Below are 48,907 nucleotides of genomic sequence, written 5' to 3'. Positions count from 1 at the left end.
AATTGTCTTGACAACGCTGCCATGGAAAGCTTCTTCGCTGTGCTCAAGACAGAGTTCTTCTATCTGAACAAGTTCAGCAGCATCGAGGAACTACAGCGCGGCATCAAAAAGTACATCCACTACTATAATCACGATCGTATCAAGCTTAAGCTAAAAGGGCTGAGTCCCGTGCAATACAGAACTCAGCCCTGGGCAACCTAGCAAACTAAACCGTCCAACTATCTGGGGTCAGTTCACTGCAGCCGGTTTTTTATACGCCGTTAATAACGGCTTGATTCTGATTCACGCAAGCGTAAATTAGAACTTGTAGCGCAGGCCGATCGACAGCAGGTCGGCTTTCAGTTTCATGCCATCCTGGCTCAGCGTTTTGCCGAAGTTTTCATATTCAGCAACGGCCGACAGGTTTTTATTGATGTTGTAAGCAGCGCCGATGCCGAACAGGGCAGCGGTTTTGTTTTTCGACTCGCTGGCGTTGAAACCGATCAGGTTCAATTTAACTTTGGTGTGGTTTTGCGTTACGCCAGCTTTTGCAAACAGCGAGAATTGTTCGTTCAGTGGCAGCGTGCCGGTGGCAGCGACGTAGAAAGCGCTGGTTTCCATGCTCAGCGATTCCTTGCCTTCGCTTTCTTTCAGTTTGCCGAAATTGACGTAGCCAGCTTCTGCGCCGAAGTTAGGTGTGAAGTCGTAGCCAGCGTAAGCTTTAAAGCCGGTTTTGTTTTCTTTGCCCGACACGTCGTCGCCCGACAATTTCAATTCCGAACGGCCGACATTCGCGCCAACATAAATGTTTTCAGCTTGTGCGAACAAAGGGAATGCCAGCGCGGCGCCAACGACTACTGCAAACAATTGCTTTTTCATATTCATCCTAGATAATTAATGCGGGGAGACTGTCTCGCCGCTTAATGGGAGCCGAATTGTATAGGGCAGAATATGTTTATGTAAGGCAATTATCTAAAAAGTATTAGAAATAAATTATGCGTTGTTTTTAAGCAACAAAAAGTATTGAATAAATATCGGCGCCGGTCTTTATACCGCTCCACTGAACTTCACGCTGACCTTCAGCCCATGCCCATTCGCCGCCGTCGCCAGTTCCAGCCGGGCACCGTGCAGGGCGGCGATGTCGCGCACGATGGCCAGGCCCAGGCCGGCGCCGCCGGGGTTGCTCTCGAGCGCCGCGCCGACCCGGTAGAACGGTGTCAACACGCGCTCACGCTCGGCCGGCGCGATGCCCTTGCCGCTGTCTTCCACTTCCAGCACGGCGCCGTATTCTTGTCCGCTCGCCGCCTGCGCGGCGCGCACGCGCAGGATTACGCTGCCGCCGTGCGGCGTGTAGCGCAGGGCATTGTCGACCAGGTTGGCGACCAGTTCATGCAGCAGCAGGGCCTGGCCATGCACGGGTGCGTCATCGGGCGCTTCCAGCGACAGGTCGATATGCCTGCCGACGGACACCATGGCCATTTCCAGCCCCACCTGCTGTGCCACCTCACGCAAGGGCACCGTTTCCATAGCCAGGTTCTCGCCGCCATGCTCGATGCGCGCCAGCGTCAGCAGGCGGTTGGCCAGCAGCACGGTCGAATCGGTGGTGGCGGCGATCGAGCGCACGATGTCGCGCAGCGCGGCCACGTCCTGCGCCGCAGCGCCTTGCCGGTCGCACGCGCGCAAGGCCAGTTCGGCCTGGGTTTTCAGCACCGTCAGCGGCGTGCGCAGCTGGTGCGAGGCGTCGGCGATGAAGCGGCGCTGGCTGGCGATCAGCTGCTGCAGGCGCGACATGGAGCCGTTCATGGCGCTCACCAGCGGACGCATTTCCTTGTGCACCAGCGTGGGATCGACGTCGGACAGGTCGGACAGGGCGCGCGTCTCGACTTCCGTTTTCAAGCGCATCAGCGGTTGCAGCACCAGGCGCACGGCAAACCAGACGAGTGCCGCCATCACCAGTATCATCGCCGCCTGCCAGCTCAGGGTATCGAACAGGATCTGGTTCGACAGGCCGCGCCGCGCGTCCAGCGTTTCGCCTACCTGGATCAGGGCGATGCCGCGCATCGAATCGTCGTACACGGGCTGCAGCAGGGCGGCGATGCGGATCGGCTTGCCGTGGTAATCGGCGTGGTAGAAGCGCACCAGGGCCGGATAATTCTGCGAGCGGGGCACGTTTTTCGGCACCGCCGGCAAGTCGCCATAGCCCGACACCAGCTCGCCGTTGATGCCCGTGACCTTGTAGTAGATGCGCCCCAGCGTATCGGTCTCGAAGCTGTCGAGCGCCACGTACGGCACCTCGGCCACCACCTTGCCGCCGACGATGGAGACGCGCTCGGCCAGCGCGCGCGTCGACGCCAGCAGCGAGCGGTCATACGCCATGTCGGCCGCGTCGAGCGCATTGCGGTAGACGAAAAAGGCGTCGAGCAGCACCAGCATCACCAGCGGGATGAGCAGCCAGCGCAGCAGCTGGCTGCGCAGGCTGCCCAGTGGCCTGCCATGCGCGTAGCGGCGCAGGCGCTCGGCCAGCGGCTGACGGGGCACGTTCATTTTGGCGCGGCTGGCGCCATGGCCCTGCGCGGCTGCAGCAGGTAGCCGATGCCGCGCAGGGTGGTGATGACGGCGCCGTCGGGCGAACCGCTTTCCACGCCGTTCTCGAGTTTCTTGCGCACGCGGTGGATGTACAGTTCGATGGCATCCAGGTTGGCGTCGTCGGCCAGCGCGAAGACTTCGTCGAAGAGTTTTTCCTTCGACACGGCGCGTCCGGAACGCGTGATCAGCGCTTCGAGCACGGCATGTTCGCGCGGCGTCAGGGCCAGCGCCGCGCCGCTATAGCTGAACATGCGCGTGACGGTGTCGAAACTGAGCGCGCCGCAGGTATGCACCAGCGCTTCGTTACCCTGGCTGCGGCGCAGCAGGGCTTTGACGCGTGCTTCCAGTTCGGCCAGCTCGAACGGCTTGGCCATGTAGTCGTCGGCGCCCAGGTTCAGGCCCTGCACTTTTTCATCCAGGCCGCCGCGCGCCGTGAGTATCATGACGGGGGTCTTGCCGCGCGTGCCGCCGCGCGCGCGCAGGCGGCGCAGCACGTCGAGGCCATCCATTTTCGGCAAGGTCAGGTCGAGCAGCACCAGCGAATATTCCTGCGTGTGCAGCAGGGCGTCGGCATCGGCACCGTTGTGGGCCGTCTCCACCGTCAGGTGCGCGTCGCGCAGGGCCTTTGCCAGCCAGTGCGACAGCTCCAGATGGTCTTCCACTAATAATATGCGCATGGTCTCCGCCATTCGTTTGAATTGGTGCAGTGTAAGCCTGCCGGGGCGTTGCCGACAGGGGCGTGCATGAATATGTTTGTACCGCTTGTGGCTGGCCGGCGACACCTGTCAGTCTGAAAGCGAATTGAAAGGATCGCGCTCATATAGTGTGATCCTGATTCACGAAGTTGATCAGGCATATCACCAATAACTATATCTGAGGGAGACACTCTACATGAAGAAAACAGCATTCTCGCTGGCCGCCATGGCGGTAGTCGCCGCCGGCAGCGCCCAGGCCCAATCGAGCGTCACCCTGTATGGCCGTCTTGACGCCGGCATCAGCAATACCAGCAATGCCGGTCCGAACAAAAGCTCGATGACGCAAGTGAGCTCGGGCGGCATGAACACTTCGCGCTGGGGCATCCTGGGCAGCGAAGACCTGGGCGGCGGCCTGAAAGCCGTGTTCAATCTGGAAGGCGGCATCCTGGTCGACACGGGCGCGGCTGACGGCGCGCTGTTCAAGCGCCAGGCCAACGTAGGCCTGGAAGGCGCGTTTGGCCGCGTCGTGCTGGGCCGCTCGTTTACCACCGTGTACGACTTCGTGCTGCCCTTCGACCCGATGGCGTACGCGCCTTTCTATTCGTGGGCCACTTCGGCCAACGCCACGGGGCCCAGCAAGTACGGCATGACGACCGCCTTCGACAACATGGTCAAGTATTCGGGCAAGACCGGTGGCTTCAGCTACGGCGCATCGTACGGCTTCGGCGAGCAGACGACGGGCAGCTCGGACAGCGCCAAGCTGTCCACGGCCGTCACCTATAAAACGGGTCCTGTCAGCCTGCTGGCCACGTACGAGCAGGTCAACGGCAATACCGTTCCCGGTGGCGCGCGCGACAAGACCACGGTCTACCACCTGGGCGCCATGTACGACGAGGGCCCGTGGAAGGTGCAGGCGGCGGCGCGCGACTACAAGCTCGACCCGGCAGCGGCCGGCAAGGCCGATGTGCGCGGCACCCTGTACTGGGGCGGCGTCAGCTACAAGACCACGCCGGTCGTCACACTGACGGGCGTGATCTACTACCAGGACGTGAAAAACGTGGCGTCCAACCTGGATGCCGATCCGATCATGTACGTGGCGCGCGTGCGCTATGCCCTGTCCAAGCGCACCGACCTGTATGTGGCCGGCGCCTATGCCAAGGCCAAGCACAATCAGCTGGTCAGCCTGTCGCGTGACGACGCCGGTTTCGGCGACACGCAGCGCGGCCTGATCGCCGGCATCCAGCACCGCTTCTAAGCCATGGCCATGCTGCGCTCCCTGTTCCTGTCCCTGTGCTGCCTGCTGCCCGCCATCGCGGCGGCACAGGCCCCCGCGCCCGCGCCGGCCGAATGCGTGGTGCCGTCCAAGCCGGGCGGCGCCATGGACCTGACCTGCAAGCTGGCGAAAAAAAGCCTGGCGCAGGAGGGCGTGGCGGGTGCCGCGGCGCCGATGCGCATCAGCTATCTGCCCGGCGGCATCGGCGCCGTGGCCTGGCATTCGATGGCGTCGCAGCGCCGCCGCGCCGAGGCGAACACCCTGGTGGCCTTTTCGGGCGGTTCGCTGCTCAATCTGGCGCAGGGCAAGTTCGGCAACGCCAAGGCCGGCGATGTGCGCTGGGTGGCGGCTGTGGGCGCCGACTACGGCATGATCGCCGTGCGCAGCGATTCGCCCTACAAAAGCCTGGCCGACCTGATCGCAGCCTTGCGCCAGCATCCGGACAAGGTGCTGATCGGCGTCTCCGGCACCATCGGCAGCCAGGACTGGCTGAAGATGGCGCTGGTGGCGCGCCACGCCGGCATCGACCCGAAAGTGCTGCGTTTCGTGGCACTCGAAGGCGGCGGCGAAGTGTTCACGGCGATGCAGGCAGACTACGTGCAGGTGGTCTCGGGCGACACCTCCGAAGCCACCTTGAACGCCAGCGCCAACCACGCGCGCGTGCTGGCGGTGCTGTCGGAAAAACGCCTGCCCGGCGTGCTGGCCGGCGTGCCGACGGCGCGCGAGCAGGGCGTCGACGTGGTCTGGCCCATCATCCGCGGCGTGTGGATGGGGCCACAGGTGCCCGAGGCGGACTACCAGCGCTGGGTCGCCACTTTCGAGCGCGCCATGGCCACGCCGCAATTCGCCGAATGGCGCGCGCAGGCCGGCCTGTATCCATTCGCCCTGACGGGGCCGAAGCTGACGGCGTATGTGCGCAAGGCCGTCGACGAGTATGCCAGGCAGGCGACTGAACTTGGCCTGATGCGTTGAACGACAACTTATTAAAAACATTGACAGACGGAGACAACCCCATGCAAACCAAGACCCTGCTTCAAGCCGCCATTGCCACCGCGTTCGCCAGCCTGGCCGGCGCCGCCTTCGCGCAAGTGCCGCCCGGCTATCCGGCCGACTACCAGAAGATCATCGACGCGGCCAAAAAGGAAGGCAAGGTGGTGATTTACAGCGCCACCGACAGCAAGGCCGCCGCGCCTTTGATCAAGGATTTCAGCGCCCTGTATCCGGGCATTTCGGTCGAATACAACGACATGAATTCCACCGAAGTGTATAACCGCTTCATTTCCGAAGTGGCCGCCGGCGGCAACACGGCCGACGTGATGTGGTCGTCGGCCATGGACTTGCAGATGCGCCTGGCCTCGGACGGTTATGCATTGAAATACAAATCCGTGGAAGCGGCGAAGATCCCCGGCTGGGCCATGTGGGATGACCAGGCCTACGGCACCACGTTCGAGCCGGCCGCCATCGTCTACAACAAGCGCCTGCTCGACCCCAAGGAAGTGCCGAAGAACCACGCTGATTTCGCCAAGCTGATCACGACGCCGAAATTCAAGGACAAGGTCACCACCTATGACATCGAGAAATCGGGTGTCGGCTTCATGTTCATGTCGCAGGATGCCAAGGAGTACCCGCAGTTCCTGGCCCTGCAAAACGCCTTTGGCACGGCCAAGGTGCGCGTGCAGTCGTCGACAGGCACCATGATGGAGCGCATTTCGTCGGGTGAAAACCTGATTGGCTACAATGTGCTGGGATCCTATGCCCTCGTGCGCGCCAAGACCGATCCGTCGATCGGCGTGGTGCTGCCCAAGGATTACACCCTGATCCTGTCGCGCGTGCAGTTCATCAACAAGAACGCGAAAAACGTCAACGCCAGCAAGCTGTGGCTCGACTACATCCTGTCGCACCGGGGCCAGACCATCATCTCGAACGGCGCCAAGCTGTTTGCCATCCGCGCCGACGTCACGGGCGAAACGACGTCGGCCGACCTGATCAAGGAAATCGGCGCGGCCAATGTCAAGCCGATTCCCGTGCATCCGATCATCCTGCAATTCCTGGGACCGGCCAAGCGCATGGCGTTCCTGAAGCAATGGAAAGAGACAGCCGGCAAAAAGTAACGCCGTCCTGGCCGTCCGCAGGCGCGTGCCTGCGGACGGATGCCGCACCCTACATTCATTGGATTCATCATGCAAACTGCCATCTTGCCGCTGCCTGCACGGTCGCGCTCTCCCCTGTCGCGCCTGAACTGGCCGCGCGGCGTGGTCGTGGCGATCACCCTGGTCGCCATTTTCCTGCCGCTGTTCCTGATTTTTTACCAGAGCTTCCTGAACGCGCCGTTCTTCATGCCGGTGCGCGAATTCGGCTTTGATTCCTACCGTTTCATCTTCGATGATCCCGATTTCTCGATGGCCTTCAAGAACGGCCTGATGCTCGCCTGCGGTCTGACCGTGATCGCCGTGCCGCTGGGCGGCATGCTGGCCTTTTTGATGGTGCGCACCGATTTGCCCGGCCGCAGCTGGGTGGCGCCCATGCTGCTGGTGCCGATCTTCGTCTCGCCGATGGTGATGGGCTTTGGCTACGTCGTCTCGATGGGGCCCGTGGGCTTTTACTCGACCTGGGCCAAGGAATTGCTGGGCTTCGTGCCCTGGAATATCTATTCTTTCACCAGCATCGTCATCATCGCCGGCCTGACGCACGTGCCGCACGTCTACCTGTATGCATCGTCGGCGCTGAAAAGCCTGGGCTCGGATGTGGAAGAAGCGGCCCGCGTGGCAGGTGCCTCGCCGATCCAGGTGATGATGAATGTGTCGCTGCCGATGATCATGCCGGCGCTGGCGTATGCGGGCGTGCTGGTGTTCTTCCTCGGCTTCGAGGTGTTCGGCCTGGTGCTGGTACTGGGCGATCCGGAAGGCCACCTGGTGCTGCCGACCTATCTGTACAAGCTGACGAATAAACTGGGTACGCCGTCCTACCACCTGATGGCCGCCGTCGCCGTCTGCCTGGTGATGGTGACCATGCCGCTGGTGATGATACAGCGCTGGCTGCTCAAGTCCGCCAACAAGTATGTGTCGATCAAGGGCAAGGGCGCGCGCAGCAAGGCCATGCCGCTGGGGCGCTGGAAGTGGCTGGCGTTCGCGCTGCTGGCCGGCTGGCTGATCTTCACCATCATCCTGCCGCTGACGGGTATCGTGCTGCGCTCCTTCGTGCAGTACTGGGGCGAGGGCGTGCACCTGGCCGACGTCCTGACCCTGCAGCATTTCCGCGACATCTTCGACCAGCCGTCGCTGGTGCGCGGCATCGTCAACACCATCCTGATCGGCGTCGTCGGCGGCGCGCTGGCCGTGGGCTGCTACAGCTTCATCGCGCTGGCCATGCACCGCAAGCAGGACGGCATCACGCGCCTGCTCGACTACAGCGTGCTGGTGCCGCGCGCCGTGCCGGGACTGCTGGCCGGCCTGTCGTTCCTGTGGGTGTTCCTCTTCGTGCCGGCCTGGCTTGACGGCATATTGAAAGGCATGGACAACGGCGTGGCCCTGTGGCTGAGCGGCCATGCGATCCCCGTGCTGCGCGAACTGCGCTCGACCATCTTCGCCCTGTGGCTCGCGTATTCGGTGGTGTGGATGGCTTACGGCATGCGTCTGATTTCCACCGCGCTGCTGCAGGTGGGGCCGGAGCTGGAAGAGGCGGCGCGCGCCGTCGGCGCCAGCCGCGGCCAGGTGACGCGCGACGTCACCCTGCCGCTGATCAAATACGGCTTGCTGGGTGCGTGGCTGATGGTCTTCCTGATTTTCGAGCGCGAATACTCGACGGGCGTGTACCTGCTGTCGCCGGGCACGGAAGTGATTGGCGCCATGCTGGTATCGCTGTGGGCCGGCGGCTCGACCGACCTGGTGGCGGCGCTGTCCTTCATCAATATCACCCTGGTGGCCATCGGCCTGGGCATCGCGCTGCGCTTTGGCGTCAAGCTGCATAACTAAATACAAAGACTGAGACCACATCATGAATGAATTGACCGTCAATGAACTGTACCTGGACTACGGCACCGGCGCTTCCGCCAACCAGATCCTGAAGGGTGTCTCCATGCACCTGAAAAAAGGCGAAGTGGTGGCCCTGCTGGGGCCTTCGGGCAGCGGCAAGACCACCTTGCTGCGCGCCGTCGCCGGACTGGAAAGCCCGAAGGCGGGCACCATCGAGATTGGCGAGCGCAATGTCTACGATGGCGCGAAACACTTCGAGATGCCGGCCGAGCAGCGCAACCTGGGCCTGGTGTTCCAGTCGTATGCGCTGTGGCCGCACAAGACCGTGTTCGACAACGTCGCCTACGGCCTCAAACTGCGCAAGATGGGCACGAGCGATATCGCCGGGCGCGTGAAGGAGGTGCTGACGCAACTGGGCCTGGGGCATTTGGGCGAGCGCTATCCGCATCAACTGTCCGGCGGCCAGCAGCAGCGCGTGGCGATTGCGCGCGCGCTGGTGTACAACCCGCCCGTGATCCTGCTCGACGAACCGCTGTCGAACCTGGACGCCAAACTGCGGGAAGAGGCGCGCGCCTTTTTGCGCGAACTGATCGTACGCCTGGGCCTGTCGGCCCTGATGGTGACGCACGACCAGGGCGAGGCGATGGCGATCTCGGACCGCATTTTGCTGCTCAATAACGGCAAGATCGAGCAGCAGGGCACGCCGCAAAGCATGTATGAAACGCCGGACACCCTGTTCACGGCGGAATTCATGGGCAGCAATAACCGCCTGCCCGGCAAGGTGGTACAGCGCGAGGGCAGCGCCGTGCGCTTGCAGATCGATGGCGCCAGCATGCAGGGCGTGGCGCGCGGCGCCAATGCGGGAACGGAAGTGACGACCATGATCCGCGTCGAGGAAGTGAAGATCAGCGCCACGCAGGTGGACAACGCCATCGAATTGCCGCTGCTGACCTGCATGTACCTGGGCGACCGCTGGGAATGCCTGTTCGAGCGCGGCGGCGCCGATAACATCAGCCTGCGCGCCTACTCGCGCCACAAGCTCGAGGCGGGCAAGTACTGGCTGCATATGCCAGTCGACAAGCTCTGGGTGTTTTAACGGTGCTGTGGTGGCCGCGCTGGCGCGCTTTCGGGGCGGCACTGGCCACCGGCCTGGCGGGCGCCGCCATCTGTCTGTGGCTGCATACGCCGCTGCCGTGGATGATCGGCCCTCTGTTCGCCACGGCCGCGTTGCGTCTGGCCGGGCGGGAACTGGCCTGCCCCGTGCGCGTGCGCGAAGCGGGCCAGTGGGCCATCGGCACGGCGCTGGGCCTGTATTTCACGGCGCCCGTGCTGGCCGTGCTGCTGGACTTCACGCCGTGGATCGCCGGCGCCGTGCTGTTCGCGCTGGCGCTGGGGGCGTGCGGCGCCATGCTGCTGCGGCGCCTGTCCGGCGTCGACAGCGCCACCGCCTTCTTCGCCATGGCCGTTGGCGGCGCGTCGGAAATGGCCGTGCAGAGCGAGCGTCATGGCGCCGACGTGGGCAAGGTGGCCGCCGCGCACAGCCTGCGCATGATGCTGGTGGTGGCGACCATTCCCTTCGGCGTGCGCTACTGGGGCAGCCATGGCCTGGCCGAAGGACACGAAACCTTCGTGCCTGGCGCCGCCCTCGTCGATCCTGCCGGCCTGGCCGCGCTGGTCTGCATCACCGTGCTGGCCGCCCTCGCGTTCAAGCGGGGCAGGCTGCCGAACGCGTGGGTCATCGGCCCGCTGCTGGCGGCCCTGCTGCTGACGGCCTGCGGCATCCACTTGTCGCGCCTGCCTGAATGGATGATACGCGCCGGCCAGCTCTTCGTCGGCATCGCGCTGGGCACGCGCTTCAGCCCCGCTTTTTTGCATGCCGCTCCCCGCTACCTGGCCAGCGTCGCCTTGTGCAGTGTCTTGATGCTGCTGCTGGCGGCCGCCTTCGGGCTGGGGCTGTCGTACTGGCTGGGCATCCATGCTGGCACCGCCATCCTGGCCACTTCGCCGGGCGGGATTGCCGAAATGTCGCTGACAGCCAAGACCCTGCATCTGGGCGTGCCGGTGGTGACCGCGTTTCATGTGGCGCGCATGGTGGTGCTGGTGCTGGCGATCGGCCCGCTGTTCCGCGTGCTGCAGCGGGCTTGATAGAGCTTAGTTGCGCACCACGATTTCCTGTATCTGCGGTTCGCGCTGGCGCAGGAAGCGGGTGATGGAGTCGACGCTGACGACGTCGATCTGGCGCGTCATGCGGCGCTCGAAAGGGTGGTCGTCAAAAGCGATATTCGCGCGGAACATGCGCGCGCCCAGGCGCGTGGCGGCGGGTATGCTCAGCGTTTGCGGCGCGTAGCTGGCGCTGCGCAGCCAGCCTTGCGCTTCGGCCCGCGTCTCGATCTTGCCAGGCGCGTTGCTGGCAGCGGCCAGCAGTTCCAGCACCCACTGGTTCGAGTTCTGGTACTTGGTGGAAAACGGGTAGGCCAGCATATTGTAGTGTGCCTCATGCAGGCGCTTCGGCGTGCTCGACGCCAGCAGGCGCGCCAGTTGCTGCTGCGTATCCTGGCCGGGAATCAGGATCAGGGATTCATACATGAACACATCATCCATGAAGAAATTGCCCAAGCCTTCGTTGAACAGTGACGATTGCGCCGTGCCGCATTCATTGAGTTCATGCACCACCAGCCAGCGCCCTTGCGGGTGGTCGCGCCAGGCCAGCGCCACGTGCGAATAGCGCAAATTGTACTTGGACAAGTCCTGGCCGACGCGCGCCACCAGCGCCACTTGCGCGCCCGAACCATCGAGCGCCTGCAAGGTCTTTTGCGCCAGCTCCATGGACTTGGCGAGAGTGGTGGCATCGGTGGGTTTTTCCTCGCACGAGCGCCCCGCATGGGCGGCGCCGGCCAGGGCCAGGCTGATGATCATGGCAGTCAGGTATTTCATGGGGTTCACGCTTTCGAGTGATGAAGGATGGCATTGCCGGCCGCATTCGGCACATAGGCGATGGCCTTGCCGGACAGCACCAGCATGTGGCCTGTCGAGACGGCGACCACCTGGATCACCGTGCCGGCCGCCAGCGACAGGCCCTGCGTGGCTTGCTTGCCCAGCTTGACCGACGCCGTGGCGGCCTTCGATGCACCTTTGGCTGTGCTCTTCAGCACGACAATGCTGCCGTCGGCCACGTTTTCCACCGTGTCGATGACGACCTCACCGGCGCTGGCCAGCACGACTATGGAGCCGACCAGCACGATGGCCGACGCCATGCTCGCGTTGTCGGAGGCGCGGGAGCTGTCGGCGTTGGCGGCCTGCGATGTCAGGGTAGCTGCGCACAGCAAGGTCATGGCGAGTATGTGTTTCATGGATGTCCTGTTCTTCTTGATGGGGCTTAGACTTGGGAGTGGTGCAGCAGCGCCTTGCCCAGTTCGTTCGGGATGAAGGCGATGGCCTTGCCGGACAGCACCAGCATGTGGCCGGTGGACAGCGCCACCACGCTGACCACGGTGCCTGCGGCCAGAGACAGGCCCTTGGCCGCTTGCGTGCTCATCTGTATTGACGCGCCACCCGCTTCGGACGCGCCTTTCAGCACGACGACAATGCCTTCACCCACCGTTTCCACGCTGGCAACGACGATCTGCCCGGAGGCGACCAGCATCGACATGGAGCCGGCCACCACGATGGCGGAACCCTGGCTCAGGTTTTGCGATCCTTTCGACAGGTTTTCCGAAGCGGCCGCCTGGGCCGAACCCGCCACGGAGCCGGCCAGCAGCAGCGACAAGGACAAGCAGATGGGTAGCAAGCGTTTCATGGGTGTCTCCTTCTTGATATGCCTGATTGGCAGAGGCATGATTGTCGACTCCAGCATTCCGGTCAATCGGAACGCTACTCGTAGTGGGCAGCCATACCCCAAGTATTACTTTTTGATACTATCTTGGCTTGTAGCAATTAAAGGATAGCCATGCCCCAGACCCATGCCTTGATCGAAGCCTTGAAGCGGCTGTTAAAAGCGCGCTCCCTCACCTATGCCGAACTGGCGCAGCGCATCGGCGTGTCCGAAGCCAGCGTCAAGCGCATGTTTTCGCAGAAACAATTTACCTTGCAGCGGCTGGACCAGATCCTGGTGGCCATCGGCAGTGATTTCCAGCAGCTGGCGCAGGCCGTGCAGACGGCACAGGCCACGCCGACCCTGATCACGGGATTGACGTATGCGCAAGAGAAGGAAATCATCGACGATCCCAGGCTGTTCGTGGTGGCCGTCTCCGCGCTGAACCTGCTGCCGCTGGAACAGATCATCGCCATTTACGACATCAGCGAGGCGCAAGCCGTGAAATACCTGCTGCGCCTCGATAAAATCGGTTTTCTGGAACTGCTGCCGAATAACCGGGTCAAACTGCTGGTGGCGCGCACTTTTGCCTGGATACCGAATGGCCCCATCCACACCTATTTCAAGGAGGTCGCCTATGGTGACTACCTGAATTCCCAGTTCGACGGCGAAACGGAATTGCTGCGCCTGGTGAACGTGATGCTGTCGAAAAAATCCACGGCCGCTTTGCTGGAACGCTTGAAGCAGGTGGCTGTGGAGTTCTCGCAGCAGCACCAGGAAGACGCGCGCCTGCCTGGCAATGAACGTTTGGCCATCAGCTTCATGCTGGCGGCACGGCCCTGGATGCCGCAGACCTTCAAGGCGTTGCTGCGGCAGTGAGCCAGCATTGCTAAGTCAGCGGCAGCCAGCAGCAGTGGGCCAGCAGCAGTAAGCCAGCGGCAGTAAGTCAGCATTAGTAAGCCAGCGGCAGTAAGTCAGCGGCAGTAAATCAGCATTAGTAAGCCAGCAGCAGCAAGGCAGCGGCAGTGAATCTGCTGCGGTAAGTCGGCGGCGGTGAAGCAGCGGACGGCGCGGGCGCGATATCGTTCTATGTCGCTGCCGAGCGCTTAATGCCCCTGCTTGTCGGTGCTGCCTTGTTCCTGCCCTGGTTCTGGTCCAGGCGCCTGCCCACGTTCTTGCCCACGTTCTTGTCCTCTTTCCCGCCCTCGTTCTTGCCCTTCTTCCTGCTTCATCTGCGACAGCAAGCGCCAGGCAAAAAAGCCCAGCACGGCCACGCCCAGCAGCAGCGCGGCCCAGAGGGCCGCCAGGCGCCAGCCCGCACCGTCAGGTGTTTTCGCGACGGGGGCATCGCTGGTCAGCGCCACCACGGTGGCCGCCGTGGCAACAGGCAGCGACAGCAATTCTTCCTGTGTGAAGCCGGGCGCCACCTGCGACAGCGGCAGCGCCGCAGGGCTTGCGCCATTCTTGCCGAAGACCAGTTGATACGGCCCCTTGCCGCTGGCCAGGAACACCAGGTTGGCCGGTGTCCAGCCCAGGCGCAGGACGGAATCGCTGTGCGGATTGCTGCCGCTGTGATATTGCGGCCGCAGCACCCACTGCGTCGTGTGCACGATGGGCATGGCCAGGTCGCCCGAAACCCGTTCCTTGCCATCCATGCTGATGCGGTAGAACGTCGTGTTGAGCAGTGGCTCAAAGCCGGCCGCCTGCGTGGCACGCGCTTGCGGACGCAGGTGCAGGCGCTGGCGCTGGCGCGGCGCTTCGCTTGCCGGGCGATACACGCCCAGGGTGACAGGCATGGACGTGTTGCCCTCGGCCAGCTGCAAGCCGATGCTGTCGGCGGGAATGGCGATCGGCGTTGCATACAGGCGCTCGTCCACGTGCTTGCCCGCCGTCCCCTTCAGTGCGATGGTGGCGCGCGGCGCGGCCATGGCCGTGATACTGACCTGCTGCGCGGCGATGCCGGCGAAAGTGACGGGATCGCCGTACTGCCAGCTCAGCCGCGCATAGCGGAAGGCGCGTGGCGTGAATTCGATACGGTCGTTGGCCAGGGTTTGCGTGTCGCTGTTGCGCAGCCAGTTCAGGGTGGTGGTGGCGATGGCATCCCATTGCTTCAGGTCGTCGCTCACTTCCAGCAGCACTTGCGCATTGTAGTTGTCGGTTCCTGGCGGCAAGGTAAAGCGCAGGGCGCCGATGCGGCTATCCTTGGCGGGCGCGCCAGCATCCAGGATCAGCGCCTGCACGCCAGGCGCCGCACCGGGCGTACTGCCGCCGCGCGCCGTGACGGACAGCAGGCGACCGTCGTTGCCGGTGCGGATCTCCACGCCGTCCAGGTCCGAGTAGGCGGCCGGTGCGCCGGTGATGGGGAAGATACGCACGGGTATCGTGTCGTGCTGCGTGCGCGATTGCGCGGGCGGGGCCGTCAGGGCGAAGGCCAGCGGTTTGCCGCTGCTGTCGAACAGGCGCATGTCGGCCAGGCTGGCCGAGCGCGCGTGCAGGTAGACGTCGGTGGGCACGCTTATGCGGCTCAGGCCGGCACCGGGCCGGGGCGTCAGGGCGATGCTCCAGCGATAGTCCTGCGGCTGGTCTTGCGGCTGCTCCCGGGGCGGTGCTGCCAGCGCGGCACCAGCGAACAAGCATGTGCAAAAGAGGAATGATGGTTTCATGCGGCTCCCGCCTGTGGTTCGGCTGGCGCGGGTGCGGCAGCCTTGGGGAAGGGCGCCAGGTAGCCGATCAGCACCATCAGCAAACCCACGCCCACGAAGGAAACGATGCGCTCGATGCCGCCCACGTTGGACAGGTCGATCAGGAACAGTTTCACGACCACCAGGCCCAGCAGCACGGCGCCCAGGCTCCACTGCTGGCGCCGTTGATGGCGGGCCGCGTGGCGCATCAGCAGTAAGGCCGTGATGCTCCACACCAGCGACAGCATGGCTTGCACGAATTGCGAGGCCAGCATGGCGTCAAAGGTATAGGGCACGCCCAGGTAGTGCGACACCGTGCGCAGCAGCATCAGGTTGAACCAGCCATACAGCAGGCAGGCGGCCACGACGGGCAATCGCGCTTGCCACAGGGCCGGCAGCGGCATCTGGCCCGCTGGCAACAGACGGTAGCTGGCGGTGGCCAGCAGGACGGCAAAGCCCGTGCTCAGGTCCAGCGGATTCAGTAGCGGCAAGTAGGGCAGCGGGGCCATGCCGCCGTCGTCGAGCACGTTCCATGCGGCAATCAGCAGCAGTGACCACAGCGCGCCCAGCGGTATCAGGGTGCGCTGGTACCAGCCGGCGATGGGCGCCACGGGCCAGCCGCCCGCGCGGCAGCGGCGGATCAGCCAGGCCAGTGCCAGCATCATGGCCCAGGCCGGCAAGTAGCGGGCCCAGGCAGGACTGACGCTGTCCTCGTGGCGCGCCAGCCAGCTGTTGACGTGCATGGCGCCCACAGGCCACAGCATCAGCCAGGGCGCCGCCGTGCGCAAGGTATGCAGCAGGCGCAGCACACGCACGTCGAGGTTCCAGGGGGCCTTTGGCCAGGCCAGCAGCAGATATTCGCCGGCGGCCAGGGCGCCGGCCAGTGCCAGCCACGACAGGGCCGTCGGCAGGTAGTCGCGCAGGTACAGCGCCAGCAGCAGGTTGGCGCTCCACAAGCCCAGGCCGATCCAGGCCGGCACGCCGAACCAGCGCAGCTGTGGCCAGTCCAGGCGCCGCGCCAGGATGGCGGACACGGGCGCCGTCACGCTGACGGCAAGCAGATACAGCGCCAGCCAGTGCTCGCCCGCGTGCGGCTGCATGCTCAGGTCGCCGTCAAGCAGGCGCAGCAGCCAGCCGGTGAGCGGCACGAGGATGGCGGCAAACCACAGCAAGCCGCTCCACACCAGCAACGGGCGCGCTGCCAGCGCCAGCAGCGCGTCGCCGCCGCGCGCGCGCAGCGCCAGGAAGCGCGCGCTGGCAAAGGCGGCGCCACCCAGCAGCAGGGCGCTGAGGAAGGAGCCGTCCAGCAGGCTGGCCGGGTGCGCATCCCAGGCCCAGCTGCTGCGGCTCAGCAGCACCATGCCCGCCAGCACCTGCACGGCCAGCAGCAAGGCGCGCGGCGCATGCCAGTCTTCGCGCCGCCCCAGCCATGCCAGCAGGCCTGCCACGCCCAGGGCGCTGACGGTCAGCAGGTTCAGCTGCGTGGCGTTATCCGTGCGCAGCAGGATCTCGTTCCACACGCCGCCCAGCAGCCAGGCCGTGGCGGCCGTCAGGAACAGCACGGACAGGCTGGCCATGAATTCCGGATACAGGTGGCTGCCGTGGCGGCGGAAATTGAAGGTCATCACCAGCGCGGCGGCGGCCAGCAGCAGGCAGCCGAGCCAGAGGTTGGCCTGCAGGGCCGCTGCCGCATCGAGTTGCAGCATGGCAAACAGGAAGGCAATCCACGCGCCCGCCTGTACCAGCAGGCCGAAAGCCCAGGCCAGGGTCTGGCGCTGGCGCAGGCCGACCCAGACGATGCCCGCCCCTTCCAGCGCCCAGGCGGCCGAGGTCCAGCGGCCGTCGAGGGCGAAGGGGATGGCCAGCGTGCCAAACACGACGCCCAGCGCCAGGAACGCTTCGGCCAGCAGCCTGAAGCCGCTCCGGCGCCACAGGGCCACGGCCAGTCCCGTGTAGGTCAAACCGGCGGCCAGGGCGGAAAACGCCAGGCCAAATTTAAAATTCCAGACCAGGCTGTACTGCAGGCCCATGGCGGCCAGCGGCGTGCCGAATACCAAGGTGCCATCGACGTAGTGCTTGAGGCGCGGCGCCTGCCGCGCGCAATAGGCGATGGCGATGCCGATATAGAACAGCACGAACAGGATCAAAAACAGCTGCGTCGACAGGTAGTGCTCGGGCGTATAACGCAGCAAGCCCCAGGCGGTGGCGACGACAAAGGTAAAGCCGAAACTGAGCACGTTCAGGACGCGCCAGGCACGCTTCAGGGCGATGGCAAAGACGCCCGCATTGAGCAGCGCGTAATAGCTGAACAGGCCGATATGGCTGCCGCTGCCTGTCGACACCAGCAAGGGCACGGCAAAGCCGCCGACGATGCCGAACACGGCCAGCCAGACGGCGTTCTGCAGCACGGCCAGCAGGCAGGTAAAGGCCGTCAGCACGAACAGCAGGCCGAAGGCCAGGCCGGCCGGGATCAGTTCGTACAGACGGAAGGCGCCAAACGTCACCAGCATCAGGATCGCCAGCGCCGTGCCCTGCAGCGGCAGGCTGATGCCCGGGCGGCTGGTACGGATGCGCCAGGCCCAGGCCAGCAGGGCGATGTCGGCCAGCGCGATGCCGGCCAGGCGCAGCTCGATGGGCAATGTCACCTGCGCCGCCACGTACTTGAGCAGGAAGCTGACGCCGAGGAAGAGGATCAGCAAGCCCAGCTTGGCGACCAGGTTGCCCGTAAACAGCCAGTTTTTCGCCTTGGCCAGGAGGCCATCGGGGTGCGCGACCCAGGACGGGGTGTTCGGCGCGGCAGGTGGCGAAACCGGCGGCGTGGGTGGCACCGGTGGCGTCGTTGCGACCGGTGGCGCAGGCGCGACGGACGCGGCTGGCGCCGGTGCGGCCATGGCTGCCGATGTTGTCTCGGCCACCTTGATGCCGGCCGCCTGCGCCGCTGGCGCGGGTGGCGGCGTGGCCACCGCTACTGGCACTGGCACTGGCGCAGGCGCAGGGGAAGTGGCCGGCGCAGGGGGCTGCACCACGGCCGCGGTCAGCGGCGTGCCGGCCTGGCCATCGAGCGCTTGCAGGCGCTGCTGGATGCCGTCGACTTCCTTGCGCAAGCGGGCCGTCAGCAATTCCAGATCGGCCACCTTTCTGCGGTACTGCAGCACTTGCACAAAGGCGGTGATCAGTACGCCGAGGATGAACAGCGTTATCAATCCAAACATGGGTCAGCTTTCCTGGAGGGGCGGGGAGTCGGTACCCGCAGTATGCGCACATTACCTTATTATCAAGAAATGGGCGATTTTTGTGATGCAGGGAAAGCTGCAAGGCACGCGGCCAGCATGGCGCTTCGGGGACGCTTGGGTATTGACTAAAAGCAATACCCGGACATTAAGATTGTCGTGCGCAAGATAGTGCTGTATTTTAGCAATTCCTTAATTGCCCGTCCCCCATGCCATGAGTCAAAGCAGCCAGTTTTCCTTATTGTCGCAGCGCCGTTTCGGGCCGTTTTTCTGGACCCAGTTCTTTGGCGCCTTCAACGACAATCTGTTCAAGACGGCGCTGATGGTGATCCTCGCCTACGATGCGCTGAGCTGGACCACGCTCGATCCATCCACCATCACCAACCTGATCCCCGGCCTGTTCATCCTGCCCTACGTCGTGTTTTCGGCCACGGCAGGCCAGCTGGCCGACAAGTTTGAAAAGGCGGGCCTGGCGCGTTTCGTCAAGTGGATGGAACTGGCCATCATGGCGGTGGCCGCCGCCGGCTGGATGACGCACACCCTGTGGCTGCTGGTGGCCGCCGTGGTGGGCATGGGCGTGCACTCGACCCTGTTCGGCCCCGTCAAGTATGCGTATCTGCCGCAGCAGCTGAAACCCGAGGAATTGGTGGGCGGCAATGGCCTGATCGAGATGGGCACCTTTGTCGGCATTTTATTGGGCGAGATCCTCGGCGCCGTGCTGATCGTGCACAAGCCCTTGGGCGTGGAACTGGTGGCCGGCGCGACGATCGCCGTGGCGCTGTTCGGCTTGATCGCCAGCTACCGCGTGCCGCGCACGCCGGCGCCCGAGCCGGACTTGAAGGTGAGCTTGAACTTTGTCGCCGAATCGTTCCGCAACCTGAATTTTTCGCGCAAGAACCGTCCCGTGTTCCTGGCCATGCTGGGCAATTCCTGGTTCTGGTTCTATGGCGCCCTGATCCTGGCCCAGTTCCCCGTGTATTCGAAGGATTTCCTGCATGGCGACCACAGCGTGTTCGTGCTGCTGCTGACCGTGTTTTCCGTCGGCATCGGCACGGGTTCGCTGCTGTGCGAAAGGTTGTCTGGCCACAAGATCGAGATTGGCCTGGTGCCGTTCGGCTCCATCGGCCTGTCGCTGTTCGGCATCGACCTGTATTTCGCCAGCAATGCGTATGTGAATACGCAGGTGGTCGATGCGCTGGCTTTTGTGGGCCAGGCGGGCGTGCCGCGCATCCTGATCGACATCGTCATGATTGGCGTCTTCGGCGGCTTTTTCATCGTGCCCCTGTTCGCCCTGATCCAGACGCGCTGCGACCCGAAACATATTTCGCGCACCATCGCCGGCATGAACATCCTCAACGCCCTGTTCATGGTGGCGGCCGCCGGCGTGGCCATCGTGCTGCTGGGCCAGGGCTTTACCATCCCCGAACTGTTCCTCGTCACGGCCATCCTGAACGCGCTGGTGGCGGCCTACATTTTCTCGCTGGTGCCGGAATTCCTCATGCGTTTCCTCGCGTGGATCTTGATACAGACCGTGCACCGCGTAAAAGTCGTCGATGGCGAGCGCATTCCGACAGAAGGCGCGGCCGTGCTGGTGTGCAACCATGTCAGCTATGTGGACGCCATCGTCATCATGGCGGCCAGCCCCCGTCCCATCCGTTTCGTCATGGACCACCGCATCTTCAAGACGCCGCTGATGGGCTGGATTTTCCGCACCGCCAAGGCGATACCGATCGCGCCGGCCAAGGAAGACCCCTTCCTCATGGAAAAGGCCTTCATCGATATCGCGCAAGCGCTGCATGAAGGCGAACTGGTGTGCATCTTCCCCGAGGGTAAATTGACCCGCACGGGCCAGATCAGCGAATTCAAGGGCGGCATCGCCAAGATTGTCGAGCGCAGCAAGGTGCCCGTGATTCCGCTGGCGCTGCGCGGCTTGTGGGGGCATTTGTTGAGCCACCGCAATGGCCATTTGTTCGAGCGCGCCTTCAAGGCGGGCTTGCGCTCGCGCCTGTCGCTGGCCGTCGGCGTGCCCGTGCCGCCAAGCGAAGCCACGCCGGAACTGCTGCAGCAGAAGGTGCAGGAGTTGCGCGGCAATTGGAAATAAGTGCGGACCAGGCAGGGAATCAGCAGACAATCAGCAGAGCATAGGCAGGGAACAGGCAAGGCGGGAACAAGCGCAGCGCCGGCTAGCCCTGCCGCGCCAGGTGTTGGCCCAGCAGGGCGGCGATGGCGTCGAAGTCGACCGGTTTCGTCAGGTGATGGTCGAAGCCCGCTTGTTGCGTGCGCAGGCGGGCGTCGCCCTGGCCCCAGCCCGTCAGGGCGATCATCAGCACCTCGCGCCCGCGCGCCTGCAGGCGGATGCGGCGCGCCGCTTCATAGCCATCCATGCCCGGCATGCCCAGGTCCATCACGATCAATTGCGGCCAGGCTGCCTCGATGGCCGCCAGTGCTTCTTCACCATCGTAGGCGACGTCGACAGCATAGCCTTCCAGTTGCAGCAGGGTTTGCAGCGAATCGGCCGCATCGCGGTTGTCATCCACCACCAGCACGCGCACGGCATGGCGCGCGGCCGCCGGCACCGCCTCTGCCGTTGCCGCGTCGCCGGCGGCGGCGTCCGGCGCCAGGCTGGCGGGCAGGCTGACGACAAAGCGGCTGCCCAGGCCCGCTCCGGCACTGTAGGCGGCGATACTGCCGCCGTGCATTTCGGCGAACTGGCGCGCCAGGCTCAGACCGATGCCGAGGCCGCTGGCGATCTGCCCCGGCACGGTTGGCCCCTGTTCAAACATGGAAAAGATGCGCGGCATGACGTCCTGCCCGATGCCGATGCCGTTGTCTTCGATGGCAACGCGCAGCAAGCCGTCTTCCATGCGCGCGGTAATGCTGACGTGGCCGCCTGGTGGCGTGAATTTCACGGCATTCGAGACGAGGTTGGCGAAGACCTGCACCACGCGCGCATAGTCGGCGTGCAAGACCACCTGCTGCGGCGGCAGGTCGAGGCTGATGCCGATGTGGCGGCTGCTGGCGGCCGGCTGGCACAGCTCGGTCACATGGCCGAGTAATTGTTGCAGCACGATGTACTGGCGCTGCAATTCCACTTTGCCGCGCGTGATGCGCGCCACGTCCAGCAAGTCATCGACCAGCCGCGTCAGTTGCGTGACCTGGCGCTCGATCACGCCTTTTACCCTCGATACCTGTTCCGACTCAGGGTAGAGGTGGCTGAGCAGGGCCACCGAGGTCTTGATGGGGGCCAGCGGGTTGCGCAGTTCATGCCCCAGGCTGGCGAGGAATTCATCCTTGCGCCGCTGCGTTTCGCGCATCTGGTACTGGCGCTGGCGCGCGCGTAGCATGGCGTGCGCCGAGGTGATCAGGGTCAGTATGCGCACGGGGCGCTCCAGCAGGGTCAGGTTGCCCAGGGTGGAAATGGCTTGCCGCAGCGGCAGGGAATCCTGTCCGCCATGCGTGAGCAGGATGATGGGAAGGTCGGACCAGTCCGGCTGTTGCCGCGCGAAGTCATCAAGCACCTGGTAGGCGCCCGCATGCAGCGCCTCGTCTACCGTCAGGACGCCGGCGGCACCCAGCGACAGCTGCTCGGCCAGCTCGCCGGGCGAATGGCAGGCATGGCTGGCAATGTCGCCACTAGCCAGCACGGCGCCGGCCAGGTTGGCGTCCTGGCCGGCCGGCGCGTAGATCAGGATGCGCTGTTCCATGGCGAGCCCTAGGGAAATGGCGTGCCGCCGACGGTGGGCATGCCCGACAGGATGCCGTGGAAACCGGCCAGGGCGGCGCCGATGCGGATGCCTTGCGGGCTGATCTCGAAGCGGCGGATGCTGCGCTCATGCGCGCTGCCGCGCTTCTTGAAGACGGAAATGGCTTGCCGCACTTCGCCTTCCGTTTCGTAGTAGCGCAGCATGATGACGCTGTCGGCCAGGTAGCTGGCGTCGGCCGAGGTGGTCATCGAGGTGCCCAGCATGTTTTGCTGCACGCCGACAAGCAGGGTGGCCACGCCGCGCTGGCACAGGTAGTTGAGCAGTTCATGCAGGTAGGTGCTTTGGAAGCGCTCGTCGGGCACCGCATGCATGTAGCCGTTCAGGCTATCGATGACGATCACGCGGGCGCCCCGGTCCGCCGCATCGACGACGGCCTGGGCAAATTCGCCGGGCGTCAGTTCCGCTGGATCGATTTGCTGTGCACTGAGCAAACCCGTGTCGAGCGCCGCTTTCAGGTGCATGCCGACGCCATCGGCGCGGTTCAGCAGCTTGCTGCGCGCTTCTTCGAACAGGAACATGGCACAGGGCTCGCCGCGTTCCGTGGCCGCGTGCACGAATTGCGCCGCCAGCGTGGACTTGCCGCTGCCGGCGGGGCCGGAAATGAGCGTGCTCATGCCTTCTTCCAGGCCGCCGCCTATCATGGCGTCAAGGTCGGGCACGCCGCTGGACAACTGCTGGTGGCTGCCATCGCGGCGCGTATCGGCCGCCACCAGGCGCGGATAGACCACCAGGCCGCCGTGCGCGATCTTGTAGTCGTGGGTGCCGCTGCGAAATGGCACGCCCCGGTATTTGACCACGCGCACGCGGCGCCGGTCGTTGCCGTAGTCCTGGTTTTGCAGTTCCAGCGAGAGCACGCAGTGGGCCACGCTGCGCACCTGCAAGCCATCATCGAGGGCCGAGCGGTCGTCGATCAGCAGGGTGGTACAGTGCCGGCTGGCCAGGTATTGCTTCAACGCCACCACCTGGCGCCGGTAGCGCAGGGGATTTTCCGCCAGCAGTTGCAGTTCGGACAGGGAGTCGAGCACCAGCCGGGCAGGGCGGTGCTTTTCGATGGCGGCCATGATGCGCTGGTTGGTCGACGCCAGCTCGATTTCGGACGGGTGGAAGATGCTGTACTGGCGTTGCGGGTCGAGCATGTCATCGCTGGGCGCCACCTCTTCGATGGCGATGCCGGCCAGGTCCCAGCCATGCGACAGGGCGGCAGCGCGCAGTTCGATCTCGGATTCGGCCAGCGCGATGTACAGCGCGCAGGCGCCCGCGCGCGCCCCTTCGGCCAGGAATTGCAGCGCCAGCGTGGTTTTGCCCGTGCCCGGCTCGCCTTCGACCAGGTACAGGCGCTCGGCAAGCAGGCCGCCCGTGAGGATGGTGTCGAGGCCGGCGACGCCGGTCGACAGCAGTGGTGGCTTTGATGGCGGCGTGCCGGGGCCGGCCGCACCGTCTGAGCCGTCTTCCGGCATCGCTGATTGCACCTGTGCTGTCATCACTGGACCCCCGCTATGGCCACGCTGTGGGCTAGCAGTGTAGCGCATCGGCCGCTGCATGCGTTTTCGATACCATTGGTAAATAATTATCGGCCGCGTGCTTGCACGTCAGGAAAGTGTTGCGCACACGTCACCGCTTCAGCAAAGAACCCTTTACCCTGCTACAGTATTCACTCAATCCAACTTTCCCGCATGGCCGTTTTGCCGCTCCCACCTGGTTTTTGACTGAACTCTGTTGGCTTGCCGCTGCTGTTGCTGCACTCATTTAATTGCATCATTGATAACAAAGCGCGCTCAAAAGTTACTATGTTTCAATTGTAACGATGCTTGACGATTTTAGAATGATCGTTCATTCTTTGATCTGCGTTAATAAATTTAGTCATTTCTAACGACACTAGCCAGCTTCTTTTTCAGAAAGTCCAAGATGCAACCAACCTTTTCCTTGACGTCGCCGCGTACGAGCGGCGCTATTGCCGTTCTGTGCGCCACTGTAATCATGGCCGGCTGCAGTAAAAAACAGGAAGCACCTCACGCGCAGCAAGCGCCACAGGTGGTCGTGTTTACTGTTAATCCGGCCGCGTTGCCGATGAGTGCCGAATTGCCCGGCCGTACGAATGCCTATCAAGTCGCCGATGTGCGCCCGCAAGTCGGTGGCTTGATCCAGAAGCGCCTGTTCGTCGAGGGTAGCGATGTGAAAGCGGGCACGGCCCTGTATCAGATCGATTCGGCCACTTACCAGGCTGCCGCCAATTCGGCCAAGGCAGCCCTGTCGAAAGCCAAGGCGAACCTGCTGACGGCTGGCCCGAAAGCGGCCCGCTACAAGGAACTGGTGGCCATCGAAGGCGTGAGCCGCCAGGAATACGATGACGCGTTGGCCGCGTTCGAGCAAGCCAAGGCAGATGTCGAGTCCGCCACAGCGGCGCTGGAATCGGCGAATATCAACCTGCGCTACAGCACCGTGACGGCACCGATCAGCGGCCGTACCAGCCGCTCGACCGTGACGGCCGGCGCGCTGGTCACGGCTGGCCAGGCCGAAGCGCTCACCACCGTGCAGCAACTGGACCCGATCTATGTCGACGTGACCCAGTCGAGCACCGAACTGCTGCGCCTGCGCCGCCAGATGGCAGATGGTTCCCTGAAGAAAGTCGGCGAAGGCCAGGCCAAGGTGGACCTGATCCTGCCGGACGGCAGCAAGTACAGCGAACCGGGCAAGCTGCAGTTCGCTGGCGTGTCGGTCGATCCGACCACCGGCAACGTGGTCTTGCGCGCGCTGTTCCCCAATCCGAAAGGCGAGTTGCTGCCAGGTATGTACGTGCGTGCGCAGCTGGAAACGGGCGTCGATGAAAAAGCCATCACCGTGCCGCAAGTGGGCGTGACGCGTAACCAGAAGGGCCAGGCCACGGCCCTGATCCTGAACAAGGAAAACAAGGTCGAGCAGCGCGTGCTGACCACCAGCGGCACCATCGGTACCGACTGGCTGGTGACCTCCGGCCTGGCCGCAGGCGACCGCGTGATCGTGGAAGGCTTGCAAAAAGTCAAGCCAGGCGCACCAGCCGTTGCCGTGCCGGCCAAGGCAGCTGCCGTGCCTGCCGCTGCAGCTTCTGCCGCAGCATCGCCTGCCAGCGCCCACTAATTCAGGAGAATATTAATGGCCCGTTTTTTCATTGACCGCCCGATTTTCGCCTGGGTGGTCGCGATCGTCATCATGCTTGCCGGCATAATTTCGATCCTCAGCCTGCCGATCGCGCAGTACCCGAGCATTGCTCCGCCGTCGATTTCGATCAGCGGCTCCTACCCTGGCGCCTCCGCCAAGACCGTGGAAGATGCGGTCACCCAGGTCATCGAACAAAAGATGAAGGGTATCGACGGCTTGCGCTACATGGCCTCGTCGAGCGATGCGACCGGCGGCATCAGCATCACGCTGACGTTTACCAGTGGCACCAATCCTGATATCGCCCAGGTGCAGGTACAGAACAAGCTGCAACTGGCCACGCCACTGCTGCCGACGGCTGTCACGCAACAGGGCCTGGTCGTCTCGAAAGCCACCAAGAACTTCCTGATGGTGTTCGGCTTCATTTCCGAAAACGGCAAGATGGACCAGACCGACTTGAGCGACTATGTGGCCGCCAACGTCGTCGATCCGCTGAGCCGCGTGGCCGGCGTGGGCGATGTGACCCTGTTCGGTTCGCAGTACGCCATGCGCATCTGGCTCGACCCTGCCAAGCTGCAAAGCTTCAACCTGACCCCGGCGGACGTGATCACGGCCGTGCAGGCGCAGAATGCGGAAGTGTCGGCTGGCGAGCTGGGCGGCACGCCGTCCGTCAAGGGCCAGCAGCTGAACGCCACCGTGTCGGCCCAGAGCCGTCTGCAAACGGTGGAGCAGTTCGGTGCCATCTTGCTGAAAACCACCACCGACGGCGCCATGGTGCACCTGAAGGACGTGGCCAGCATGGAACTGGGCCGCGAGAACTACAACACCGTGGCCCGCTACAACGGCCATGCGGCAACCGGCGTGGCGATCAAGCTGGCGACGGGCGCCAATGCGCTCGATACGGCCAACGCGGCGAAAGCCATGTTGTCGGACCTGAGCAAGCAATTCCCTGAAGGCATGAGCTACCAGGTAGCGTTCGACACCACCCCGTTCGTGAAACTGTCCATCGAAGAAGTGGTCAAAACCCTGGTTGAAGCCGTTATCCTGGTCTTCCTGGTGATGTATCTGTTCCTGCAGAACTTCCGCGCCACCCTGATCCCGACCATGGCCGTGCCGGTCGTGCTGCTGGGTACCTTCGGCATCCTGAACGCCTTCGGCTATTCGATCAATACACTGACCATGTTCGCCATGGTGCTGGCCATTGGCCTGCTGGTCGATGATGCGATCGTGGTGGTGGAAAACGTCGAACGGGTGATGAGCGAAGAGGGCTTGTCGCCGCTGGAAGCGACGCGCAAGTCCATGACGCAGATCACGGGCGCGCTGGTCGGTATCGCCATGGTGCTGTCGGCCGTGTTCGTGCCGATGGCTTTCTTCGGCGGTTCGACGGGCGTGATTTACCGCCAGTTCTCGATCACGATTGTCTCGTCGATGGTGCTGTCCGTCATCGTCGCGCTGGTGTTTACGCCGGCGCTGTGCGCCACCTTGCTGAAACCGGTAGAGAAGGGCCATCACGCCACCAACAAGGGTTTCTTCGGCTGGTTCAACCGCAGCTTCGACAGCAGCAGCAACAAGTACCAGGGCTGGGTCGGCGCCATGATCACGCACCGCGCCCGTTCGATGCTGCTGTATGTCATCTTGCTCGCTGGCCTGGTGTTCCTCTTCATGCGCCTGCCAACCTCCTTCCTGCCGGAAGAAGACCAGGGCATCCTGTTTACGCAGATTCAATTGCCGACGGGCGCCACGCAAGAGCGCACCCTGAAAGTGATCGAGCAGGTCGAAGACCACTTCATGAACAGCGAGAAAGATAACGTCGCTTCCGTGTTTGCAGTCGCCGGTTTCAGCTTCGGCGGTAACGGCCAGAATACGGGTATCGCCTTCGTGCGCCTGAAAGACTGGGCTGAACGCAAGGCGGTGGAACAGAAGGCGCCTGCCGTCGCCGGCCGCGCCATGGGCAAGCTGCTGCAGATCAAGGACGCGATGGTGTTTACCTTCGCCCCGCCTGCCGTGCTGGAACTGGGTAACGCCACCGGTTTCGACATGCAGCTGCAGGATATCGGCGGTGTCGGCCACGACGCCCTGATGGCGGCACGTAACCAGCTGCTGGGCATGGCGTCGCAAAACCCGGTCATGGTGGGCGTGCGCCCGAACGGCCAGGAAGATACGCCACAGTACAAGATCGACATCGACCAGCAGAAAGCTACCGCGTTGGGCTTGCAGATCTCGGAAATCAACCGCGTGCTGAGCGTCGGCTGGGGTAGTTCGTATGTCAACGACTTCCTCGACCGCGGCCGTGTGAAGAAGGTCTTCATCCAGGGCGATGCCAGTTCGCGCATGCTGCCGGAAGACTTGAACAAGTGGTTCGTGCGCAATGCCGCCGGCGAAATGGTGCCGTTCTCGGCCTTTGCCACCGGCAAGTGGATCTACGCTTCGCCGCGCCTGGAGCGCTACAACGGCTTGCCGTCCGTAGAGATCCTGGGGACGCCGGCACCTGGCCAGAGCACGGGCGCCGCCATGAACGCGATGGAAGAAATGGTCGCCAAGCTGCCAGCCGGTATCGGCATGAGCTGGACCGGCGTCTCGCTGGAAGAGCGCGAATCCGGTTCGCAGACGCCGCAGCTGTACGCGCTGTCCTTGCTGATCGTCTTCCTGTGCCTGGCCGCGCTGTATGAAAGCTGGTCGATTCCGTTCTCGGTGCTGCTGGTCGTGCCGCTGGGCGTGATCGGTGCCGTATTGGGCACGTGGCTGTTCGGCCTGTCGAATGACGTGTACTTCCAGGTGGGCTTGCTCACGGTGGTGGGCCTGTCGGCGAAGAACGCGATTCTGATCGTCGAGTTTGCAAAGGAAATGCAGGAATCGGGCATGTCGCTGCTGGACGCGACCTTGCACGCCGTGCGTCTGCGTCTGCGTCCGATCCTGATGACCTCGATCGCCTTCGGCCTGGGCGTGCTGCCACTGGCCATTTCCAGCGGCGCCGGTTCGGGCAGCCAGAACGCCATCGGTATCGGCGTGCTGGGCGGTATGTTGACGGCCACGTTCCTCGGTATCTTCTTCGTGCCGGTGTTCTTCGTGCTGGTGCGCGGCTTCTTCTCGAAGTCGGACGCGCCGACCACGCCGGCGACGCCTGGTTCGCCAGCCGTCACGCTTTCTAAGGATGCGCATTAATATGAAAAAAACGCTACTCTCCATGGCGGCACTGGCCTTGCTGGCCGGTTGCAGCCTGGCTCCCACGTACGAGCGTCCGGCAGCGCCGGCGCCCGCAAGCTGGCCGACGGGCCCGTCCTACAAGGCCGACACTGCCGCCACCGACGCCAAGCCAGTGTCGGACGTCGCCTGGCGCGAGTTCTTTGCCGATGCGCGCCTGCGCCAGGTACTGGAACTGGCGCTGGCCAACAACCGTGACTTGCGCGTCTCGATCCTGAACATCGAGAAGGCGCGCGCCACCTACGGCATCGAACGCGCCGCGCTGATCCCGACCCTGTCGGCAGCCGGCGGCCAGACGGCCACGCGCATCTCTAAGAATCAGAGCGCCACGGGCGAAGCGTCCATCAATCGCCAGTACACGGCGAACCTGGGCGTATCGGCCTACGAGCTGGACTTCTTTGGCCGCGTGCGCAGCCTGTCCGACAGCGCGCTGGAGCAATACCTGGGCACGGAAGAAGCACGCCGTGCGCAGCAGATCAGCCTGGTGGCCGAAGTGGCCAGCACCTATCTGAACCTGGTGGCCGACCAGCAGCGCCTGCGCGTGGCGCAGGACACCTTGAAGAGCCAGCAGTCGTCGTATGACCTGGCCGTGCGCCGCTTCAGTGCCGGCGCCACGTCCGGCCTGGACAAATACGATGCGCAGACCAGCGTCGAGTCGGCCCGTTCCGACGTGGCTGTCTACACCAGCCAGGTGGCGCTCGACCAGAACGCGCTGGTGCTGCTGGTGGGCGGCCCTGTGCCGGCCGACCTGCTGCCGCAGGCCGAGTTCGGCGCCGTGACGGCGCTGGCGGAGATTCCGTCCGGCGTGCCATCTGACGTGCTGCAACGCCGTCCCGACGTGCTGGCGGCCGAGCGCACCCTGCGCGCGGCGAATGCCAACATCGGCGCGGCGCGCGCGGCCTTCTTCCCGCGCATTTCGCTGACGGCGACGGCGGGTTCGGTCAGCGACAACCTGTCCGGCCTGTTCAAGGCGGGCAGCGGCACGTGGAGTTTCATTCCGCAGATCAGTCTGCCGATCTTCGATGGCGGCGTGAACCGCGCCAATCTCGATATCGCCAAGGTGCAGCGTGAAATCTCCGTGGCGCAATACGAAAAGGCGATCCAGGTCGCCTTCCGTGAAGTGTCCGATGCGCTGGCCCAGCGCGGCACCATCGACGAGCGCCTGCAGTCGCAGGAATCGCTGGTCGAGGCGTCGACGAAGAGCTACACCATCCACGACGCGCGCTACAAGCAGGGCGCCGAGTCCTACCTGAACGCCCTGGTGGCCCAGCGCGCGCTGTACACGGCGCAGCAAAGCCTGATCACGGCGCGCCTGGCCAAATCGACCAACCTGGTGACCTTGTACAAGGTGCTGGGCGGCGGTTGGCAGCCTGAGCAGACAGCCGTCGCGGCGGCTGGCGGCGTCCAATAATCACGGGGACGCCGACGCCGGCCTTGCCCTTGTCCGCAGGGGCAGGGCCGGCGCGCTACTGGAAAAGTCATGAACCAAGTTGAAAAGAAGCATCCGGATCCCGAGCGCGCCAACACGCGGCGCAAGCAGGTGCTCGATGCGGCGGAGAGCTGCTTCAGCCGCCGCGGCTTCCACGGCGCCAGCATGGCCGAGATATCGAAAGCAGCCGGCATGAGCGCGGGCCACATCTATAACTACTTCGACAGCAAGGATGCGATCATCGCCGCCTTCGTGCTGAAGAACATGGAGCGGGTGACCAACCTGATGCAGGACCTGGCGCTGCGCGAAGATCCGCTGCAGGCCGTGATCGACAATGCTGGCGAACACGTGCTGGAAAGCCTGGACCCGAAAACCTGGGTGATGCCGCTGGAAATCTTCGCCGAAGCGTCGCGCAATCCCGCCATCGCCGAAATGCTGCATTGCGCGGACGTGCGCTCGCGTTCCCTGTTCCTGTCGATTATCAGGGATGCGCGCATCAAGCGCGGCCTGCCGGCCGATGCGGAGATGCTGGAAGGGCGTTTGAACACCATGATCGCCATGTACCAGGGCTTGCCCGTGCGCCTGGTGCACAATCCGCACATGAAGGTCGAGCCCCTGATCGCCGGTTTCCGCATCGTCCTGACGGCGCTGCTGCTGAACGAATAGGCTGCTTGCCATGGGCTGTTGAAAATCTTTGCGCAGTTCGACATGAATCCTGCGGAAAGCATGGCAAAAACCTAAAAGCCTCTGCTATAATTCCCACCTCGTCGGGGCGTAGCGCAGCCTGGTAGCGTACATGCATGGGGTGCATGGGGTCGGAAGTTCGAATCTTCTCGCCCCGACCATTAGATTCAAGGAGTTACAGTGCAAGCTGTATAGAAACCCAGTACTGTATATTATACGTTTGTATAATATCGGTGCTGGGTTTTTCCGTTTGCGTGACATATGAATTGCTCACCGCAGCATTTCGATGGATGCTATCGGACAGAAGCGGTCGTTTACAACGATCAGTTAGACAAAGAATCAATCTATGCATCAGGAGGACTTGTGCAACATCCCCAGTTAGGAACTCTCGAAATTGGTGAAGAATCGGGCGTAGGGACGCTTTTTTTCGATCGCCGCAGTATCCCGCTAATAATTGAACTGGATGATATTGCGCTCGATGATGTGTTGGCGTTTGCCGCGATTATCGCAAGCTCTTTAGAAACTTACGACCGGATTTCGAAGGAAATAATCACAACTGATCTCTTGGATACCTATAACTCTGGGTGGAATGAGTATGATGAGGTCCAGGACGACGGCACTACCAAGACTGTAGTAAATCCAATGCTCAGTTCCACTGAGTTTAAAACGCGTTTCGTTTTGAGTAGCGTAACGATCACTGGGGACTCCAGCGTTGACCTTAGGTATGAAGACGGCGGACTATTCTGGGGACATAGTGTTTTTGTTGAGTCTCTTGATGGCGCGGATTTTACAAACGCACGAGCGCAACTGATTGGCTAATGCGTGGAACAGCGCAGCGTCAACAACCGTTTTTTGCTGAGCGTAGTTGTAATTTGAATGCCCTCAAAGGGGCCGCAAGTGGCGATGACGGATGCGACACAACCAAGTAGAATCGGCCAGTAGCGGTCATTTTTGCGAGCGCTTTATTGATCGCTAAAAACTATGAAGTCGAGTATTCTTTGGCCGCAGACTGCGGATACCCGATGTGCTGCCTCATAGGAGAAGTGATGCAAACCAGCGACATTTTAGGCAAGATCAACGACGGCGTATTTTTCGAAAGAATTTTCGCGCAGGAGCGTGACTGGGATGCAGTGCTAGATTTAAGAGACAGTGCTGCCTTCGATGCCGACTGGCTTGAAAGCAATGAAAAGCTGGTGGTCGGCTATTCGGTAGACGAGACGGCGAGCAAGGAGGTTAGGGAAGCAGCCTTTAAGACCGTGTTTCAACTAACGGGCAATCCAGACTTGGCTGCTTATGTTTCCGATGATTTTGGTCTTATTACCCAGGCCAATCTCCATGGCGCTGATATTGCTTTCATCTGCCGGCTATGGGATTCGTATGTCCATGGTATTTTTCCAACATAACTCTTCCACTCTTTAACCGTTAAAAGGCGATCTTACGGTATGGGGAGGAAGCAGCCATCCAGTGCTAATAGAGGGTGGCTGTCAGTTGGGAAAGTCTAATTTTACTCAAGCCAGGGTAATGCCATAGGAATCTCGGAAACATCTGCGATCACTTCCTTGATGTAGATATCCGTGGTCTTTCCTGACGTGTGCACCAGGCGCTTTTGAATGTCGCTGCGGTTCTCCCCGCGCCGTGCCGCGTCGGTGGCCGCCAAGGCCCGGATATCGCGGAATACGACGTCATCCTTCATGCCAATGCGCTCCTTTGCGCGATCCCACATCGAACTAAGTCCGGAGCGGGTGTACGCGCCGCCCTTTTGCGTCGGAAACACGAATTGGCTGATCAGCCCATACTTGATTTTCAGTCCACGGGCGCGCGAGATCACTTCGGCAATCTCAGGCGTCACGATAATGTCGACGGCCTTGCCGCTGGTTTTTTGTGTCTTGCTTGGCTTGATCCTGATCCGCCCATCTTCGATCTGAGATTCTTTCAGCATGCGGATATCGATGCCTCGCGCCCACAGCAGGTAGGACATATCGATGATGCAGGCGAACATTGGGCCGCTGGCCGTCGGGATGCTCAAGCCTGTGCCCTTGCGTTCCTTGCTCATCATGCCGGCTTCGCGTATCGCCTGCACTTGCGCATGCGTGGCCAGCACCTCGCGTCGTCCGGTCTTGTAGCTGGACATGTCGAGTTGATCGATAGGGTTGTCCTGGCGCAAGCCCAGCTCGCCGATGATGAACTTGAACAATCGGCTCATCAATGCAGCGTATTTCTTCGCCGTGTTCGGTGTGTTCTTGAAGTTGTCGCGCAAGAAGCCAGCGCAGTCCTTGGTTGTCACCTGGGATGCGTGGAATTCTTCGAACTCGTCGGCGATCACGTCCAGGTAACGCCGGTAGGCGTCTTGCGTGTCCTTTCCATAATTGCCCAGCTTATTCTCTTTGAATTCCACGCAGGCATGGGGCATCGAGCCTTCGACAAGTTGCGGACTGCCCATCAGCGTGGACAGGGCCGCCAGCATCTTGCTCTCCCCCTCGGCCTCATAGGCAAGGTGAATCCAGCTCTGCATTTTGCCATTGGCCGGGTTGCGCATGGGCGCGGCGGCCAGGTAGCGATAAGCGCCGTTCTTCAGGTAGACCCGGCGTGGCAGTCCACGATTAGTTTTTCGGTGACGATTCATTTTCTGGCAGACTTCCTTACAGGGGCGGGGGCCGCCGGCAGGCTGGCGGGATGGATCAGATGCATGCGCAGGACGCGCACTGTGTTGTCGTGCAGTCTGGTAGCAGGTACGCCCATTTCCTTCAAGACGCGCAGCTGCTCTGCCGCGCGCCGGTAGTGTGTCAGATCGATAGCGGCAGAGGTGGCGGCGCGCAGCTCGATGCGCTCTTCCTCGGTAAATGAATGGATGGGCGATTCCCAGCGGTCGGCGTCCAGGCCGGCGGCAATCAGCACGGAGCGGCGGGCACCACGTGACGACAATCCCCAGGCCTGGGCGATAAAGCGCGCTTCGCTGGCACGCCGCTGCTCGATGGCGCGCAAGCTGGCTCGTTCGGCCAGGCTGGCTTTCGCCGTTGCGATGGCGGCCAGCGCCTCGGGCGCCCCTGGGGGCGTCGGCACGTCCCTGTCACGGGCGGCGAGGATGGCCGCCGCTGGCACGAACGACAGGTGATTGTCGATAAGGGACGCCGGCATCGCTCAGTCCTTGATGGCGCCGATGGCCCGCAGCAAGGCAGGGGCGATGACGATCAGGAGCGACAGCAGCCAGATGCCGCAGGTCTTGGCCAGGCGCAGCATCAGCGTGCCCCTTCCTTGCTCAAATACTTGGCCCAGTACGTCAGCGTGCGCGACGAGCTGGTGCATTGCACGACGCCCGATTCGCTGGCGAACAGGTAGTGCAGCTCGATGGGCAGGCCATCGATCAGGCCGCGCTGGCTATCTGGCAGGAAGAAGCCGCCAAGCTGCAGCGCATGCAGGTCGCTGATGATGAAGGTGAGATTAGCCGCGCCGTAGGCGTGGTATGTCTTGGCAATTTCGCGGATATAGGCGGACAGTTCGCCGATGCTGGTGCCAGGGTTGGCATGCAGCAGAAAGCAGGTCGGCGCCACAGGCACGACACATTTTTGCAGGGTCGGGTGGGGCGTGGCCGGCGCCGGGGAATTGTCGGCAAGAGTGGTAACGTGCAGCGTGGTTTGCGGCTGCTGGAGTCGGTGGCAAACCGCGAGGCTGCGCGTCTTGCCAGGCTGCAGTTTTCGGCAGGCGCAGGCCTCTACCTGGATGTGCTCGAAGCGGAACGGGCCGACTTTGCCAGCCGGCGTGCGCTGGCGGTGGCCCGCACCAACCAGCGGCTTGCCGTTGTCAGCATCTACAAGGCGCTGGGCGGCGGCTGGGAGGTCTGCGCGCAGGCAGGTGACGACTGTGGCGGCGCCAGAGCGCTTCCCGCAGCGCGTTGAGCGACACAACGCGCCAGCAGGCCATGTCCTTGCTGTGCGCGAGCAGCACCCCGGGCCAAGCCTGCGTCTGCAAGGCGGCCCGGGCCTTGCGCTTTTCCCTTGTCTCTTGACCATCCCAAGGTTGAGGTCAAACACTCGCTATCAGAAGTGAGGAGCACGGAAGAAAATGCATGAATGTCGTGGCAAGCATTGAATGCCTTGATGGGGTGCATCGAGAAGAAGGTGCGAATCTTCTCGCCGCGCGCATGGGATTCAAGGACGCAGGCCACTCGCCGGAGTGGCCTGTTGCTTTTCTTGCGGCGAAACAAAGATGTCGGCATAGAACTCGTCTTCCGGCAGCTGGCACAGCCGCACGCAATCGCGGCGCGCGCTTTCCACCATGGCGGGCGCGCCGCAGGCATACACCTGGTGAGCGGACAGGTCGGGAAAGTCGGCGATCGCGGCACGGTCCGCATGGCCGACGCGGCCCTGCCAGCCATCCTCGGCGAGAGGCGCGGAGAGCACCGGCACATAGCGGAAATGCGGCAACCGCGCAGCCCATTCGCGGCACAGGCCATCCATATACAGGTCATGCGGCCGTCGTCCACCCCAGTACAGCACCATCGGACGTGGCAATTCGAGCGCGATCAGCTGTTCGACCATGGCCTTGAGCGGGGCAAAGCCGGTGCCCGTCGCCAGCAGCAGCATCGGTTTCTCCGAATCCTGGCGCAGGAAAAAGCTGCCATGCGGACCTTCAAAGCGCAGGATGTCGCGTTCCTGCATCGCGCGAAACACCTGTTCGCTGAACCGGCCGCCGGAGATGTGACGGATATGCAGGCTCAGTGCGCCTGTCTGGTCGGGCGCATTGGCCACGCTGTAACTGCGCCGCGTCCCGTCGCGCAACATGAAATCGACGTACTGGCCCGCGCGGTATTGCAGGCTGGCCGCCAGCTGCAGCGTGAGCTGCATGACGTCCGGCGCGAGCTTTTGCATCGCACTGACGCGGCAAGGCATTTTGCGTACAGGAAAGTCGCCATTGCCGGCCGCCTCGCTGGCTTCAAGCAGCACATCCGTGCAGGCAATGGCGCAGCAGGGCAGGCAGACGCCGCGCGCCGCCTGCTCCGGCGTGAGCGCGCGCGGCGCCGCGCCCGGGTACGCTACGGTTCCGCCCGCGATGGTTGCCGCGCAGGCGCCGCAGCTGCCATTTCTGCAGCTGTAAGGCAGGCCGACCCCCGCACGCAGTGCCGCCGCCAGAATGGTTTCCTCTGCTTCGCAATGAAACTGCTGGCCGCCGGGCTGGAGATGTACTTGAAAATTCATATGCGCCTTGAAGTTAAAGTGTAGGGGAGCTCTTGTTACCAGTGGATCCGCCGTTGCGCTCGCCGCGTGGCAAGGGGGATCACGTTGCCGGCGCGCTGCGCCATGCCGGCCCGTGAGCGATGGCTCAGATCAGTCCCAGCGCCATGCCTTTGGCGATCGCCTGTTGCCGATTGACGACATTCAATTTGGTCATGACATTGCAGATGTGGAAGTAGATGGTGCGTTCCGACGTCTTCAGAATGCATGAGATTTCCCACGTCGATTTGCCGGCTGCTGCCCAGCGTATGCATTCATGCTCGCGCGGCGTGAGGGTGGGAGAGAGGACGTTGAGCTGTTTTGCGGCGATTTTTTGTACGGCTTCGTACAGGAAGCTGGCCAGCAGCTGGCTTTGTCCCAGGATCTGTTCCGTGTAGCCATCGATGCAGGCATCGCCCGAAGCCAGGCTGAGCAGACCGAATTCGCGGCGCACGCTGCCGTGTAAAGGCACGCTGACGCCGCTGCGGATGCCAAACATGGCGGCTTCTTCAAACATGGCTGCCGCATACGCATTCGAATACTGTTCGCGTTCCCACAGCAACGGGCGGTGGCTGGTTTTACAGTGCGAGACGATGGGATCGATACGGTCGAAATCATGCTCCTGGTAGGCTTCCCACCACCGTTCGGGGTAGCCGCTCAGCACGAAGTCTTCCGTTGGCTGTCCGACTATTTCCATGCGCAAGCCAAACAGAAAATGCTCAAATCCCAGTTCCTGCACGATACCCGAGGTTTTCTTGTGTAAATCGGCAAAGCTTTTGCATTGCAGCAAATTTTCAAATTTACTCAGAGGCTGAAGCATATAGAAACTCTTTCTCAATAAATATAATATTTAATTATTAACTATCTTGGCATCCCTTTGCTGCATTTGATATGCAGCGATATTGTTCAAAAGCGTGGTGTTGCTGAGCTTCTGATTTATCTTGCTGTAATTTATCAAATTTTAGATGTTGTTCTTTTGAAAATTCAATATTTTGTATCGGAATTTGCGTTATTAAATAAATCACTGTATTTATTTCAGCTTCCTCCAGAGTGGCGCATGCGGCTTTACGCGAATATCTTTCCCTGCGGGGCTGGCAATATAATGGGCGGCATCGGCTAATACCAATTTGCGCAGTGGCTGTGGTGGTGTATATAAGGATAATATTTCCTTATTGTGATATTTCGTGTAAATTGCAATGCATGCAATGGCGGCACATTTCCGATGGTGTGCATTCCCACCGGGGAAATCGCCCGTATATTTCATCAGGGAGACACGTGCATTCCGATCTGTCCTGGCTGTTATCGCAGCCCCTCGATCCGCTGGCGGCACGTTTTGACGGCGCTGCCAGTACTACGGTCACCATCGTGGCGGCGCATGCCTACCGCCTGCAGGCCGTGGCGTGCGACATGCCGCTGCTGCTGGTGCCGCTGCAAGGCAGAAAAGGCCTGCGCTGCGGCGATGTGCAGCTCGACTGCGGCGCCGGCGATTTCCTGCTGGTCCACCGCGCCTTGCAATTTGACGTGGAAAACACGCCGGATCGCGATGGCCCCTACCGCGCCCTGGCATTGGCGTTTCCCTGGCATGTGGTGGAACTGGCGCGCAGCCTGCTTGGTCCGCACGCCGGCGCCGGTAGCGAGCCCGCGCACGCCGCCAGCATTTCGGTCGGCGCGCTCGAAGCCATCGTGATGCCCCTGCGGGCCTATCTGGAAGCGGATGCGCAGGACCCGCTGATGACCGATTACCTGGCGCTGGGGCTGCTGGTGGCGCTGGCGCGCCTGGGCCACAGGGCTTTTCTCATGGCCCACGATCCGTCCACTGCCGCGCGCGTGCGCCTGATGCTCGCCGCGGCTCCCGCGCAGGACTGGAAGTCGGCCCACGTGGAGCAGCAGCTGCAGATGAGCAGCGCCACCTTGCGGCGCCACTTGCGCGAGGAAGGCACCTCGTTCCGCGCGCTGCTGCTCGATGTGCGCCTGCATGCGGGGCTGGCGCTGCTGCAGACCACGCGCCGCCCCGTCAAGGCCGTGGCGGGCGCCTGCGGTTATCGTTCCGTACCCAGCTTCTCGCGCGCCTTCGCCAGGCGCTTCGGCGTCGACCCTTCCGCCGTGGCAGGCGCCTGAGCGATTGGCGATGCATATTGAGCGTTTCGGCCTGCTGGCCTGGCCTACACTTCCTGCGTTGTTCAACATAACCGGAGGTAAGATGCGCAAGCTGCTATTCATGATGTTGTTCTCCGCAGGTGTGTGTTCGGGCACGCAGGCATTCGAGCTGAAAAGCCGGGACTTGCAGGCCGGCGCACCACTCGGCAATGCCCAGGTCTACGCCGGTTTCGGCTGCAGCGGCGGCAACCGCTCGCCGGAACTGTCCTGGGCCGACGCGCCCGCAGGCACCAAGAGCTTTGCCGTCACCGTTTTTGATCCCGATGCGCCGACAGGCAGCGGCTGGTGGCACTGGGTCATCTACGACATTCCGGCTGGCGCGACAGGCTTGCCGGCTGGCATCGGCAAGCAGGCGAGCCTGGCCGACGGCAGCAAGCAGGCACGCAACGATTTCGGCAGCAATGATTTCGGCGGCGCCTGCCCGCCACCAGGCGACAAGCCGCACCAGTACATTTTCACACTGCATGCCTTAAAGACGGACAAGCTGGGTGTGCCCGGCGATGCCTCGCCGGCCATGATCGGTTTCATGCTTGGCGCCAATCGTCTTGGCACGGCTGTCTTACGCACCAGCTATAGCCGTTAAGGCCGCACATGGCGGTGCGCCGCACCGCCATGTCGCCCTGGCGGCCTCAGTCCAGCTGCGCCGGTGCGGCCGGACGTCCCCCAATGTAGACGGCTTTGGGACGGATCAGGCGGTTGTCCTGCGCCTGTTCCAGCACATGCGCGCACCAGCCGGCGATGCGGGTACAGCAAAAGGTCGGCGTGTACAGGGTCTTCGGCACGCCGACGGCGCGCAGCACGGCGGCGGCCCAGAACTCCACGTTCGGGTACAGGTTGCGTCCCGGCTTGTGCTGTTCCAGCAGCGCCACGGCGGTCTTTTCCACGGCCAGGCTCAGGTCGAGCAGGGGATCCTTGCCGTGCAGGCTGGTGGCCACTTTCTTCAGCACCGCCGCGCGCGGATCCCAGGTCTTGTAGACGCGGTGTCCGAAACCCATCAGACGTTCGCCTCTTTCCAGCTTGCCGCTGATGACCCGCTGCGCCTGGTCCGCGCTGCCGATCTCGTCGAGCAGGTCGTCGACCTTGGACGGCGCGCCGCCATGTAGCGGGCCAATCAGCGCACCGATCGCGGCGCAGACCGCCGAGACGATATCGGCCTGGGTCGAGGCCACCACCCGTGCCGCGAACGTCGACGCGTTGGTGTCGTGGTCGATGCACAGGATCAGATAGGCGGACAGCGCGCGCGCGAAGTCCGGATCCGGTACTTTGCCGCTCAGCATGTACAAATAGTTTTCAATGTGCGACAGGCCGGCGCGCGGGGCCACCGGTGCCAGCTTCTGGCTCAGCCGGTAGCGATGCGCGATCACCGTCGGCGCGATGGCAAAGATGGCCAGCGCCTGGTCCAGAGTCGGCGGCCAGTCGGCGCCGGCAATGGACTGGCAGGACAGCACGGCGCGCAGGGCGGCCATGTCGCTGGCCTGCGTCGGCAGGGCCGCGATCATCGCCGTCGTCGCACTGTCGAGCACGCGCAGCGCTTCAAGCCTGGCGCGCAGCTGTGCCAGCTCGGCGGCATCCGGCAGGGCACCGAACAGTATCAGGTGCAGCACTTCTTCATACGATTTATCCAGTGCCAGTTCGCCGGCCCAGTAGCCGCGGTAGATCAATTCACCCTTTTCGCCGTTCGCATAGCTGATTGCGCTGTTGGCAATCGCGATGTTTTCCAATCCTATGTGCAACTCCATATCGCTCCCTTGTTAAGAATTACCGGTCTCGCCGGCCTCGTGCGAAAGCGCTTCCTGCCGCCCGCGCTGCGCTGTTGACCTCAGTCAGCCATGCCACCTTAGCAAGCGGCAGACGCCGACACTAGCTGTTCCTCTCAACAGCTGCGGGCGCCCACAGGTGAGGAGGCGGACAGGTTTCGCGCTTGCATGATTCCGGTAGTCTTTATCGCAAGGAAACGTTTGTGCCAGGTCAAATCCAGGCGTCGCGCTTCCCGCAGAACGGTCTTGCAAGCTCGCTGGTGTGCCGTGGCCGACAGCCAGGGCGCCGCACCCGAGTGGCAGCGCCACCCTTAGTGTTTTTTCATAGGACAGACGATGGACATGAATCTATTAAGGCATGTGAACATTTTCGACACCACGCTGCGCGACGGCGAACAGGCCCCGGGCTACGCCCTGGCGATCGACCAGAAGATCAAGATCGCCGAAGCGAGCGAGCACCTGGGCGTCAACACCATCGAGACGGGCTTCCCGGCCTCGTCACCGGTCGATTTCGAGGCGACCCGCGAGATCTGCCGGATCCTGTCGCGCGCCACGCCGTGCGGCTTTGCGCGGGCCGTCAAGGAAGACATCGATGCCTGCGCCAAGTCGATGAGCGATGCCAGCCATCCGCAGATCGAACTGGCCTCGGTCGGCTCGGATATCCATATCAAGTACAAGCGCGGCGTTACCCGCGAGCAGATCATCCGTGAAGCGATCGATGCCATCGAACATGCGAAGGCCGTCGGCTTCCGCGACATCTCGCTGGCGCTGGAAGACGCCACCCGCGGCGACATGGCCTTCATGAAGCAGCTGATCAGCGAAGGCATTGCGCACGGCATCACGGCCATCGCCGTGCCCGACACCGTCGGCTGCTGCCTGCCGGCGGAATACTATGCGCTGGTGCGCCAGCTGCGCGAATTTGTCGGTCCGGACCTGCGCATTTCATCGCATTGCCACAATGATCTGGGCCTGGCCGTCGCCAACTCCCTGGCCGGCATCGAAGCGGGTGCCGACGAGGTGCAAACGACCATGTGCGGCATCGGCGAACGCGCCGGCAATGCCAGCATGGAAGAACTGGTCGCCGCGCTGACCTACAAGAGCGACCAGTTGCACTGTACCCACGATATCGTCACCCACCGCCTGCTCGACAGCTGCCTGCTGGTGGCCGACTACCTGCAGTTGAGCGTGCCGCTGCACAAGCCCATCATCGGCCGCAACGCCTTCGCCACCGAGGCCGGCATGCACCAGCAAGGTGTGATGAAGTACCGTTTCACTTATGAATTCATGCGCGCGGAGAACTTCGGTGCCGAGTCGAAGACCGTGATCGGCCGCCACAGCGGCCGCAATATCCTGCGCCAGCGCCTGATGCGCGCCGGTGTCAAACAGGTCAGTTCGGCGGTGCTTGACGCGGTGTACACGGCCATCATGAGCGAAGACGACGTGGCCAGCTACAACGACGCCCAGCTGCTGGTGGAGAAATACCGGCTGCTGTCCGAAGTGTCCACCCGCCCGGCCACCCGTGGTGGCGAGCGCAGCGATGCCGAATCCCCGCTGGCCGTGCTGTAAGCCGGCAGCCTCCTAGCGAAATCCTCCACACCATGAATGCACATTCCATGCAATATGAAGACAGCGGCACGGCCCACACCGAACACGACGTGCGGGCCAGCTGCGATGCCTTTGCCGCCGGCAGTCTGGTCTTGCTCAAGGGCGACATCGGCTACGGCCTGCTGGGCCACTCGGAGCGCGCCATCCGCAAGATGTACGACGCCAAGGGCAGGGTCCACAGCAATCCCTGCATCGTCATCGGCAACCTCGACATCCTGCGCGAAGTCGCCCTGGTACCCAACGACGCCATCGGCGACTGGATCGCCGCCACCGCCGCCGAGACGACGCTGGCGGTGGTGTTGCCCGTCAATCCGCACAGCAAGCTGCTGGGCAAGCTGTCGGCGTGGGTCTACGGCCAGACCGTGACCAACGGCACCATTGCCGTGTTCCTCAACGTCGGGCCTTTCCTTGAAGACGTCATTGCCCGCCTGCGCACGGCCGGCTTGCTGGTGGTGGGATCGTCGGCCAATCCCTCGTCGCAAGGCAATATCTACCAGTTCGAGGACATTCCCGCCACATTGCGCGAGGCGGCCGATTTCGCCATCGACCATGGCCGTTCCAAGTACGCCAATCCGGAGCGCAACGCCACCACCATCGTCAACTTCACCAACTGGTCGCTCAAGCGGCGCGGCGTGAACTGGGAAGCTATCGAACCTGGTTTCCTGGCCCTGCAAGCACAGTCTTAAATCCCCCTCAACCGTTTGGAGCCTTACATGAGCACGATACTGAACAGTCCACATCCGCTTCCCGCCGCCGCGCCAGCGCAGCAGCAATGGAAGAAATACACCTCACCCTTCGATTTCAAGCAATTCGATTCCGACTCCCACGTGCAGGAAGTGGGTGACAGCTGGGAGCTCTACCTGCCGGAGGAGTTTGCGCACCGGCGCCCGCATGTGATCGACAATCCCCATGTGTCGCTGCGCCCGAGCCGCAACAAGACCTGGTATATCGACGGGCGCCTGGTGCCGAAGAACCAGGGCAATGGCGGCGTCGTCATGAGCACACCGGCCGAGATGGACTTTGCCAAGCGCAAGCCGGTGCCCGTGCCGATCCAGGCTTGCACCGACCCGGTGGCGCGCGCGCAGCTGATGCGCGACCAGGGCCTGGACCGCACCGTGCTGTTTTCCACGCTGTTCCTGGAAACCCTGACCGACGACCTGGTCTACGAGGCGGCGCTGATGCGTGCCTGGAATGACTGGATGGCGGAAATGCGCTCGAAGGCGCCGGACATGATCGAATTCGCCGCCCTGGTGCCGATCCGCTCGCCCGAGCTGGCGGTGCAGGAAATGCGCCATGCCAAGGAGAAGGGCGCCACGGCGGTGATGATCTTGCCGACTGCCGGCGAACGCATGCTGCACGATCCGCTGTTCGACCCGTTCTGGAGCGAAGCGCAAAACATGAACATGCCGGTCTGCGTGCATATCGGCTGGCCTAATCCGCGTCAGACCTTCGAGTGCACGACGCCGTCCAGCATTTTCCTCGGCGCCTTCGACCTGTCTGTCTGGTGGGCGTATATCAGTATCTTTACGGGCGGCATCTATGACCGCTTCCCGCGCCTGAAAGTGTCGTTCGTCGAACACGATGCCCGCTTTTTCAGCCTGTTTCTGGAGCGGGCGATGCACTGGTGGCCGACGGCCGCATGCAAGCCATGGCCCGGCAAGAAGTCGCCCGAGGCGGTGCTGCGCGAACATGCCGTGTATTTCGGCTTCGAAGGCGATTACGACTACATGCCGGAATTTATGAAGCTCGTCGGCGACGACCGCGTGCTCGGCGCCTTCGACTTCCCCCACACGCATTACGGCGAAGCGAGCCTGAGCCAGTCATTCGATTTCATGCGTGACCACGTGGGCCTGAACTTGCTGCAAAAGCGCCAGGTATTGCACGACAACGCCGCCGCCTTCTATGGCCTCAAGGATTGATATGGACTTGCACGCAAACGCCGGCCACAGTGGGGTGCGCCCCCCGCTGCCGGTCGAAGATGTCATCGCGCAATGCAATCAGATCGTGCATGAAAAACGCTATAGCCGCCACCAGTTCGTCGGCAGCGTGCAGCGCGGCTTGCCGGACAGGGCGGCGCTGGCCGCCTGGGCGCTGCAGAAATACCACCAGGTCTACACGCAGAACTTGATCTTCAGCATTATTCATTCGAAGACCCAGTTCGAGGATGTGCGCCATTTCATGATCGAACAGCTGGTGGCCGAGGAAACGGGCATTAATTGCGGCAGCGACAGCCATTACAACCTGATGCGCCGCTTTGCCGAGGCTTCCGGCGTCGGCGCCGACCAGTTCGGACCGGCCACGCAGGCCGAACCCGTGCGACGCTACGTCGACACGCTGCTCGGCATCATGCGCGACGAGCACTTCGCCGTCGGCCTGCTGGCGATCTACGCCATTGAGTCGCAGTCGGGCGAGAGCGTGGGCAAGATGCTGGCCACGCTGCGCGAAGCGTATGGCTACAGCGAAGCCGAGCTCGAATGGTTCACCGTGCACAGCGATGCCGATGACGACCATGCCGAGGAAGGCGTGCGGCTGGTGCGCAAGTATGCGCCGCAGGTAGCCGGTTTTGACCAGCGCGCGCTGGCTGTGACCGAGCGCATCTGCGATGCCTGGCTGCAGCTGCACGACTACTACGCCTCGCTGCTCAACCGCAGCGCGGTCCGCTAAGCCTGCCACTGGAGACTCCCATGATCGCTCCCATCGTCAAGTCGGACGAAGACTTCCTGCCGCGCGCCATCGAAGTGCTCAAGCGCGGCGGGCTGGTGATTTCGCCAACGACGACCAACTATAACCTGATCTGCGACGCCACCAACGCCGCTGCCGTCAGTCGTATCTTCGCCGTCAAGCAGCGTGTCAAGTTCGGCCCGCTGCCGGTGAGCCTGCCGCATCCTGGCGTGGCGGGCCGCTATGTCGAATTGCCCGAGTGGTTCAACCACGCCGTGCTCGACGACTTGCTGCCGGGGGAGATTTCATTCGTCTTCAAGCAGAAGTATCCGTTTCCGGACCAGCTTACCTGTGGCTTGCACAGTGTGGCCATCAGCTGCACCACGCATCCGATCTTCCGCATGCTGACGCAGGGGCTCGACGGGCCCATCGCGGCCACCTCGGCCAATCTGTCCGGGCAGGGCAATATCTTCGTGCCCCTGGCCAAGGCCATCGAGGACATCGGCCATCTGGTCGACCTGATCATCGATGCCGGGCCGACGGCCGCGGAACTGGCCGGCAGCGGGGACCGCGTCAACACCATCATCGACCTCACGTTCGACCGCCCCTACCTGGTGCGGGCCGGCTGGGTTGGACTCGACAAGGTGAAGCCGTACTTCCCCGACCTGGTGACGGATACCGCGCGCTACCAGCAGGTGCTGGCGCAGCGCGTGGCCGAGCGCGGGGAACGCGCCGCATGAACCTGCACAAGGAGGCATGGCGCTTTCCCGCGCTGCTGCTGCTGACGGTACTGGCCAACATCGGCATGGGCATCGTCATGCCGGTGTTGCCCATCTACTTCAAGCAGTACGACGTCAGCGTCGCCGCCCTCAGCGTGCCGTACGCCACGCTGGTGCTGGGGCGGCTGTGCTCGCGCGCCTTCAGTCCGGCGGCGATCATGCGCTGGGGGCATCGGCGTGCGGTGATGGCCGCCTTTCTGCTGTACGCGCTGGTGTTCGCCGCCTATCTGGGAGCTGGCTCGCTGGCGCAGTTCGGCATGCTGCGCTTCATCGAGGGCCTGGTCGAGGGCGTGCTGGCGATCGCCCTGAACGACCTGGCGATAGGCTATGTGCGGGGCGTCGATTCACAGCAGCGGGTGCGGCTGATGGGCCGCTTCGGTTCGGCCTTCGGCCTGGGTTTTCTGCTTGGGCCGCTGGCCGGCGCCGCCATCGCGCACTGGCTAGGCTTGCAGGCGATCTTCGTCGCCGGTGCACTGGTCGGGCTGCTTGCCATGCTGCTGGCCGGCGTGGCGCTGGCGCCGGTGGCGGCACGTGCTGGCCATGCCGGACCACGTCCGGCGCTGGGCATGCTGCTGGCCCTGTACAGCCCGCAAAGCCTGCGGCGCGTGCTGTTTTTCTCGCTGATGATCCTGCTGCCCTTGCATGTGACGGGGGCGCTGGGGATGGAAGCGTCGCGGGTCGGCATGTTTTTCGCGGCCTCTGCCGTACTGACCACGCTGTTGATGCCGCTGGCCGGCCACGTCAGCCAGCGCATCGGCCAGACCGCGCTAATCGACGGCGGCCTGTGGTTCATGGGCGCTGCGCTTCTGCTGATGGGCCTGGTGCAAGCGCCGCTCGGCTTTGCCGCGCTCTTCGTGCTTGAAACGGTGGCTTTCGCGCTCATGCTGCCGCCAGCCATGGCCTTGTTCAGCACCGCCGTCGAGGACCATCCCGAGCGCGCCAGGGTCATGGGATCGATGGCCTTTGCCACCGAGCTGCTGTCCCTGCCACCGGCCTTTTTGCTGCCCGCGCTGTATGCGTACCGGCCGGTACTGGGCTGGGCGGCCGTGGCCGTGCTTTGCCTGGCGACCCTGTGGGCTGGCCGGCGCGCCCGCCATCACCTGGCGCCGGCCTTCAGCGCCGCCCACCTCACCAAGGAAGAACGCATATGAGCCTGACTTTGTTCGACAAGATCTGGGCACGCCATGTGATCACCCATTTCGACGATGGCAACGACCTGCTGTTCATCGACCGCCACCTGCTGCACGAGGTGACCAGCCCGCAGGCCTTCAGCGGCCTGCTGGAGCAGCAGCGCGGCATGCCGTTTCCCCAGCTGACCGTGTCGACCGAGGACCACGTGGTCTCGACGGCGCCGGAGCGCAGCGGCGCCAGCTTTGCGCAGGGCCGGCAGCTGCTTGAGCATGCCCGGATCAATACGCGCCACTTCGGCGTGCGCCATTTCCCCGTCGACCATGCGCGCCAGGGCATCGTGCATGTGATGGCGCCGGAACAGGGGCTGGTCCTGCCCGGCATGACGGCCGTGTGCGGTGATTCGCATACCTGTACCTTGGGCGCGCTCGGCTGCGTCGCCTTTGGGATCGGCACGAGTGAAGTCGAGCACGTGATGGCGACACAGAGCCTGGTGCAGAAAAAGCCTGCCAATCTGCGCGTGGTGCTTGAAGGTGCGCTGGCGCCGGGGGTGTATGCGAAGGATGTGATTCTCAAGCTGTGCCAGCTGCTGACGGTCAGCGGCGCCACCGGCCACGCGATCGAATTTGCCGGCGCTTTCGTACGGCAATTGCCGATGGATGGCCGCTTCACCCTGTGCAATATGGCCATCGAGATGGGCGCGCGCATCGGCTTGATCGCACCGGACGGCATCACCTTCGAGTATGTGCGCACGGCACTGGGCCGGCCAGCCGGCGATGCCGCCCTGGCGGCGGCGCTGGCGCAATGGTCGGCGCTTTCCAGCGATGCCGGGGCGCATTTCGAGCGCGAACTGCTGCTCGACGTGTCAGACCTGCAGCCGCAGATTACCTGGGGCACCAATCCGGATCAGGTGATCGACATCGGCGCGGCCATCGGCGCCGACGATTCGGCGCGCGCCGGCGTGGCCTTCGACTACATGGGCTTGCAGGCAGGCGAACGCCTGCTGGCGCGTCCGGTCGATGTGGTGTTCATCGGCTCCTGCACGAATGGCCGCCTGTCGGACTTGCGCGTGGTGGCCGAGCTGGCCAGGGGGCGCCAGGTGGCACCCGGCGTGCGCGCCTTTGTGGTGCCCGGCTCTCAGCAGGTGCGCCGTGCCGCCGAGCGCGAGGGACTCGATGCGATTCTAAGCGCGGCCGGTTTTCGCTGGGGCCAGCCCGGCTGCTCGATGTGCGCCAGCGTGAATCAGGAATTCGTCGGCGCCGGGCAGCGCTGCCTGTCGACTTCCAACCGCAATTTCATCGGCCGCCAGGGCGCCGGCGCACGCACGCACCTGGTGAGCCCGGCGGTTGCCGCCGCTTCGGCACTGACGGGCAAGGTCACGGATCCGCGCCAGCTGGGGCCACTTGGCCGTGTGGCCGCCTGGGCCGTGCTGCTGCTGGCGCTGGGCGGCAACGCGCCCGAGGCCACTGCCGCCGAGGCCGCGCCGCCATCCGTGGGACGGGTGCAGCTGGCCTACCTGGACGGCGGTGTCGTGCGCGCCTCGCAATCGCATTTCGTCGCCTGGCCGTCGCAGCTGTTCCTGCTCGAAGCGTTCGACTACAACTACAAGCTGGGCCGGCATGCGCTGGAAACGGCGCGGCTGCAAGTCTTCGTCGGAGGGCCGGTACCGCTGCGGGAGGCGCCTCAGCTGCTGGGCTGGGTGGCGCGCCTCGACTACCTGAAACTGGGCGCGCCCGCCGGTGGTGCGCTTGGCCACCTGGCTGACGCGCGCCTGGGCGCGCAGCTGACGCTGCACCGCATCGCGCCGTGGAATGCCTGGTTCAAGCGCCATCAGGCGGAATTGTTCGTGCAGGTGTTTCCCCTGCATGGCAACGAGGATTTTGGCCGCTACGACACGTTCACGCGTTTTTCCAAGCGTTTTACGCCGCAGCTGGTGGCGCGTGGCGTCGTGCGCAGCTACCACTTTTCCGGGCTGGCCGTCGTCACGGCCGAGATGGACATGATTTATGAACTGAGCCGCCGTCAGGACATGTATGTGCGTCTGGGAAAGTCCAGCCGCGATTACGCCGGCCTGGCCGACAAGAGCGCGTTGCTGGGCATCGGCAGCCGCATCAATTTCTGAGAAAAGGAGCATCGATGAACCGCAGCTTTCTGATCGAATCCGGACATGCCGCCTTGCTGGCGGTGCCGAATATCGACACCGACATCATCATTCCGCAAACCGAACTGGTGACCACTTCCCGGCGCGGCCTGGGCCAGGGCCTGTTCGCCCGCTGGCGCTACCTGGAGGGGCGCGTGCCTGACCCTGCTTTCGTGCTGAACCAGCCACGGCACCGCCATGCCTCGTTCCTGATCGCCGCAGATAATTTCGGCTGCGGCAGCTCGCGCGAGCATGCGGCTTGGGCCCTGGCCGACTTCGGCATCCGCGCCATCGTGGCGCCCGGGTTTGGCGAAATATTCCAGCGCAACTGCGTGCGCAACGGCATCTTGCCGGCGCGTGTCAGCAAGGACGGCTATACGCGCCTGGCAGAGGCGGCACAGCTGGCAGGCGGCGGCTTGCGCCTGAGCATAGACCTGCACCATCAGCGCATCAATTGCGCGCAATTTTCGCTGACCTTCGACATTGAGCCGGACGATGCGGCGCGTCTTCTGCGCGGGACCGATGAAATCGCCGAAACGCTGGCGCATGCGGGTGCCATCGCCCGTTTCGCCGCCGCCGACCGGACGCACCGGCCATGGGTGTACGAGCCAGGCTGGGAGCAGGACGAAGCGTGCGTGGCCGACGCGCTGGCGCAGGAGGCGACATGAGCCATTTCCGCCACCACGTCTTTTTTTGCTGCAACCAGCGCGACGGCGGGCGCGATTGCTGCGCCAACCACGGTGCCGATCAATTGCGCCAGCATGCCAAGGAGCGTCTGGCCGCGCTGGGCATGCTGGGCCAGGAGCAGGTGCGCATCAACCAGGCCGGTTGCCTGGACCGCTGCGAGCTGGGCCCGGTGCTGGTGATCTATCCGGAAGCGACCTGGTACACCTATCTCGATGCCAGCGACATTGACGAGATCATCGATGAACACCTGATCCATCACCGCGTCGTCGAGCGCCTGCTGGTGTGACCCGCCGCGTTGCGCATGCATTTCCATTCACCTATCTTAGCGAGGCAATTGCAATGATATTTCC

The 48,907-nt window shown here is 63.2% G+C and carries 45 protein-coding genes and 1 tRNA gene (1 of these 46 cut by a window edge); 30 read left to right on the top strand and 16 right to left on the bottom strand.

The genetic code is table 11. The features are described from left to right. Nucleotides 1-201 (top strand): IS3 family transposase (locus tag ACQ4WR_RS15655; RefSeq protein ID WP_436488319.1); only part of this gene is annotated, 201 nt, incomplete at its 5' end. A gap of 96 nt (nt 202-297) precedes the next feature. Here the strand turns inward: ACQ4WR_RS15655 and ACQ4WR_RS15650 are convergent. The 3 genes from ACQ4WR_RS15650 to ACQ4WR_RS15640 all read right to left on the bottom strand — a co-directional run bounded on the left by ACQ4WR_RS15650 (nt 298) and on the right by ACQ4WR_RS15640 (nt 3,242). Continuing rightward, nucleotides 298-858, bottom strand: a complete 561-nt coding sequence (locus tag ACQ4WR_RS15650; RefSeq protein WP_436488317.1) for an outer membrane beta-barrel protein — start codon at nt 856-858, stop codon at nt 298-300. Nucleotides 859-1,026: 168 nt separating this feature from the next. Continuing rightward, the gene (locus ACQ4WR_RS15645; protein ID WP_436488315.1) at nt 1,027-2,523 is read right to left on the bottom strand and encodes a sensor histidine kinase N-terminal domain-containing protein; all 1,497 of its coding nucleotides are present in this window, start codon (nt 2,521-2,523) and stop codon (nt 1,027-1,029) included. Beyond that, entirely contained in the window at nt 2,520-3,242 is a 723-nt protein-coding gene (locus ACQ4WR_RS15640; protein ID WP_102294620.1) for a response regulator, read from the bottom strand. The genes ACQ4WR_RS15645 and ACQ4WR_RS15640 overlap by 4 nt, the downstream gene beginning before the upstream one ends. A 214-nt stretch (nt 3,243-3,456) precedes the next feature. On the opposite strand from ACQ4WR_RS15640, the gene ACQ4WR_RS15635 reads away from it, so the two are divergent. The 6 genes from ACQ4WR_RS15635 to ACQ4WR_RS15610 all read left to right on the top strand — a co-directional run bounded on the left by ACQ4WR_RS15635 (nt 3,457) and on the right by ACQ4WR_RS15610 (nt 10,649). Further along, entirely contained in the window at nt 3,457-4,515 is a 1,059-nt protein-coding gene (locus ACQ4WR_RS15635) for a porin (protein ID WP_436488313.1), read from the top strand. Between the two features lie 3 nt (nt 4,516-4,518). Continuing rightward, on the top strand, nt 4,519-5,505 hold the full coding sequence (locus tag ACQ4WR_RS15630; protein WP_436488311.1) for a Bug family tripartite tricarboxylate transporter substrate binding protein: 987 nt from the start codon (nt 4,519-4,521) through the stop codon (nt 5,503-5,505). Between the two features lie 41 nt (nt 5,506-5,546). After that, on the top strand, nt 5,547-6,644 hold the full coding sequence (locus ACQ4WR_RS15625; protein ID WP_102294606.1) for an ABC transporter substrate-binding protein: 1,098 nt from the start codon (nt 5,547-5,549) through the stop codon (nt 6,642-6,644). A 69-nt stretch (nt 6,645-6,713) separates the two neighbouring features. Continuing rightward, nucleotides 6,714-8,504 (top strand): ABC transporter permease, encoded by a 1,791-nt coding sequence (locus tag ACQ4WR_RS15620; protein WP_436488309.1) that lies wholly within the window; start codon nt 6,714-6,716, stop codon nt 8,502-8,504. 22 nt (nt 8,505-8,526) lie between these two features. Next, nucleotides 8,527-9,600 carry an ABC transporter ATP-binding protein gene (locus ACQ4WR_RS15615; protein ID WP_102294608.1) on the top strand — a complete coding sequence of 358 codons (1,074 nt, stop codon included), beginning with the start codon at nt 8,527-8,529 and terminating at the stop codon, nt 9,598-9,600. 2 nt (nt 9,601-9,602) lie between these two features. Beyond that, a complete protein-coding gene (locus ACQ4WR_RS15610; protein WP_436488307.1) occupies nt 9,603-10,649 on the top strand; it encodes an AbrB family transcriptional regulator in 1,047 nt (348 codons plus the stop codon). Between the two features lie 6 nt (nt 10,650-10,655). Here ACQ4WR_RS15610 and ACQ4WR_RS15605 read toward each other — a convergent pair whose 3' ends face one another. Genes ACQ4WR_RS15605 through ACQ4WR_RS15595 form a run of 3 tightly spaced genes read right to left on the bottom strand, consistent with a single transcriptional unit; the run spans nt 10,656 to nt 12,300 of the window. Further along, on the bottom strand, nt 10,656-11,438 hold the full coding sequence (locus ACQ4WR_RS15605; RefSeq protein WP_436488305.1) for a DUF2145 domain-containing protein: 783 nt from the start codon (nt 11,436-11,438) through the stop codon (nt 10,656-10,658). A 5-nt stretch (nt 11,439-11,443) separates the two neighbouring features. After that, nucleotides 11,444-11,854, bottom strand: coding sequence for a hypothetical protein (locus tag ACQ4WR_RS15600; RefSeq protein ID WP_146012512.1), 411 nt, complete (start codon nt 11,852-11,854; stop codon nt 11,444-11,446). Nucleotides 11,855-11,880: 26 nt separating this feature from the next. After that, nucleotides 11,881-12,300, bottom strand: coding sequence for a hypothetical protein (locus ACQ4WR_RS15595; protein ID WP_436488303.1), 420 nt, complete (start codon nt 12,298-12,300; stop codon nt 11,881-11,883). Between the two features lie 150 nt (nt 12,301-12,450). Here ACQ4WR_RS15595 and ACQ4WR_RS15590 point away from each other — a divergent pair, with 150 nt between their 5' ends. After that, nucleotides 12,451-13,194 (top strand): helix-turn-helix domain-containing protein, encoded by a 744-nt coding sequence (locus ACQ4WR_RS15590; protein WP_102298280.1) that lies wholly within the window; start codon nt 12,451-12,453, stop codon nt 13,192-13,194. 227 nt (nt 13,195-13,421) lie between these two features. On the opposite strand, the gene ACQ4WR_RS15585 is transcribed toward ACQ4WR_RS15590, so the two are convergent. Continuing rightward, nucleotides 13,422-14,948: a DUF3999 family protein gene (locus ACQ4WR_RS15585; protein ID WP_436488301.1), complete on the bottom strand. Its 1,527-nt coding sequence runs from the start codon at nt 14,946-14,948 to the stop codon at nt 13,422-13,424. Between the two features lie 26 nt (nt 14,949-14,974). Next, nucleotides 14,975-18,208: a DUF2339 domain-containing protein gene (locus tag ACQ4WR_RS15580; RefSeq protein WP_436488299.1), complete on the bottom strand. Its 3,234-nt coding sequence runs from the start codon at nt 18,206-18,208 to the stop codon at nt 14,975-14,977. 232 nt (nt 18,209-18,440) lie between these two features. Here ACQ4WR_RS15580 and ACQ4WR_RS15575 point away from each other — a divergent pair, with 232 nt between their 5' ends. Continuing rightward, a complete protein-coding gene (locus ACQ4WR_RS15575) occupies nt 18,441-20,327 on the top strand; it encodes an MFS transporter (protein WP_436488297.1) in 1,887 nt (628 codons plus the stop codon). An 82-nt stretch (nt 20,328-20,409) separates the two neighbouring features. Here ACQ4WR_RS15575 and ACQ4WR_RS15570 read toward each other — a convergent pair whose 3' ends face one another. Then, the gene (locus ACQ4WR_RS15570) at nt 20,410-21,930 is read right to left on the bottom strand and encodes a hybrid sensor histidine kinase/response regulator (RefSeq protein ID WP_436488295.1); all 1,521 of its coding nucleotides are present in this window, start codon (nt 21,928-21,930) and stop codon (nt 20,410-20,412) included. A gap of 8 nt (nt 21,931-21,938) precedes the next feature. Beyond that, nucleotides 21,939-23,447: an ATPase domain-containing protein gene (locus ACQ4WR_RS15565; protein ID WP_102294052.1), complete on the bottom strand. Its 1,509-nt coding sequence runs from the start codon at nt 23,445-23,447 to the stop codon at nt 21,939-21,941. Nucleotides 23,448-23,895: 448 nt separating this feature from the next. On the opposite strand from ACQ4WR_RS15565, the gene ACQ4WR_RS15560 reads away from it, so the two are divergent. The 7 genes from ACQ4WR_RS15560 to ACQ4WR_RS15530 all read left to right on the top strand — a co-directional run bounded on the left by ACQ4WR_RS15560 (nt 23,896) and on the right by ACQ4WR_RS15530 (nt 31,839). Continuing rightward, nucleotides 23,896-25,104, top strand: coding sequence for an efflux RND transporter periplasmic adaptor subunit (locus ACQ4WR_RS15560; RefSeq protein ID WP_436488293.1), 1,209 nt, complete (start codon nt 23,896-23,898; stop codon nt 25,102-25,104). A 15-nt stretch (nt 25,105-25,119) separates the two neighbouring features. Beyond that, on the top strand, nt 25,120-28,284 hold the full coding sequence (locus ACQ4WR_RS15555; RefSeq protein WP_102294054.1) for an efflux RND transporter permease subunit: 3,165 nt from the start codon (nt 25,120-25,122) through the stop codon (nt 28,282-28,284). 1 nt (nt 28,285) lies between these two features. Further along, nucleotides 28,286-29,734 carry an AdeC/AdeK/OprM family multidrug efflux complex outer membrane factor gene (gene adeC, locus ACQ4WR_RS15550; protein ID WP_102294055.1) on the top strand — a complete coding sequence of 483 codons (1,449 nt, stop codon included), beginning with the start codon at nt 28,286-28,288 and terminating at the stop codon, nt 29,732-29,734. A gap of 69 nt (nt 29,735-29,803) precedes the next feature. Next, nucleotides 29,804-30,418 (top strand): TetR/AcrR family transcriptional regulator, encoded by a 615-nt coding sequence (locus ACQ4WR_RS15545; RefSeq protein WP_102294056.1) that lies wholly within the window; start codon nt 29,804-29,806, stop codon nt 30,416-30,418. Between the two features lie 102 nt (nt 30,419-30,520). Continuing rightward, nucleotides 30,521-30,597: transfer RNA gene (locus ACQ4WR_RS15540), tRNA-Pro, on the top strand. A gap of 202 nt (nt 30,598-30,799) precedes the next feature. After that, a complete protein-coding gene (locus ACQ4WR_RS15535; RefSeq protein WP_051958928.1) occupies nt 30,800-31,255 on the top strand; it encodes a DUF2262 domain-containing protein in 456 nt (151 codons plus the stop codon). Between the two features lie 227 nt (nt 31,256-31,482). Continuing rightward, nucleotides 31,483-31,839, top strand: coding sequence for an immunity protein PIM1 family protein (locus ACQ4WR_RS15530; RefSeq protein ID WP_035820925.1), 357 nt, complete (start codon nt 31,483-31,485; stop codon nt 31,837-31,839). Between the two features lie 101 nt (nt 31,840-31,940). On the opposite strand, the gene ACQ4WR_RS15525 is transcribed toward ACQ4WR_RS15530, so the two are convergent. From ACQ4WR_RS15525 to ACQ4WR_RS15515, 3 genes are all read right to left on the bottom strand, one after another. After that, nucleotides 31,941-33,059: a tyrosine-type recombinase/integrase gene (locus ACQ4WR_RS15525; protein WP_436488290.1), complete on the bottom strand. Its 1,119-nt coding sequence runs from the start codon at nt 33,057-33,059 to the stop codon at nt 31,941-31,943. Then, the gene (locus ACQ4WR_RS15520; RefSeq protein ID WP_436488289.1) at nt 33,056-33,571 is read right to left on the bottom strand and encodes a DUF4224 domain-containing protein; all 516 of its coding nucleotides are present in this window, start codon (nt 33,569-33,571) and stop codon (nt 33,056-33,058) included. The genes ACQ4WR_RS15525 and ACQ4WR_RS15520 overlap by 4 nt, the downstream gene beginning before the upstream one ends. A 101-nt stretch (nt 33,572-33,672) precedes the next feature. Next, nucleotides 33,673-33,990: a hypothetical protein gene (locus ACQ4WR_RS15515; RefSeq protein ID WP_436488287.1), complete on the bottom strand. Its 318-nt coding sequence runs from the start codon at nt 33,988-33,990 to the stop codon at nt 33,673-33,675. 66 nt (nt 33,991-34,056) lie between these two features. On the opposite strand from ACQ4WR_RS15515, the gene ACQ4WR_RS15510 reads away from it, so the two are divergent. Further along, complete coding sequence (locus ACQ4WR_RS15510; protein WP_436488286.1) at nt 34,057-34,329, top strand: TolC family protein; 273 nt, start codon at nt 34,057-34,059, stop codon at nt 34,327-34,329. Nucleotides 34,330-34,581: 252 nt separating this feature from the next. Here the strand turns inward: ACQ4WR_RS15510 and ACQ4WR_RS15505 are convergent, their stop codons facing one another. Further along, a complete protein-coding gene (locus tag ACQ4WR_RS15505) occupies nt 34,582-35,628 on the bottom strand; it encodes a CDP-6-deoxy-delta-3,4-glucoseen reductase (protein ID WP_436488284.1) in 1,047 nt (348 codons plus the stop codon). A 124-nt stretch (nt 35,629-35,752) separates the two neighbouring features. Beyond that, the gene (locus tag ACQ4WR_RS15500) at nt 35,753-36,463 is read right to left on the bottom strand and encodes a LuxR family transcriptional regulator (RefSeq protein ID WP_436488282.1); all 711 of its coding nucleotides are present in this window, start codon (nt 36,461-36,463) and stop codon (nt 35,753-35,755) included. Between the two features lie 57 nt (nt 36,464-36,520). Here ACQ4WR_RS15500 and ACQ4WR_RS15495 point away from each other — a divergent pair, with 57 nt between their 5' ends. The 3 genes from ACQ4WR_RS15495 to ACQ4WR_RS15485 all read left to right on the top strand — a co-directional run bounded on the left by ACQ4WR_RS15495 (nt 36,521) and on the right by ACQ4WR_RS15485 (nt 38,383). After that, nucleotides 36,521-36,763, top strand: coding sequence for a hypothetical protein (locus ACQ4WR_RS15495; RefSeq protein WP_436488280.1), 243 nt, complete (start codon nt 36,521-36,523; stop codon nt 36,761-36,763). 155 nt (nt 36,764-36,918) lie between these two features. Beyond that, nucleotides 36,919-37,761, top strand: coding sequence for a helix-turn-helix transcriptional regulator (locus ACQ4WR_RS15490; protein ID WP_436488278.1), 843 nt, complete (start codon nt 36,919-36,921; stop codon nt 37,759-37,761). 82 nt (nt 37,762-37,843) lie between these two features. Then, on the top strand, nt 37,844-38,383 hold the full coding sequence (locus ACQ4WR_RS15485; RefSeq protein WP_436488276.1) for a YbhB/YbcL family Raf kinase inhibitor-like protein: 540 nt from the start codon (nt 37,844-37,846) through the stop codon (nt 38,381-38,383). 46 nt (nt 38,384-38,429) lie between these two features. Here the strand turns inward: ACQ4WR_RS15485 and ACQ4WR_RS15480 are convergent, their stop codons facing one another. Continuing rightward, the gene (locus tag ACQ4WR_RS15480; protein WP_436488274.1) at nt 38,430-39,539 is read right to left on the bottom strand and encodes a citrate/2-methylcitrate synthase; all 1,110 of its coding nucleotides are present in this window, start codon (nt 39,537-39,539) and stop codon (nt 38,430-38,432) included. A gap of 360 nt (nt 39,540-39,899) precedes the next feature. Between ACQ4WR_RS15480 and ACQ4WR_RS15475 the strand changes: the two genes are divergently transcribed. The 10 genes in view from ACQ4WR_RS15475 to ACQ4WR_RS15430 are tightly spaced (at most 53 nt apart) and all read left to right on the top strand, a layout consistent with a single transcriptional unit that may run on beyond the window. Beyond that, entirely contained in the window at nt 39,900-41,123 is a 1,224-nt protein-coding gene (locus ACQ4WR_RS15475; protein WP_436488272.1) for a hydroxymethylglutaryl-CoA lyase-like TIM-barrel protein, read from the top strand. A 47-nt stretch (nt 41,124-41,170) separates the two neighbouring features. Next, nucleotides 41,171-41,848, top strand: a complete 678-nt coding sequence (locus tag ACQ4WR_RS15470; RefSeq protein WP_436488270.1) for a Sua5/YciO/YrdC/YwlC family protein — start codon at nt 41,171-41,173, stop codon at nt 41,846-41,848. Between the two features lie 27 nt (nt 41,849-41,875). After that, nucleotides 41,876-43,081 (top strand): amidohydrolase family protein, encoded by a 1,206-nt coding sequence (locus tag ACQ4WR_RS15465; RefSeq protein ID WP_436488269.1) that lies wholly within the window; start codon nt 41,876-41,878, stop codon nt 43,079-43,081. A 1-nt stretch (nt 43,082) separates the two neighbouring features. Then, entirely contained in the window at nt 43,083-43,826 is a 744-nt protein-coding gene (locus ACQ4WR_RS15460; RefSeq protein ID WP_436488267.1) for an iron-containing redox enzyme family protein, read from the top strand. A 20-nt stretch (nt 43,827-43,846) separates the two neighbouring features. Continuing rightward, the gene (locus ACQ4WR_RS15455; protein ID WP_436488265.1) at nt 43,847-44,563 is read left to right on the top strand and encodes an L-threonylcarbamoyladenylate synthase; all 717 of its coding nucleotides are present in this window, start codon (nt 43,847-43,849) and stop codon (nt 44,561-44,563) included. Then, complete coding sequence (locus ACQ4WR_RS15450; protein WP_436488263.1) at nt 44,560-45,753, top strand: MFS transporter; 1,194 nt, start codon at nt 44,560-44,562, stop codon at nt 45,751-45,753. The genes ACQ4WR_RS15455 and ACQ4WR_RS15450 overlap by 4 nt, the downstream gene beginning before the upstream one ends. Continuing rightward, on the top strand, nt 45,750-47,852 hold the full coding sequence (gene leuC, locus ACQ4WR_RS15445) for a 3-isopropylmalate dehydratase large subunit (protein ID WP_436488262.1): 2,103 nt from the start codon (nt 45,750-45,752) through the stop codon (nt 47,850-47,852). The genes ACQ4WR_RS15450 and leuC overlap by 4 nt, the downstream gene beginning before the upstream one ends. 14 nt (nt 47,853-47,866) lie before the next feature. Continuing rightward, the gene (leuD, locus tag ACQ4WR_RS15440; RefSeq protein ID WP_436488260.1) at nt 47,867-48,538 is read left to right on the top strand and encodes a 3-isopropylmalate dehydratase small subunit; all 672 of its coding nucleotides are present in this window, start codon (nt 47,867-47,869) and stop codon (nt 48,536-48,538) included. Continuing rightward, entirely contained in the window at nt 48,535-48,843 is a 309-nt protein-coding gene (locus ACQ4WR_RS15435) for a (2Fe-2S) ferredoxin domain-containing protein (RefSeq protein ID WP_070260607.1), read from the top strand. The genes leuD and ACQ4WR_RS15435 overlap by 4 nt, the downstream gene beginning before the upstream one ends. Before the next feature lie 53 nt (nt 48,844-48,896). Continuing rightward, a protein-coding gene (locus tag ACQ4WR_RS15430) for an ABC transporter substrate-binding protein (RefSeq protein WP_436488258.1) crosses the window boundary here: on the top strand, nt 48,897-48,907 show its start. Its footprint extends 1,063 nt past the window's final position; only the first 11 of its 1,074 coding nucleotides appear in the window; the start codon lies at nt 48,897-48,899; its stop codon lies off the right edge, out of view.

Origin of the sequence: Janthinobacterium amylolyticum (assembly GCF_051380655.1) — a bacterium.
GTDB lineage: Bacteria > Pseudomonadota > Gammaproteobacteria > Burkholderiales > Burkholderiaceae_D > Janthinobacterium.
The sequence above is the reverse complement of the archived record's forward strand: the minus strand, read 5'-3'. Positions and strand labels throughout refer to the sequence as shown.

Excerpts from the sequence above, each read along its gene's own strand:
- ACQ4WR_RS15555 (WP_102294054.1), top strand. The coding sequence starts at position 25,120 with ATGGCCCGTTTTTTCATTGACCGCCCGATTTTCGCCTGGGTGGTCGCG.
- ACQ4WR_RS15460 (WP_436488267.1), top strand. The coding sequence starts at position 43,083 with ATGGACTTGCACGCAAACGCCGGCCACAGTGGGGTGCGCCCCCCGCTG.
- ACQ4WR_RS15520 (WP_436488289.1), bottom strand. The coding sequence starts at position 33,571 with ATGCCGGCGTCCCTTATCGACAATCACCTGTCGTTCGTGCCAGCGGCG.
- ACQ4WR_RS15560 (WP_436488293.1), top strand. The coding sequence starts at position 23,896 with ATGCAACCAACCTTTTCCTTGACGTCGCCGCGTACGAGCGGCGCTATT.
- ACQ4WR_RS15640 (WP_102294620.1), bottom strand. The coding sequence starts at position 3,242 with ATGCGCATATTATTAGTGGAAGACCATCTGGAGCTGTCGCACTGGCTG.
- ACQ4WR_RS15505 (WP_436488284.1), bottom strand. The coding sequence starts at position 35,628 with ATGAATTTTCAAGTACATCTCCAGCCCGGCGGCCAGCAGTTTCATTGC.
- ACQ4WR_RS15650 (WP_436488317.1), bottom strand. The coding sequence starts at position 858 with ATGAAAAAGCAATTGTTTGCAGTAGTCGTTGGCGCCGCGCTGGCATTC.
- ACQ4WR_RS15435 (WP_070260607.1), top strand. The coding sequence starts at position 48,535 with ATGAGCCATTTCCGCCACCACGTCTTTTTTTGCTGCAACCAGCGCGAC.
- ACQ4WR_RS15450 (WP_436488263.1), top strand. The coding sequence starts at position 44,560 with ATGAACCTGCACAAGGAGGCATGGCGCTTTCCCGCGCTGCTGCTGCTG.
- ACQ4WR_RS15635 (WP_436488313.1), top strand. The coding sequence starts at position 3,457 with ATGAAGAAAACAGCATTCTCGCTGGCCGCCATGGCGGTAGTCGCCGCC.
- ACQ4WR_RS15625 (WP_102294606.1), top strand. The coding sequence starts at position 5,547 with ATGCAAACCAAGACCCTGCTTCAAGCCGCCATTGCCACCGCGTTCGCC.
- ACQ4WR_RS15465 (WP_436488269.1), top strand. The coding sequence starts at position 41,876 with ATGAGCACGATACTGAACAGTCCACATCCGCTTCCCGCCGCCGCGCCA.
- ACQ4WR_RS15480 (WP_436488274.1), bottom strand. The coding sequence starts at position 39,539 with ATGGAGTTGCACATAGGATTGGAAAACATCGCGATTGCCAACAGCGCA.
- adeC (WP_102294055.1), top strand. The coding sequence starts at position 28,286 with ATGAAAAAAACGCTACTCTCCATGGCGGCACTGGCCTTGCTGGCCGGT.
- leuC (WP_436488262.1), top strand. The coding sequence starts at position 45,750 with ATGAGCCTGACTTTGTTCGACAAGATCTGGGCACGCCATGTGATCACC.
- ACQ4WR_RS15605 (WP_436488305.1), bottom strand. The coding sequence starts at position 11,438 with ATGAAATACCTGACTGCCATGATCATCAGCCTGGCCCTGGCCGGCGCC.
- ACQ4WR_RS15485 (WP_436488276.1), top strand. The coding sequence starts at position 37,844 with ATGCGCAAGCTGCTATTCATGATGTTGTTCTCCGCAGGTGTGTGTTCG.
- ACQ4WR_RS15530 (WP_035820925.1), top strand. The coding sequence starts at position 31,483 with ATGCAAACCAGCGACATTTTAGGCAAGATCAACGACGGCGTATTTTTC.
- ACQ4WR_RS15565 (WP_102294052.1), bottom strand. The coding sequence starts at position 23,447 with ATGCCGGAAGACGGCTCAGACGGTGCGGCCGGCCCCGGCACGCCGCCA.
- ACQ4WR_RS15545 (WP_102294056.1), top strand. The coding sequence starts at position 29,804 with ATGAACCAAGTTGAAAAGAAGCATCCGGATCCCGAGCGCGCCAACACG.
- ACQ4WR_RS15580 (WP_436488299.1), bottom strand. The coding sequence starts at position 18,208 with ATGTTTGGATTGATAACGCTGTTCATCCTCGGCGTACTGATCACCGCC.
- ACQ4WR_RS15600 (WP_146012512.1), bottom strand. The coding sequence starts at position 11,854 with ATGAAACACATACTCGCCATGACCTTGCTGTGCGCAGCTACCCTGACA.
- ACQ4WR_RS15645 (WP_436488315.1), bottom strand. The coding sequence starts at position 2,523 with ATGAACGTGCCCCGTCAGCCGCTGGCCGAGCGCCTGCGCCGCTACGCG.
- ACQ4WR_RS15595 (WP_436488303.1), bottom strand. The coding sequence starts at position 12,300 with ATGAAACGCTTGCTACCCATCTGCTTGTCCTTGTCGCTGCTGCTGGCC.
- ACQ4WR_RS15475 (WP_436488272.1), top strand. The coding sequence starts at position 39,900 with ATGAATCTATTAAGGCATGTGAACATTTTCGACACCACGCTGCGCGAC.
- ACQ4WR_RS15525 (WP_436488290.1), bottom strand. The coding sequence starts at position 33,059 with ATGAATCGTCACCGAAAAACTAATCGTGGACTGCCACGCCGGGTCTAC.
- ACQ4WR_RS15455 (WP_436488265.1), top strand. The coding sequence starts at position 43,847 with ATGATCGCTCCCATCGTCAAGTCGGACGAAGACTTCCTGCCGCGCGCC.
- ACQ4WR_RS15590 (WP_102298280.1), top strand. The coding sequence starts at position 12,451 with ATGCCCCAGACCCATGCCTTGATCGAAGCCTTGAAGCGGCTGTTAAAA.
- ACQ4WR_RS15570 (WP_436488295.1), bottom strand. The coding sequence starts at position 21,930 with ATGGAACAGCGCATCCTGATCTACGCGCCGGCCGGCCAGGACGCCAAC.
- ACQ4WR_RS15500 (WP_436488282.1), bottom strand. The coding sequence starts at position 36,463 with ATGCTTCAGCCTCTGAGTAAATTTGAAAATTTGCTGCAATGCAAAAGC.
- ACQ4WR_RS15575 (WP_436488297.1), top strand. The coding sequence starts at position 18,441 with ATGAGTCAAAGCAGCCAGTTTTCCTTATTGTCGCAGCGCCGTTTCGGG.
- ACQ4WR_RS15620 (WP_436488309.1), top strand. The coding sequence starts at position 6,714 with ATGCAAACTGCCATCTTGCCGCTGCCTGCACGGTCGCGCTCTCCCCTG.
- leuD (WP_436488260.1), top strand. The coding sequence starts at position 47,867 with ATGAACCGCAGCTTTCTGATCGAATCCGGACATGCCGCCTTGCTGGCG.
- ACQ4WR_RS15615 (WP_102294608.1), top strand. The coding sequence starts at position 8,527 with ATGAATGAATTGACCGTCAATGAACTGTACCTGGACTACGGCACCGGC.
- ACQ4WR_RS15630 (WP_436488311.1), top strand. The coding sequence starts at position 4,519 with ATGGCCATGCTGCGCTCCCTGTTCCTGTCCCTGTGCTGCCTGCTGCCC.
- ACQ4WR_RS15470 (WP_436488270.1), top strand. The coding sequence starts at position 41,171 with ATGCAATATGAAGACAGCGGCACGGCCCACACCGAACACGACGTGCGG.